At 61.8% G+C, this 55,573-nt stretch carries 58 protein-coding genes, 5 pseudogenes and 1 other annotated feature (2 of these 64 only partly in view); of the genes and pseudogenes, 40 read left to right on the forward strand and 23 right to left on the reverse strand.

The annotated features are described in order from the left end of the window. The 5 genes from ACSE4D_RS12025 to ACSE4D_RS12045 form a co-directional block, all read left to right on the forward strand. A protein-coding gene (locus ACSE4D_RS12025) for a tyrosine-type recombinase/integrase (protein ID WP_426937136.1) crosses the window boundary here: on the forward strand, positions 1-545 show its end. Its footprint begins 586 nt before the window's first position; only the last 545 of its 1,131 coding nucleotides appear in the window; its start codon lies off the left edge, out of view; the stop codon is at positions 543-545. After that, the gene (locus ACSE4D_RS12030; RefSeq protein WP_101556009.1) at positions 542-892 is read left to right on the forward strand and encodes a helix-turn-helix domain-containing protein; all 351 of its coding nucleotides are present in this window, start codon (positions 542-544) and stop codon (positions 890-892) included. The genes ACSE4D_RS12025 and ACSE4D_RS12030 overlap by 4 nt, the downstream gene beginning before the upstream one ends. 955 nt (positions 893-1,847) lie before the next feature. Continuing rightward, on the forward strand, positions 1,848-3,398 hold the full coding sequence (locus ACSE4D_RS12035) for a hypothetical protein (RefSeq protein ID WP_145998947.1): 1,551 nt from the start codon (positions 1,848-1,850) through the stop codon (positions 3,396-3,398). Positions 3,399-3,495: 97 nt separating this feature from the next. Next, positions 3,496-3,765, forward strand: a complete 270-nt coding sequence (locus tag ACSE4D_RS12040; protein ID WP_226838548.1) for a hypothetical protein — start codon at positions 3,496-3,498, stop codon at positions 3,763-3,765. A gap of 115 nt (positions 3,766-3,880) precedes the next feature. Beyond that, positions 3,881-5,121, forward strand: a protein-coding gene (locus ACSE4D_RS12045; protein ID WP_374701033.1) for an IS3 family transposase whose coding sequence is annotated in 2 segments (ribosomal slippage) — positions 3,881-4,208 and positions 4,208-5,121 — 1,242 coding nt in all. Because the reading frame shifts where the segments join, the coding sequence is not laid out codon by codon here. Positions 5,122-5,380: 259 nt separating this feature from the next. Here the strand turns inward: ACSE4D_RS12045 and ACSE4D_RS12050 are convergent. Then, positions 5,381-6,106 (reverse strand): alpha/beta fold hydrolase, encoded by a 726-nt coding sequence (locus tag ACSE4D_RS12050; RefSeq protein WP_426937137.1) that lies wholly within the window; start codon positions 6,104-6,106, stop codon positions 5,381-5,383. Between the two features lie 252 nt (positions 6,107-6,358). Beyond that, on the reverse strand, positions 6,359-7,276 hold the full coding sequence (locus ACSE4D_RS12055; protein ID WP_426937138.1) for a PHP domain-containing protein: 918 nt from the start codon (positions 7,274-7,276) through the stop codon (positions 6,359-6,361). A gap of 144 nt (positions 7,277-7,420) precedes the next feature. On the opposite strand from ACSE4D_RS12055, the gene ACSE4D_RS12060 reads away from it, so the two are divergent. The 4 genes from ACSE4D_RS12060 to ACSE4D_RS12075 all read left to right on the forward strand — a co-directional run bounded on the left by ACSE4D_RS12060 (position 7,421) and on the right by ACSE4D_RS12075 (position 11,515). Beyond that, on the forward strand, positions 7,421-8,035 hold the full coding sequence (locus tag ACSE4D_RS12060; protein WP_426937139.1) for a recombinase family protein: 615 nt from the start codon (positions 7,421-7,423) through the stop codon (positions 8,033-8,035). A 277-nt stretch (positions 8,036-8,312) separates the two neighbouring features. Then, the gene (locus tag ACSE4D_RS12065) at positions 8,313-9,167 is read left to right on the forward strand and encodes a hypothetical protein (RefSeq protein WP_145997453.1); all 855 of its coding nucleotides are present in this window, start codon (positions 8,313-8,315) and stop codon (positions 9,165-9,167) included. A 287-nt stretch (positions 9,168-9,454) separates the two neighbouring features. After that, on the forward strand, positions 9,455-10,438 hold the full coding sequence (locus ACSE4D_RS12070) for a zinc-dependent alcohol dehydrogenase family protein (protein WP_101573653.1): 984 nt from the start codon (positions 9,455-9,457) through the stop codon (positions 10,436-10,438). A gap of 222 nt (positions 10,439-10,660) precedes the next feature. Then, positions 10,661-11,515, forward strand: coding sequence for an alpha/beta hydrolase family protein (locus ACSE4D_RS12075; RefSeq protein ID WP_101573655.1), 855 nt, complete (start codon positions 10,661-10,663; stop codon positions 11,513-11,515). A gap of 7 nt (positions 11,516-11,522) precedes the next feature. Here the strand turns inward: ACSE4D_RS12075 and ACSE4D_RS12080 are convergent. Together ACSE4D_RS12080 and ACSE4D_RS12085 are read right to left on the reverse strand one after the other, a co-directional pair. Continuing rightward, positions 11,523-11,879, reverse strand: a pseudogene (locus ACSE4D_RS12080) (transposase); the annotation flags it as partial. Between the two features lie 43 nt (positions 11,880-11,922). Beyond that, complete coding sequence (locus tag ACSE4D_RS12085) at positions 11,923-12,222, reverse strand: integrase core domain-containing protein (RefSeq protein ID WP_426937140.1); 300 nt, start codon at positions 12,220-12,222, stop codon at positions 11,923-11,925. Positions 12,223-12,406: 184 nt separating this feature from the next. On the opposite strand from ACSE4D_RS12085, the gene ACSE4D_RS12090 reads away from it, so the two are divergent. The 3 genes from ACSE4D_RS12090 to ACSE4D_RS12100 are packed head-to-tail and all read left to right on the forward strand — an operon-like array spanning position 12,407 to position 15,581. Then, positions 12,407-13,612, forward strand: coding sequence for a tyrosine-type recombinase/integrase (locus ACSE4D_RS12090; RefSeq protein ID WP_135448629.1), 1,206 nt, complete (start codon positions 12,407-12,409; stop codon positions 13,610-13,612). Further along, the gene (locus ACSE4D_RS12095) at positions 13,609-14,559 is read left to right on the forward strand and encodes a tyrosine-type recombinase/integrase (RefSeq protein WP_135448631.1); all 951 of its coding nucleotides are present in this window, start codon (positions 13,609-13,611) and stop codon (positions 14,557-14,559) included. Before ACSE4D_RS12090 ends, ACSE4D_RS12095 begins: the two co-directional genes overlap by 4 nt. After that, on the forward strand, positions 14,556-15,581 hold the full coding sequence (locus tag ACSE4D_RS12100) for a tyrosine-type recombinase/integrase (protein ID WP_135448633.1): 1,026 nt from the start codon (positions 14,556-14,558) through the stop codon (positions 15,579-15,581). The genes ACSE4D_RS12095 and ACSE4D_RS12100 overlap by 4 nt, the downstream gene beginning before the upstream one ends. Here ACSE4D_RS12100 and ACSE4D_RS12105 read toward each other — a convergent pair. From ACSE4D_RS12105 to ACSE4D_RS12125, 5 genes and pseudogenes are all read right to left on the reverse strand, one after another. After that, positions 15,497-16,291 (reverse strand): IS3 family transposase, encoded by a 795-nt coding sequence (locus ACSE4D_RS12105; protein ID WP_426937141.1) that lies wholly within the window; start codon positions 16,289-16,291, stop codon positions 15,497-15,499. The two genes, ACSE4D_RS12100 and ACSE4D_RS12105, sit on opposite strands and share 85 nt — an antisense overlap. Continuing rightward, positions 16,199-16,327 (reverse strand) — a sequence feature (AL1L pseudoknot). It overlaps the preceding gene by 93 nt. Beyond that, on the reverse strand, positions 16,288-16,593 hold the full coding sequence (locus ACSE4D_RS12110; RefSeq protein WP_164742795.1) for a transposase: 306 nt from the start codon (positions 16,591-16,593) through the stop codon (positions 16,288-16,290). It overlaps the preceding feature by 40 nt. The genes ACSE4D_RS12105 and ACSE4D_RS12110 overlap by 4 nt, the downstream gene beginning before the upstream one ends. A gap of 47 nt (positions 16,594-16,640) precedes the next feature. After that, positions 16,641-17,031 (reverse strand): annotated as a pseudogene (locus tag ACSE4D_RS12115) (transposase); the annotation flags it as partial. Between the two features lie 5 nt (positions 17,032-17,036). Then, positions 17,037-18,347, reverse strand: a complete 1,311-nt coding sequence (locus tag ACSE4D_RS12120; protein ID WP_101573657.1) for an ISL3 family transposase — start codon at positions 18,345-18,347, stop codon at positions 17,037-17,039. Between the two features lie 121 nt (positions 18,348-18,468). Continuing rightward, positions 18,469-18,654: pseudogene (locus ACSE4D_RS12125) on the reverse strand (transposase); the annotation flags it as partial. Between the two features lie 163 nt (positions 18,655-18,817). On the opposite strand from ACSE4D_RS12125, the gene ACSE4D_RS12130 reads away from it, so the two are divergent. From ACSE4D_RS12130 to ACSE4D_RS12195, 14 genes are all read left to right on the forward strand, one after another. Beyond that, the gene (locus ACSE4D_RS12130) at positions 18,818-19,666 is read left to right on the forward strand and encodes an IS5 family transposase (RefSeq protein ID WP_426937142.1); all 849 of its coding nucleotides are present in this window, start codon (positions 18,818-18,820) and stop codon (positions 19,664-19,666) included. Positions 19,667-19,702: 36 nt separating this feature from the next. Then, a complete protein-coding gene (locus tag ACSE4D_RS12135; protein ID WP_101573661.1) occupies positions 19,703-20,080 on the forward strand; it encodes an ATP-binding cassette domain-containing protein in 378 nt (125 codons plus the stop codon). A gap of 309 nt (positions 20,081-20,389) precedes the next feature. Then, complete coding sequence (locus tag ACSE4D_RS12140; RefSeq protein WP_426937491.1) at positions 20,390-21,148, forward strand: ABC transporter ATP-binding protein; 759 nt, start codon at positions 20,390-20,392, stop codon at positions 21,146-21,148. Further along, on the forward strand, positions 21,145-22,533 hold the full coding sequence (locus ACSE4D_RS12145; RefSeq protein WP_193078509.1) for an FtsX-like permease family protein: 1,389 nt from the start codon (positions 21,145-21,147) through the stop codon (positions 22,531-22,533). Before ACSE4D_RS12140 ends, ACSE4D_RS12145 begins: the two co-directional genes overlap by 4 nt. Before the next feature lie 115 nt (positions 22,534-22,648). Next, entirely contained in the window at positions 22,649-23,551 is a 903-nt protein-coding gene (locus ACSE4D_RS12150; protein ID WP_193078508.1) for an ABC transporter ATP-binding protein, read from the forward strand. Positions 23,552-23,589: 38 nt separating this feature from the next. Next, a complete protein-coding gene (locus ACSE4D_RS12155; protein ID WP_436326015.1) occupies positions 23,590-24,393 on the forward strand; it encodes an ABC transporter permease subunit in 804 nt (267 codons plus the stop codon). A gap of 78 nt (positions 24,394-24,471) precedes the next feature. Continuing rightward, positions 24,472-25,698, forward strand: coding sequence for a sensor histidine kinase (locus tag ACSE4D_RS12160; protein ID WP_426937143.1), 1,227 nt, complete (start codon positions 24,472-24,474; stop codon positions 25,696-25,698). Further along, positions 25,695-26,420, forward strand: coding sequence for a response regulator transcription factor (locus tag ACSE4D_RS12165; protein ID WP_101596873.1), 726 nt, complete (start codon positions 25,695-25,697; stop codon positions 26,418-26,420). The genes ACSE4D_RS12160 and ACSE4D_RS12165 overlap by 4 nt, the downstream gene beginning before the upstream one ends. A gap of 465 nt (positions 26,421-26,885) precedes the next feature. After that, positions 26,886-27,311, forward strand: a complete 426-nt coding sequence (locus tag ACSE4D_RS12170) for a hypothetical protein (RefSeq protein ID WP_205751081.1) — start codon at positions 26,886-26,888, stop codon at positions 27,309-27,311. Continuing rightward, the gene (locus ACSE4D_RS12175) at positions 27,308-27,901 is read left to right on the forward strand and encodes a CypD family RiPP peptide-cysteine decarboxylase (protein WP_101596871.1); all 594 of its coding nucleotides are present in this window, start codon (positions 27,308-27,310) and stop codon (positions 27,899-27,901) included. The genes ACSE4D_RS12170 and ACSE4D_RS12175 overlap by 4 nt, the downstream gene beginning before the upstream one ends. Positions 27,902-28,021: 120 nt before the next feature. Beyond that, positions 28,022-28,651 carry an ABC transporter ATP-binding protein gene (locus ACSE4D_RS12180; RefSeq protein ID WP_101556166.1) on the forward strand — a complete coding sequence of 210 codons (630 nt, stop codon included), beginning with the start codon at positions 28,022-28,024 and terminating at the stop codon, positions 28,649-28,651. Positions 28,652-29,349: 698 nt separating this feature from the next. Further along, on the forward strand, positions 29,350-30,147 hold the full coding sequence (locus tag ACSE4D_RS12185) for a hypothetical protein (RefSeq protein ID WP_426937144.1): 798 nt from the start codon (positions 29,350-29,352) through the stop codon (positions 30,145-30,147). A 20-nt stretch (positions 30,148-30,167) separates the two neighbouring features. After that, a complete protein-coding gene (locus ACSE4D_RS12190; RefSeq protein ID WP_101556170.1) occupies positions 30,168-30,491 on the forward strand; it encodes a glycoside hydrolase domain-containing protein in 324 nt (107 codons plus the stop codon). Between the two features lie 66 nt (positions 30,492-30,557). Continuing rightward, positions 30,558-30,701 (forward strand): hypothetical protein, encoded by a 144-nt coding sequence (locus tag ACSE4D_RS12195; RefSeq protein ID WP_170286978.1) that lies wholly within the window; start codon positions 30,558-30,560, stop codon positions 30,699-30,701. A 4-nt stretch (positions 30,702-30,705) separates the two neighbouring features. Here the strand turns inward: ACSE4D_RS12195 and ACSE4D_RS12200 are convergent, their stop codons facing one another. Together ACSE4D_RS12200 and ACSE4D_RS12205 are read right to left on the reverse strand one after the other, a co-directional pair. Beyond that, on the reverse strand, positions 30,706-31,146 hold the full coding sequence (locus ACSE4D_RS12200) for a hypothetical protein (protein ID WP_145998005.1): 441 nt from the start codon (positions 31,144-31,146) through the stop codon (positions 30,706-30,708). A gap of 536 nt (positions 31,147-31,682) precedes the next feature. Further along, positions 31,683-32,972, reverse strand: coding sequence for an MFS transporter (locus tag ACSE4D_RS12205; RefSeq protein ID WP_426937145.1), 1,290 nt, complete (start codon positions 32,970-32,972; stop codon positions 31,683-31,685). A gap of 150 nt (positions 32,973-33,122) precedes the next feature. Between ACSE4D_RS12205 and ACSE4D_RS12210 the strand changes: the two are divergent. The 4 genes and pseudogenes from ACSE4D_RS12210 to ACSE4D_RS12225 all read left to right on the forward strand — a co-directional run. Next, positions 33,123-33,272 (forward strand): annotated as a pseudogene (locus tag ACSE4D_RS12210) (GmrSD restriction endonuclease domain-containing protein); the annotation flags it as partial. A 183-nt stretch (positions 33,273-33,455) separates the two neighbouring features. After that, positions 33,456-33,563: pseudogene (locus ACSE4D_RS12215) on the forward strand (excalibur calcium-binding domain-containing protein); the annotation flags it as partial. Positions 33,564-33,752: 189 nt separating this feature from the next. Beyond that, positions 33,753-35,354: an AMP-binding protein gene (locus ACSE4D_RS12220; protein WP_426937146.1), complete on the forward strand. Its 1,602-nt coding sequence runs from the start codon at positions 33,753-33,755 to the stop codon at positions 35,352-35,354. 54 nt (positions 35,355-35,408) lie between these two features. Beyond that, positions 35,409-35,564: a hypothetical protein gene (locus tag ACSE4D_RS12225; protein ID WP_426937147.1), complete on the forward strand. Its 156-nt coding sequence runs from the start codon at positions 35,409-35,411 to the stop codon at positions 35,562-35,564. 16 nt (positions 35,565-35,580) lie between these two features. On the opposite strand, the gene ACSE4D_RS12230 is transcribed toward ACSE4D_RS12225, so the two are convergent. From ACSE4D_RS12230 to ACSE4D_RS12240, 3 genes are all read right to left on the reverse strand, one after another. After that, positions 35,581-35,994, reverse strand: coding sequence for a MarR family transcriptional regulator (locus tag ACSE4D_RS12230; RefSeq protein ID WP_426937148.1), 414 nt, complete (start codon positions 35,992-35,994; stop codon positions 35,581-35,583). Between the two features lie 32 nt (positions 35,995-36,026). Beyond that, positions 36,027-36,689: an NAD(P)-dependent oxidoreductase gene (locus ACSE4D_RS12235; protein WP_426937149.1), complete on the reverse strand. Its 663-nt coding sequence runs from the start codon at positions 36,687-36,689 to the stop codon at positions 36,027-36,029. 126 nt (positions 36,690-36,815) lie between these two features. Further along, positions 36,816-37,736: a LysR family transcriptional regulator gene (locus ACSE4D_RS12240; protein ID WP_426937150.1), complete on the reverse strand. Its 921-nt coding sequence runs from the start codon at positions 37,734-37,736 to the stop codon at positions 36,816-36,818. A 104-nt stretch (positions 37,737-37,840) separates the two neighbouring features. Between ACSE4D_RS12240 and ACSE4D_RS12245 the strand changes: the two genes are divergently transcribed. The 5 genes from ACSE4D_RS12245 to ACSE4D_RS12265 are packed head-to-tail and all read left to right on the forward strand — an operon-like array spanning position 37,841 to position 43,993. Continuing rightward, a complete protein-coding gene (locus ACSE4D_RS12245) occupies positions 37,841-39,421 on the forward strand; it encodes an aminotransferase class I/II-fold pyridoxal phosphate-dependent enzyme (protein WP_426937151.1) in 1,581 nt (526 codons plus the stop codon). After that, entirely contained in the window at positions 39,414-41,120 is a 1,707-nt protein-coding gene (locus ACSE4D_RS12250) for an amidohydrolase (RefSeq protein WP_426937152.1), read from the forward strand. Before ACSE4D_RS12245 ends, ACSE4D_RS12250 begins: the two co-directional genes overlap by 8 nt. Positions 41,121-41,159: 39 nt before the next feature. After that, the gene (locus ACSE4D_RS12255; protein ID WP_426937153.1) at positions 41,160-42,299 is read left to right on the forward strand and encodes a M20 family metallopeptidase; all 1,140 of its coding nucleotides are present in this window, start codon (positions 41,160-41,162) and stop codon (positions 42,297-42,299) included. 51 nt (positions 42,300-42,350) lie between these two features. Further along, positions 42,351-42,551, forward strand: coding sequence for a hypothetical protein (locus ACSE4D_RS12260; RefSeq protein ID WP_101572654.1), 201 nt, complete (start codon positions 42,351-42,353; stop codon positions 42,549-42,551). Beyond that, positions 42,548-43,993: a sodium:solute symporter family protein gene (locus ACSE4D_RS12265; protein WP_426937154.1), complete on the forward strand. Its 1,446-nt coding sequence runs from the start codon at positions 42,548-42,550 to the stop codon at positions 43,991-43,993. The genes ACSE4D_RS12260 and ACSE4D_RS12265 overlap by 4 nt, the downstream gene beginning before the upstream one ends. Positions 43,994-44,092: 99 nt before the next feature. Here ACSE4D_RS12265 and ACSE4D_RS12270 read toward each other — a convergent pair whose 3' ends face one another. Next, entirely contained in the window at positions 44,093-45,235 is a 1,143-nt protein-coding gene (locus ACSE4D_RS12270) for a calcium:proton antiporter (RefSeq protein ID WP_426937155.1), read from the reverse strand. Between the two features lie 183 nt (positions 45,236-45,418). On the opposite strand from ACSE4D_RS12270, the gene ACSE4D_RS12275 reads away from it, so the two are divergent. Next, entirely contained in the window at positions 45,419-45,601 is a 183-nt protein-coding gene (locus ACSE4D_RS12275; RefSeq protein WP_426937156.1) for a hypothetical protein, read from the forward strand. A 55-nt stretch (positions 45,602-45,656) separates the two neighbouring features. On the opposite strand, the gene ACSE4D_RS12280 is transcribed toward ACSE4D_RS12275, so the two are convergent. Then, positions 45,657-47,189 (reverse strand): MFS transporter, encoded by a 1,533-nt coding sequence (locus ACSE4D_RS12280; RefSeq protein WP_426937157.1) that lies wholly within the window; start codon positions 47,187-47,189, stop codon positions 45,657-45,659. Between the two features lie 106 nt (positions 47,190-47,295). Between ACSE4D_RS12280 and ACSE4D_RS12285 the strand changes: the two genes are divergently transcribed. Further along, a complete protein-coding gene (locus tag ACSE4D_RS12285; protein WP_167854391.1) occupies positions 47,296-47,886 on the forward strand; it encodes a TetR-like C-terminal domain-containing protein in 591 nt (196 codons plus the stop codon). On the opposite strand, the gene ACSE4D_RS12290 is transcribed toward ACSE4D_RS12285, so the two are convergent. After that, positions 47,883-48,878, reverse strand: coding sequence for a TetR/AcrR family transcriptional regulator C-terminal domain-containing protein (locus tag ACSE4D_RS12290; protein WP_426937158.1), 996 nt, complete (start codon positions 48,876-48,878; stop codon positions 47,883-47,885). The genes ACSE4D_RS12285 and ACSE4D_RS12290 overlap by 4 nt on opposite strands. 131 nt (positions 48,879-49,009) lie before the next feature. On the opposite strand from ACSE4D_RS12290, the gene ACSE4D_RS12295 reads away from it, so the two are divergent. Further along, positions 49,010-50,224, forward strand: a complete 1,215-nt coding sequence (locus tag ACSE4D_RS12295; RefSeq protein ID WP_426937159.1) for an FAD-dependent monooxygenase — start codon at positions 49,010-49,012, stop codon at positions 50,222-50,224. A 36-nt stretch (positions 50,225-50,260) separates the two neighbouring features. Here the strand turns inward: ACSE4D_RS12295 and ACSE4D_RS12300 are convergent, their stop codons facing one another. After that, the gene (locus tag ACSE4D_RS12300; protein ID WP_426937160.1) at positions 50,261-50,815 is read right to left on the reverse strand and encodes a hypothetical protein; all 555 of its coding nucleotides are present in this window, start codon (positions 50,813-50,815) and stop codon (positions 50,261-50,263) included. Between the two features lie 81 nt (positions 50,816-50,896). Here ACSE4D_RS12300 and ACSE4D_RS12305 point away from each other — a divergent pair, with 81 nt between their 5' ends. Next, a complete protein-coding gene (locus ACSE4D_RS12305; protein ID WP_426937161.1) occupies positions 50,897-51,544 on the forward strand; it encodes a TetR/AcrR family transcriptional regulator in 648 nt (215 codons plus the stop codon). A 17-nt stretch (positions 51,545-51,561) separates the two neighbouring features. Here ACSE4D_RS12305 and ACSE4D_RS12310 read toward each other — a convergent pair whose 3' ends face one another. The 4 genes from ACSE4D_RS12310 to ACSE4D_RS12325 form a co-directional block, all read right to left on the reverse strand. Then, on the reverse strand, positions 51,562-52,038 hold the full coding sequence (locus tag ACSE4D_RS12310; protein WP_426937162.1) for a DoxX family protein: 477 nt from the start codon (positions 52,036-52,038) through the stop codon (positions 51,562-51,564). A 110-nt stretch (positions 52,039-52,148) separates the two neighbouring features. Continuing rightward, the gene (locus ACSE4D_RS12315; RefSeq protein ID WP_426937163.1) at positions 52,149-52,715 is read right to left on the reverse strand and encodes an NADPH-dependent FMN reductase; all 567 of its coding nucleotides are present in this window, start codon (positions 52,713-52,715) and stop codon (positions 52,149-52,151) included. Continuing rightward, positions 52,712-53,854, reverse strand: a complete 1,143-nt coding sequence (locus tag ACSE4D_RS12320) for an LLM class flavin-dependent oxidoreductase (protein ID WP_426937164.1) — start codon at positions 53,852-53,854, stop codon at positions 52,712-52,714. Before ACSE4D_RS12320 ends, ACSE4D_RS12315 begins: the two co-directional genes overlap by 4 nt. A 91-nt stretch (positions 53,855-53,945) precedes the next feature. Further along, the gene (locus tag ACSE4D_RS12325; protein WP_135538986.1) at positions 53,946-54,485 is read right to left on the reverse strand and encodes a MarR family winged helix-turn-helix transcriptional regulator; all 540 of its coding nucleotides are present in this window, start codon (positions 54,483-54,485) and stop codon (positions 53,946-53,948) included. Positions 54,486-54,937: 452 nt separating this feature from the next. Here ACSE4D_RS12325 and ACSE4D_RS12330 point away from each other — a divergent pair, with 452 nt between their 5' ends. Next, entirely contained in the window at positions 54,938-55,432 is a 495-nt protein-coding gene (locus tag ACSE4D_RS12330) for a hypothetical protein (protein ID WP_135538984.1), read from the forward strand. A gap of 44 nt (positions 55,433-55,476) precedes the next feature. On the opposite strand, the gene ACSE4D_RS12335 is transcribed toward ACSE4D_RS12330, so the two are convergent. After that, positions 55,477-55,573 carry the end of a hypothetical protein gene (locus tag ACSE4D_RS12335; RefSeq protein ID WP_135538982.1) on the reverse strand. It continues 422 nt past the right edge of the window, so 97 of the gene's 519 nt are visible here — the last part of the coding sequence; its start codon lies off the right edge, out of view; its stop codon occupies positions 55,477-55,479.

The raw sequence follows: 55,573 nt of genomic DNA on the forward strand, positions 1-55,573 counted from the left end.
TCTACGGTTGGGGGCTTCGAGCCGATGAAGTTGCGAACCTGGAAGTCACCGACTTCTACCGCAATCCCCATGCACCGGAATTTGGCGACTACGGGATTTTGCAGGTCCAGTTCGGGAAAGGCTCCCACGGCAGCGGGAAGAAGCGTCGCTCCGTACTGACGCTTCGTGCCGGAGCCGTCGCAGCATTGAAGGCATACGTCGACGAGGTTTGGCCGACCGTTCGAATGTCGGGGTCGAACTTGCTGTGGGTCACCGAACGAGGTAACCGGCTTCAGGCCAAAGAAATCACCGAGCGATTCGCCGTCTACCGTGATGAGATCCGCCTCGACAGTGTGCTCTCACCACATTGTCTACGACACAGCTATGCCACTCACCTCGCCGAAGAAGGATTCGACCCGCGCTTTATTCAGGAGCAGATGGGCCACCAGTGGGGCACGACGACCGGGATTTACACACACGTCACGGGCAACTTCATGAACACAATGATGAGACAAGCCTTGGAGAAGAACCAGCAGGCACGACCGACTAAAGGACCGGGCAAATGAAGATCGTTGGCTACGAGTGGAAACTGCGCGAAGTAATGGCGACCAAGGGGTTGTTCAGTACCACGGACCTTATTCCACTCCTTCAAGAACGAGGCATCAATCTGTCGTCGAGCCAGGTCTATCGGCTCGCAGCAGAGAAGCCGGAACGACTCAATCTCCACGTTCTCGTCGCGTTGCTCGACATTCTCGAGTGCAGCTCGGATGACCTCATTAAGGGTGTGGATCTCGGCAGTGCCGTAGCCGCGACAGGAACGGAAAGCTCGACCGCTCGGGACCGTTCCGCGGCCGTGAAACTCGGTGGACTGCGTCCGGTTCGGATGGAAGTCCCGGGCGCCCCCGATGCGTGAGTCGCAAACAGTCTCATTCTGCACCGGCGAGCTCTCGCACATTATCGGTGAGATGGAGTCGTCCCTGCCCACTGTCCTCATCGCCGAAGTTGTCCGCAGACTGAAGCTGTCTGCTCCTGCGCTGGCGCGATTGCACGCCCATATCATCAGCGATCCGCTGGTTTTGACGCGGGGGCTCGACTCCACACCTGCCACGGTGACGCGACTGATCAGGGACCTGCGCGATTCCGGCGCCAGAGTCGTCCAATTACCGCGGTGCGCCAAATGTGCCGATGTGCGGCCCTTAGTTCGGACTGCCAGTGTGGGCAAAGTCTGTGCTCGCTGTGATTACAGTCTGAGGCGAACCGATGTTGAATGCGGACTCTGCCACAGGATCCGTCAACGCCGGGGTCAAGTCCTCAACACGCAAATCTGTCAGAGCTGTTGGCGCCTCGGCTCGATAACCGGGGCCGAGGACTTCGTCACTGCGGTGTTGTTCAGAACTCGATCAGCGGGCAGCCGTACAGAGTTCGAGGCTCGGCTACGACAGGCAACCAACGGGATGTCGGCCAGCATCTGTTTGCGCACCCGTTTAGAAATCGAGCTATCTTCCCGCGACTTGTTCGCAGACCCTCAGTTTGGGAGCGCGAATTTCGGAACTATGTATGACCTCGTGAGGTCCGTCGGCGCGATCCTCCCAGTTCGAGCATGTGGCCACTGTTCTCGCCAAGTGCCTCTCACCGAGAAGTTGGATGGACTTCGCACCTGCGACAGATGCAGGAGGCGCGCAAACATGGCTCCATGTGATTCGTGTTCGCAACCGTCAATCACATCCCGGATCATGGTCGACGGCACGCGTCTCTGCATCAGCTGTGTGAACCGTCTCCCACAGAACTTCGGCACATGCTCACGATGTGGCCGAACAAAACAAATCGGCTCAGAACGACCTGAGGGACTTCTCTGTCGCACGTGCCGAATGAAGGAACGTAGCGGCACTTGCACCAGTTGCGGCCACGTTCGTCCCTGCCGCTTCGCGGGCACCGCACGAGCCATCTGCGAGAACTGCGCCCTGTCGAAAGAACCCTGCAGCCAGTGCCGGCGTAACAAAGTTCCAGCGAACCGCCTCGCCGATGGTGGTTCGCTGTGTGCGACATGCTCGCCGAAAGTCATCGAAGCCTGCGCCGATTGCGGGAAGGACCGCCAGGTCCGTGCCCGGATCGACGGGGCGCCCTACTGCTGGGAATGCGGTGAACGGAATCCGCTGTTCCACCAGAACTGCCTCCGATGCTGCCGCTTCGAATACCTGTCCCAGCTCGGACTCTGCCCGTTTTGCAAAGCCGCGGACCTCGTCGACTCGCTGTTCGAAGGCGGCCCGTCACCCGTTGCAAACGGGCGAGATTTGCTGCGTGAGGCATTACGTGCGGCCCCGCCACAAGCAGTTTTTACACTATTCCAGCGGCGCAAATCGGTCGCAGTGCTTCGATCGTTGATCGCTCATCCTGGGGGAATTTCCCACGACTCTTTGTCCCAGGTTGCCAGTGGCAGCTCGGAAGTCGTTGTTCGTGCGTTCCTCGTCGAGCACGGTGTGCTGGCCTGGCGGGATGAGAACTTGGCGAGGCTTGAAGCGTGGATTGCTGCCACTGCCGATGAGGTAGCTGATCCATCGGAGCGGCGTGCCTTTCTACAATTTGGCCGGTGGAGACACTTGAGTAGGTTGCGGCGGCAGACGGATCCCGCCGGAGACGGCCAGGTGAGCGGGATCCGCACCGAGCTGGGACACATCATTGAGGTCATTGGCTGGCTACGCTCGCGCGGCAGTTCGATCGAAGGTGTCAATCAATCGTTGGTCGACAACTGGCTCTCCCGTGGGCCGGGAACACGAATACGGGTCAAACACTTTTTGACATGGTGTTATGAGAACAATCTCGCCTCGGCAAAGGTCACCATCCCGGCCGCTCGTGCGACAGCACTCACGGTTGCCGGCATAACCAGCACCGAAGTTTGGACGGTACTCGACCAGTTCCTGGACCCCTCGAAAATGATCAGCGGCCAGACCAGACTCGCGGGGTGCTTGCTATTGATCTACGGCATTCGACTTGGCCGTATCGCCGAGTTGAGGCTTTCCGATCTTCGCGAACACGACGGCAAATACAGCATCCTGATCGGAACGGATCCGCTTGAGCTTCCCTCGTCACTGGACATCGCGGCAATCCACGCTCAACACGATCGATCAGCTCCCCGGCTGATGACACCCGCAACGGACGACGACTGGCTATTCCCAGGAGGCGTCCCCGGACGACACCTCACATCCACGTCATTAGCGGCTCGCCTCCGCAAACTCGGCGTCCACAATCCGACGAAATACAGGAAGGCAGCACTGACGCCTTTGGCTATCTCATTGCCAGCACCGGTTCTCTCACGGCTTCTCGGCCTGAGTATCTCAACGGCAACGACTTGGGCCACCGCTGTTTCGTCCAGCAACGCCTCATACGCCGCTGCACGTCTATCCACGCGACCTGGGTTGTAGTTGCCAGCGCTCAACTGCGGTGCATAACCGCAGTACGCCAAGAAATCTCGTCGGACCCAGTTTGTGAGTGGCAGAGATAGGTGGCAGGGTCCTCGCAGTGCTATCTGGCCTGTTCAACATCTTCGGTCAGGTGGGGCTCCTGATCGGAGCGGCGGCGGGGATGGCCCTGATTGGCCCCCTGCTCCTCGGGGTCGTCCTGGCGGCGATGGGTGTGGTGGTCGTGATCTCTGCTCCCGCTAGCCGGCGGATGGTGCCATTCTGCTTGGCTGCGACGATGCCGGCGTTCGTCCTAACGGATCCGGAAGGCAATAAGTTTTGTCTCATGGCCAAGCGCATCCCGATGGAGCCTGAAGACTTTCACGACTGATGCTGGCTAATCCCGAGGGGTGGGAGGGTCTCGAAACTCAATTATGGGGATGAACCCTGAGTGGTGGACACGCTGAGACTGGCCCATAATGGGCCGGAGAATGCGAGTAGAAACCATGCCGAAGAAGAAGTACTCGGACGAGTTCAAAGCCGACGCCGTCGCGCTCTACGAGACTCATCCCGATATGTCCTATTCCCAAGTCGCGACCGACCTGGGCGTCTCGCGTGGCGCGATCAAGTCCTGGGTGCATCAGGCCCGGAAGGTCGCCGGAACAGTCCCGACAGCCGCGGCAGGCCATCCGGAGTCGGCTGAGGAAGAGCTGGCGCGTCTGCGGGTCGAGAACGCTGATCTGATCGTTCGGGCCAAGCGTCTGCGAGCTGAGAACGACAAGCTCGCCGAGGAGCGAGCGATCCTGCGGAAGGCCACGAAGTATTTCGCGGCCGAGACGACCTGGTGATCCGCTTCCAGTTCGTTGACGACCACCGGAACACCTATGAGGTGAAGCGGATGTGTTCCGTGCTGGGTATCCAGCGTTCGAGCTTTTACAAGTGGTGTGCCTCCCGGACGGCACGGGCGGCCAGGCAGGCTGCTGATGATGCTCTGTGCGAGCGGATTGAGCACCACTTCGAATTCTGGGACCACACGTACGGGTACCGACGGATCACGGCCGAACTCGCCGATGACCCGCACGTGGACGAACCGGTCAACCGTAAGCGGGTTGCCCGCCTGATGCGGAACAACGGCATGGTCGGTATCCACTTGCGTAAGCCGAAGACTACGACGATCTCGGACCCAGGTGCTCAGGTGTTTGCCGACCTGGTGGGCAGGGACTTCTCGGCCGCTGAGTTGGGCACGACCTACGTCGGCGACATCACCTACTTACCCTATGGTGATGAGGGGAAGTTCTTGTATTTGGCCACGGTCATCGACTTGTATTCGCGGCGGATCGTGGGCTGGTCGATCGCCGATCACATGCGGTCCAGTCTCGTCGAGGACGCGTTGCAGAATGTAACAAACAACCGAGAAACACTGAAAGGTACGATTTTTCATAGCGATCATGGACGTCAATATACGTACTCGTCGTTTCAGGCGATGTGTCGTCGGTTCGGGGTGGTCCAGTCGATGGGCAAGATCGGGTCGAGTGCTGATAACGCCTTGGCGGAGTCGGTCAACGCTGCATTGAAGCGGGAGACGCTGCAGGGAGCGAAACGATGGTCTTGTGAATTCCAGTGTCGGCGGGAGGTGTTTCGGTGGTTAGTTCGTTATAACTCGAGGCGTCGGCACTCGGCTTTGGGGTATCGAGCACCGGTTGACTTTGAGGTCGATTATACGTCTATGATGGATGTTGCTGCCTGATAGTACACATTGATGTGTCCACTTCAAGGGGTTCACGCCCTATTGCCGAGCAGTCCGTAGACGAACGCGGAGATCGCCTAAAGATCGTGAACTCAGTACCGCCACGAAAAGTCGAAAGAACACCGCCATTTATCGCTGAAGCTCACATGTGTGGAGATCCGTCCTGCTTTGCACACAACACGCAGGCCAAGTCTGTACGTGCGGCCTTCTCAGTGATGAGCTGTGCAAGGTAGGACTCGTCTCCTTTCGAACCACATCTTCACTCCTTTACCGGCGGAAAAGTTCTTCTGAGGAAGTCGATCACGACAGGCCACACTTCGGAAGGATCACTGATAGGAGCAGCATGCCCCAAGCCTGGTAGTTCAACGTACTCGGACCCTGGAATCGCCAGGGCCACTTCATGCGCCCTGGAAACGAAGGTGTCAGTGTCCCGTTCGAATCCCATAATGAGACTCGGAACACGGATACTCGCCAAAGCAGGCAGACGATCCTGGTACGACGAGATGAACGTCGCGGATCGTCTTCGTACGTCAGGATCAGGCTGCCCAGCCCACTTTGACTGAAGTTCAACCATGCGCTCGACAAACTCATCGTCGGCCAGCCGATCGGGAGGAAACGAAGAGAGGAAACTCAAAGCCAATCGCAATGGGTCGTCGTCCTTATCAGGCAAAGCTGCCCACGCACGCTGCAAGACACGGTCAATAGCGTTCTGACGGCCATAGGTCGCGATCAGTACCGCCGCACGGACCCTGTCTTCCGCGAAGAGAGCAACCTCTTGAGCAATCGCCGCACCTTGCGACCAGCCCACTAACGCAACAGGATCTCGCCTGTGAGCAAGAAATTCCGAGACGCATGCGACCACAGATTCCCAGTCTCCTGATGATCGGTGTTCGAACGTGGTGACACGGTAGCCTCGCATTAGAAGTTCTCCGCGCGCACTTGAAGACCATTGCACCGGATCAGCAAGGGGGTTGCTGAGGAGCACGATCTCAGGTCCAGTACCCCACGTGTGAACAACGCCGAGACCGCTCACTTCACGTGTGGCTTCGTCACCTCTCGCTGCATACGGCATACCCGACACACTATCGCTGAACCTCACAAGGCGTCTCCACATGACTCGCCTGGAGACGCCTCCTATCCAGCACTCGACGATGCACAACAATGGCAACGGTCGGCGGAGCCCAAGTCTCGCGGCGTAACCCGAACCCAATTGGGGCGTACGCTGGTTTGGTTTAGCTCAAGAAACACCACGTGTGTGGGTTCGTGACCAGAAAGCTTCGTGCGAGCGGCCCGGCTTGAATCCAAACCGCTCGACCATGGCTACTGCTTCCGGGAAATGCGAGGCAATTGCCTCAGGTTCGTGAGCATCACTGCCGAAGGTTATAGTTTTTCCACCTTCCTCCGCCCACCATTGGGGTATCCAGGACCAGAGGCGGCGCGTGTTCATCTCCAAAGCTCGTTCACTGACGGCGATGGCCCGCATCGCTTCCCGGAAGCCTTCTTCAAACTGTCGTGGATCAAAGGGGCCGCGATCTGAGACCGGCCACATGCGGATCGGATAGTCGATGTGAGAGAACACCTCGAAAGAGTCGGAGGCGTCGACCATGCGTGGGATTTCTGCGAGGTATTCCCACATGACCATCTCAACAGGGTGCTCTCGGAAAAGTGTGTGCGGCTCTGCCCTGACCGAACCAAATTGCAACGTGTGGAGTGAACCATTGACTCGGTCCACATTGCTTAAATCGATGATCTTCGAAACATCGACGTTATGTAGGTGGGGTTGACCAAATTCCACGCCGGTCAGTATCCGCAGATCAGGGAACTGGTGGCGGCAACGCTCGATTGATTCGAAATAGCCAGCAGCATCGAACTCAGCGAAGTCAACGAGCCCATCATCATTGAGCATGTGCTGCTGATGCGGCATCAGGTCTTGAGGGGCTGTTCTCCACGTGCGGGGTATGTCGAGGTGTTCGGTGAAAATGATAGTAGGGAGACCGATTTTGACTGCGTGAGCGCAGGTAGCTCGCATTCGACCAGCGGCCCCTGACCTCGGGCCGCCGGTGTCCCAGGACCACTCGCTATGAACATGCGAATCTGCAGGCAACATCATGACCCCGATCCTACCTACCCGATGACTCACGGCGATTGGAATCATCTGTCAAGTGAGCCGCGCATCGTGTGCGTAACCAATGTACGTGGAGATCTGTACAAAGTAGAAGGCATCTCCACAACATGTGATGAGCGGTGAAAGGTCCGCTGGACTGTCACACAAACGATCGAATAAGTGATGGAGGTAGCGGTGGCACTGATCGGATATGTCAGAGTGTCGAAAGCCGACGGGTCACAGACCACCGACCTGCAACGCGATGCGCTCATCGCCGCCGGAGTCGATCCTGAACAGTTCTATGAAGACAAAGCCTCCGGCAAGAAAGACGACCGTCCCGAGTTGACCAACTGCCTCAAAGCACTCCGGGACGGTGACACGTTGATCGTCTGGAAGCTCGACCGTCTCGGCCGCGATCTTCGGCATCTGGTCAACATCGTCCACGACCTCACCGAGCGGGGTGTGGGACTCAAGGTGCTCACCGGTCAGGGCGCTGCCATTGACACAACCACCGCGTCGGGCAAGCTGGTGTTCGGGATCTTCGCCGCCCTGGCTGAGTTTGAACGAGAGCTGATTTCCGAGCGCACCAAAGCCGGCCTGGCTTCGGCCCGGGCTCGGGGGCGTAAGGGTGGTAGGCCGTTCAAAATGACGCCGGCTAAAGTTCGATTGGCCATGGCATCGATGGGGCAACCCGGCACCAACGTCGGTCACCTGTGCGAAGAAATTGGGGTGACTCGCCAGACGTTATACCGCCATGTCTCTCCAACTGGTGAGCTGCGGCCCGATGGGGCCAAGGTCCTGGCGCGGTAGAACGCGGCTGTGGACGTAAGCTTGGTGGCGTTGATCTGTGATTGATATTTGGCGCGCCGAGCGCGGTGACGCCACCTGCGATCGACCTTTAGGAACGCAGGGCCCAGAAGCAACACCACAGATATCCCGAACCGTTACCTACCGCAAAGCCGACCATCATCACTCCAACTTAACGGCACTAGGCTTAGGAGCTATCCTCTTCATGTGACGCCCTGGAGTTGAAAGTTGCAGGCCCATTCCACCGCGTCTAAGCGATACGTTAGAGGTGTTCGTTCACGTGAAGCTCCCGAGCTTTCAGCCGCGGTCTAGCGGCTGCCGCTGTCATGCCCCGGTCCGGACGACGGTATTGGCGTGCATTGTTGCGCTGGCCGCGGGACTGTCGGGCTGTTCCTCTGGCGACGATGACGTTGGCGGGGATAGCGATAAGAGTGATCATGCTAGCGGTGATCAGGAAGCCAATGACGGCAGCCCGTCGCCGTCGCGGACGAGTCGTGAAGAGTATCAGCGGCTTGCTTACGAGGAGGACCCGGACAAATTCTGTTCTCCCGATGACCTCGATGGGTCTGCCCGGGCCGGTACGTTAGAAGGTACTGTGTCGTTCGCGTATCTGCCGGTGTTCGTTGGTTCGAAGAGCGATATCAGTTCTGAGCTCGACAACGAGCACTCGAGCGAGACGTACGTGCCGTACTCCACCAGTAAGGTTCTCTTGGCCGCTGTTTCGCAGGATTCGGAGAGTGTCCCCAAGTCGGCGATGACTGGTGTCAAGGTGTCGCAGGTCGTCGAGGCAATTAAGGACGGGCAGCTGGTGAGCAAGTGCGGGCCTGAGTCGAATCTGGAAGTTGAACCGGTCGGACAGACGGAGGTCAAGTACCTCCATGATGGCGTCTGGTACACGAAGGAGTGGACTCTTTGGGAGCTGTCTGGCGACGACTTTAATCCACTTCCCAAGGATCGAAACACCACTGGGTTCACCGCGAACATCACAATGGGCGAGGAAGACGTTCATGCGGTGCTTTCGAACAATCGGGCTAGGCTCCCCAGCTCCATCGCCCAGGAGGGTGCAGCGACACGGACTCCTGATCCGGGTATGTCCCTGATTCGCTTCTACTTCCAGCACCACGTGTGGGAGTAAGTTCGTAGAGCAGTGGCGGCCATGGGAAACGACGGAACCGTCTCTGCAGTCTTTCACTGCGCTTCCTCGTCGGATCTGGATCGGCCACACTGGGGCCACAGCTATCAACATCGGCTACCGTTTTCACTGACGCGGTGCGACCGGTGATAGTCATTCAGCCAGCGAGTGTGCAACTGACTTCTGGCATCAGTACATTCGATTCCTGAAACTGACACAGGGCAACCACAGTCGGTTAGTTCACGCGTCCCCGTGCACGTCCTTAGTCTGCGTCGAAAGGTCACCTACATATGCAGCACTCCAACCAAGGCGTCATCGCCCACCGTTTCGGCCCTCCGCCAGAAGTTCTCCAGGTAGAGTCCCTTGCCCCTGCAGAACTGGAACGAGGTGCCGCGGCCGTGCGGATGATTGCCTCCCCCATCAACCCCTCAGACCTCATACCGGTCTCGGGGGCCTACCCGTCCCGGACGACACTTCCCTTCATCCCCGGCTTTGAGGGAGTCGGGACCGTCGAGACCGTCCACTCCGACAACGATCCGGCGCTCCTCGGTCAAAGGGTGTTGCCGATCGGAGCAGCTGGCGGTTGGCAGAGCGTGAAGCCTTGCTCCCTGGTCTGGTGCATCCCGGTCCCCGACGACATCAGTGATACGGATGCGGCCACCGCCTACATTAATCCACTGACAGCCATCAGGATGATCGACCTCCACGCCAGCTCGCCCGGAATACATACCGCAGTCGTTAACGCCGCCGGTTCCGCCATCGCCCGCACCCTCGGGCATCTGCTCACTCAGCGGGGTACCCGTACCATCGGGCTCATGCGCCACCCGAGGAAAGAAGAGGCCAGCAGCTGCTGGGCTCACGTGATTGACACTTCCACTGACAGTTGGCGCGAAGAGCTCCATGCTTTTACAGGGACAGGAAGCCTCGACCTCGCGTTCGACTGCGTGGGCGGCGGTGAAGGCATCGACCTGGCACAGTCCTTGAGACGCGGGGGAACATTTGTGCACTACGGCTTGCTGTCCGGCCAACCACTGTCGCCCAAACTGCGGCAGGACCGGCCCGACCTCAATATTCACTACTTCCGATTGCGCGAATGGGTCCACAGCGCCAAACGGGCACAGTTGGTCTCCGCCTTCACCCAGGTCTTCAATCTCGTGCGGGAAGGGGTCATCCGAACACGGATACAGGAGGAGCTGCCGTTGGGCGACATAGCCGAAGGGCTAGCCCTGTCGTTGAGCCAGGGATCCCAGGGTAAGGTGCTTCTGCGCCCCTGACCGATTCCTAGGTGGGGCCTTTTCGTCTCGCGGGCTTGTGTACAGGCCACTTCTGAGTTGAAGTTCATCCAGTGAAGGCGGCTTCTGAAATCTGTGCAAACGACTTCTGAAACTGACAGCAGCTACAGCCACCTCGGCGTAGTTGAGAGAATTTTCCATGATGAGTCGATTGAGTACGTTTATCAACTGAATGCCAGCAGACTTGAGGTATAGATTGAGGTCATGCTTACTGAAACTGTGACGTTGTCCGACGAGACTCGCCAGCATTGGTCCGATAATAGCCGTGCGAGACCTCTTTCTGTGAGCGTGTGGAGGCCAGCTTGCTCCGACAGGCCCCTCCCAGTAGTTCTCCTGTCCCACGGGACCGGCGGCGCAGTTGAAGATCTTTCCTGGCTGGCCGAGCCCCTGGCTGACGCTGGCATTCTAGTCGCCGGCGTTGATCATCACGGCAATAGTTATAAGGACGTATATCTGCCTGAAGGTTTCTCATTCACTTGGGAACGGGCTCGAGATGTCTCGCTCCTTCTCGACTACCTTGTTTCCAGGCATGACATCGACGAGCAGAAGATTGGTGCCGCGGGCTTCTCTATCGGAGGCTACACGGTCGCTGCGCTTCTCGGGGCAAGAACGAATCCAGAGGCGCTCAACGCAGTGCTAAGCGGCTTGGTCCCAGCGCCGCAGTTGCCTGAGTATCCAAACGTGGTCGAGCAGCTTCACTCTCGCTATACAGAGGATCAAATTAGTGCGAGGATCTCGGACGGCGGTAAGTCGGTCGCCGATGAGAGAATTCGTGCGGGTTTTGTGATCGCGCCCGCGATCGGTCGCTTGCTTGACCCGAGGAGTCTTAGAGCAATCTCCGCTCCGTTCGAGATCCGCTGGGGCGGAGCCGACGACATTACTCCGGCAGAGGACAACGCACTTGTCTATCTCGACTCTGTCCCAAAGGCTAGCGGTCGGAACGTAGGGGCGCAGGTAGGCCATTATGACTTCTTGGGTGACCGTGATGATCCGTATTGTGCGCGTGACGTGGTAAGTGCTGATGCCGTCGAGTACTTCACCACAGTATTTATGGAATGACCCATTCCTATATGCGCAACCAGGTTAAGATTGCGCTGAGAACGACGGCAGCCCGGTAGGTGATCGCGAGCTTGTCGTACCGAGTCGCTAATCCTCTCCACTGTTTGACGTAGGCGAAGGATCGCTCGACGACGTTACGGTTTTTATACGCAACGGCGTCGAACGCTGGTGGGCGTCCTCCCCTGTTTCCACGTTTCTTCCGAGCAGCGATCTGGTCCTTCTTTTCAGGGATCGCTGCCGTGATTCCACGAGATCGTAGGTGCTCGCGATTGGCTCTGGACCCATAGGCTCGGTCGCCCAAAACCGAGTTCGGACGTGTGCGTGCACGACCGGTACTGTTGCGCGGAACCCGAATATCAGCCAGCTGTCAAGCCCCGGGTTTCGTAGAGGCTCCTTTTCTTGGTTTCCTAAGCAGCCGCGGACTCCACCCCGGGCTGGTTGATCCATTCGGAACGGACCTCGAACGGTGGTCGGTACCCGATCGCTGAATGCAGCCGTTCCTGGTTGTACCAAGCCACCCACTTCGACGTCTCCGCCATCACCTCAATCAACCCCGACCACACTTTCCGGTCGATAAGCTCGGCCTTGTATACCGAGTTCAGCGCCTCCGCCATCGCGTTGTCATACGAGTCCCCACGCGACCCCACAGATGCCACAATTTCGGACTCCGCCAGGGTCTCGCCATAGCGAATCGACCGGAATTGCACCCCGCGATCCGAATTAACCCGAATTCGGGTTAACTCAGATTATGCCGAGGTTTTCGTTAACCCGAGGAATCCGCGCTTGGCCTGGTCAGAGTACTTGTGGTTCCACTTTCCTCGGGTTAATCTCGACATCGAACTCTAGGCTCTACCGTATCCATCGACCTCAACGACGAGGAAGGACACGGTCATGGAACACACAGTCACCGAGCTCGGAAACATCGTCATTACCGCTCTGCGCGAAGCCGACTACCAAGAATCGACCATCGGCAACTACCTAAAAACAATCAGACGACTCAATCAATACGCCAGCGACAAAAACAACAACTTCTACACCCCGGAACTGGGAGCAAAGTTCGCAGCGCTGACGACCAGCCCCCGGACAGGAAAATTCAGCGTTCAACGACGCTTCGACTTCTCCAGACTCACCCACCTCTTCGATACCTACCTCGACACCGGAACCATCCAACTCTCCCGCCGAACCCTGGGCGGGGGCGGCCGCTACCCGACCAGTGCCGAACTTTCCGACCTTTACACCATCTACGAGACCCACATGCGTGCGCGTGGACTGGCCGACGCCACTATTGAAGACTACGGCCGTGCGACTCGCAGCTATCTCGCCTTCCTCGAAGACCACCGCATCACTGGCCTCGACGCGGCGACAGGGAACACCGTCACCGGATACTTCGAATCCCTCCTCGACCGTTGGAAGGCAACATCTTTCCCCTGGGTTGCCTCGAACCTGCGTCCCTTCTTCAAATACTGTCACCGCCTCGACCTCATCGACGCACTGACCCTGATCAACGTCGCCCGCAAGCACGCCGTGATCCCTGCATTGACTGACGAACAGTGTGCTCAGATCATCACCGGATGCCAACAATCATCGACACCATCCAGGAACGCCGCGATCACTTTGCTGGCGCTGACGACCGGGCTGCGCTCGATCGATATCATCCACATGACGCTGGCTGACATCGATTGGCACCATCACACCCTTGCAATCAGCCAACACAAAACCGGGAACCCCCTCACAGTGCCGTTGTCTGGACTGCTCTGCCAGCGACTGGCTGACTATGTTCTACACCAACGGCCGCCAAGCGACAGCCCGGAAGTGTTCCTGCGAACGAAAGCTCCACACACCAGGCTCACTGACCATGCTGCGATCCATGTGATCATCACGAAAACCCTGACCACGGCGGGGGTACCGATATCGGCCGGATCACAATTCCTTCGCCACACCGCTGCCACCCGGCTCCTGCGATCCGGTACTGCCTTGCCCACGATCTCCGCAGTCCTCGGACACGCCGACCCAACCTCGACGACCGTGTACTACACAGTAGATACTCAACGGCTCCGCGACTGTGTTCTCCCAACTCCCAAAGGAGCCCAGCCATGAGCACCCTGACCAGCATCTTCGGCGAAGATCTTCGCGCCTACATCGATTTCAAAGCCCGAACCGGCAAGACCGGGCGCTCACGAATCCACTACCTGCGTCACTTCGATGCCTGGGCAACAGCCCACTCGGTCACCCGACTGGATCGGGCCGCTGTCGAAGGATGGGTCCTCGACGAACTCACCCGCTGCTCGACGCACCGGTCGTGGATGTCCTACATCCGCGACTTCGGACGGTGGATGCGCGTCCACCGCGACCCGAATGCTCATGTCCTCACCGATGAGTGGAAAGCCGGGATCGTTCACTCCACCCCGTATCTACTGAGCCAATACGATATCGATGCCTTCTTCACCGCGGCACCAACTGTTCCCGCTGCCTCCCCTTGGTCATGGCAGGCCACTGCATTCTTCCTCCTCATGCACTCTGCGGGCCTACGGACCCGTGAAGTGAAAAAGCTGACACCAGCTGACATCGATTTCACCAACGGCTCCATCACAATCACAGGATCGAAGACCGGGCGCGACCGGTTACTCCCACTCACCACCGAAGTCATGAGCATCCTCACCGACTGCCACCATCAGACCAGACACCAGTTTCCCGAGCGAAGCACCTTCTTCGTCTCCGCTACCGGTACCGCAGTGAATCCCTCGTCGATCGGCATCATATTCAACCGCATCTGGGACCATGCGGGACTAGCCCGCCCAGCAACCGGACCCAGACCACGACCATACGATTTCCGACATCACTTCGCCTACGCCAACATCGAACGCTGGATGAGAAATGGCACCGATGTCAACACCATGTTGCCCTACCTCAGCACCTACATGGGACACTCCGGAATCGACTCGACTCTCTACTACGTGCACACATCCCCAGATTTCATGAGCGTCTACTCCGACCTCGTGAGGACCTCAGCGAACAGGGTCATCCCGGAAAACAGTGCCGAATGAAACACAACCCCGACACTGGTGCACCTGACTTCTTCGTCTTCGCCCGCAACTTCCTCCACTCCTACCTTCCCAAAGTGCGTAAGTCGTCGCCGGCAACGATCACGGCCTACCGGCTCAGTCTCGAATGCTTTCTGGCTTTCGTCACCAACCACAATCAGAAGAACCGCGGGCAGATCACGTTCGATGACTGCAACCGCGACACGGTGAAGGCCTGGCTGGAATGGATGAACACCGAAAAATCATATGCCCCCACAACGGTGACTCTGCGACTGACTGCAATGCGTACCTTCCTGAACTTCGCCGCCAACGAAGACCTCACCCTCGTAGCCGTTGCCCAGGCAGCAGCAGGAGTGAAACCGCCTCGCACCCCTCACCGCCCCATCGAATATCTCGACACCACCCAAACACGGGCTCTGCTGGGTGCCTTCGACATGAGAACAACGAAGTCGCGTCGCAACCACATGATGCTCATCTTGCTCTATGACACCGCGCTGCGAGTCAGCGAACTCACGGGACTCACCTGCGCTGATGTTCAACTAACCTCACCAGCCCAAGTCCGGGTCCACGGGAAGGGCAACACAATTCGGATCGTGCCGATCACAACCCGAACCGTTGAGCATCTGACTTCGTATCTCGCCGAATTCCACCCCGGACAGATCAGCACCGATCGTCCTTTGTTCTACACTCACCATCAAGGTCAAGTCTCGGGAATGTCCACGGATTCCGTGTCACTGATCGTCCACCAGGCGGCAGCAAAAGCCAGAACAGAATGCCACTCGATACCGCTTCGTGTGCACCCACACATGTTGCGGAAGACGAAAGCGATGGACCTCTACCAAGACGGAATTCCGCTGCCGATCATTATGCGACTCCTCGGGCACACGAATGCCTCGACGACAGAAACGTTCTACGCGTTCGCGACGCTCGACATGATGCGTCAGGCAATCAATGCCGCTACACCGACCCCAGGTGTGCCCGATCTGACCAACACACAACTCGACAGCTTGTACAGTCTGCGATAAGTCGGCACAACATTAACCCGAGGAAAGTGGAACCACAAGTACTCTGACCAGGCCAAGCGCGGATTCCTCGGGTTAACGAAAACCTCGGCATAATCCGAGTGATGCACCAGCCCGGAGACGTCTTCGCCGGCCCGATACTTCGCAGCGAGAGCCATCGTGAGTGCGTCCCTGGCCAGCGACTCCCGCATATGGTTCGTCACCTGCCAGCCGACGATCTCCCGGTGGAAGACATCAAGGATGAACGTCGTGTACACCCACCCAGCAGACGTCGGAACATACGTGATGTCCGCAACCCACAAACAGTTGGGTGCCGGTGCTGCGAACTCACGTTCGACGAGATCATCCGGACACTCCTCAGCACGTGCTGAGGCCGTCTTCGGCCGCTTCCGCTTCCGCCGGATCCCGTCAATGCCCAACTGGCGCATCAACCGCTCCACTGTGCAGCGGGCCACCGGACCGAACTGGTCGGCGTAGTCGCGGTTGATCGCCTTCCACATCTTCCGCACTCCATAGCAGGAATAGTTCGCCTCATAGACATCCTGGATGACCACCATCAGTGCTTGGTCCCGACGGGCCCTGGCTGATGGTTGACGCTTCTTGTAGGCGTAATACGAGCTCACAGCAATCCGTGCAGCAGTCCCGGACAGGGCGCGCACGATTGGCTCGACTCCGAACTCGTGACGATGATCGTCGATGAAAGCGACGATCACTTCGATGGGCGGTCGAGCTCCGCCGCGAAGAAAGCCGACGCTCTCTTCAAAATCTCGTTGGCCCGCTTCGCTTCGGCCAGCTCAGCCCGTAGCCGACGGTTCTCCGCTTCCAGGTCGACCGACTCGGCCGGTGTGGCTTTGCCGGAGTCCTTGTGCTTTCGCACCCAGACTCGCAGGGTTTCTTTACTCAGACCGAGTTCGTTCGCAACACGGGTGATCGCTCCGTTCGCGGTGTCGGGGTCGGCCTGGGCATGGATGACGAGCTCGACGGCACGAGCCTTGAGTTCGTCGGTGTATTTCACTGGCAAGAGAGAATCTCCTTCTTCCAATCTCCCTGCCTCTATTATCCCCGGGGCGATTCAAGCACTTGGGGAAGAATCACTCCGTCGTGGCGTTGGCCGCCAGTGACTACGATGGCCAATGGTCGGCCGTGTCCGTCGACAGCGTGGTGGATCTTCGTTGTCAGTCCACCACGTGAGCGTCCAATCCCGTGACCAGCTGGTTCGCAGGTATCATCGTTCAGATTCTTGTAATTCGATGTAGCCCCCTGTGTCCTGCGCAGGACGACGGGTATTCGTCGCGTGCTGGTGGGCACGATTATTCGTGCCATCAACAGAGATATTCCAATCGATATTCCCAGCAGCGTCGGCGTCGGCCAGGATTTGGGCCTGTACTCGATCCCATGTGCCATCCGCGGCGTAGCGGCGGTGGCGTTTCCATACTGTCTGCCAGGGACCAAAGTGGCTCATCGTAAATAAGAGTGTAGAAGCGGCCTGAAGCCACCGGATTCGAGTAAGCACCTGGCGATGTAATGAGTGAGATTCCGGAAACCGAGTGCCGATCCCCGCAGATGCTCGAGCCTTCCGTTGATGGCCTCGGTGGGCCCGTTCGACGTTCCGGGCCTGGTGAAGAACGCCAACACGTCGGCTGCTCGTCTTTTCAACGTTCGTCCTAACCGCTTCAGCTCGAGCAATCCTGGTGGCAGACCCGACGCCAGGGTATCGATGACTTCCTGAAGAAGCCTTTTACCCTCGTTGCGGTCCTCGGCTCTGCATGCAGCCACGATGTCCTGGTAGACGCTCCAGGTGACTTCGACTTCAGTGAGATTGTCGTCAGCGAAAAGCCGCACGATCCTGGCTTGCTGCTTGGTCGTGAGCAGACTGGTGCCCGTATGCAGCGTCCTGCGCGCCCGATATAACGGATCCTTCGCCCGTCCCCGATGCCCAGTTGTTTCTTGCTGGATGCGGCGTCGGGCCTCGTCGAGGGCGTCACCGGCGAGCTTGACGACGTGGAAGGGGTCCGTGACTTCGACAACATCGGGAAGTTCCTCCGCGGCTGCGGTCTTGAACCCGGAGAATCCGTCCATCGCCACGACTTCGATGCCTTCACGCCAGCCCTTGGGTCGGACGGCCAGCCATTGCTTGAAGACTTGTTTCGACCGTCCGGGCACCATATCGAGTAGGCGTGCTGGGCCTGTTCCCTGGCTGATCGGGGTGAGGTCGATGATGACAGTGACGTATTTGTCACCACGTCGTGTATGGCGCCATACGTGTTCGTCGACACCAATGACAGACACACCGTCGAAGCGAGTCGGATCGCTGATCAGCAACCGGTGTCCTTCGGCCAGGACCCCTGAGTTCGCGGTATGCCAGGACACAGCGAGTTTCGCAGCGATGACTGAGACGGTGTCGTGATCGATGACGAGGGCGCGCAATGCCCAGTCGAGTCCGGCACGGGAGATCTTGGCACGTGCTGGTGCTGCGGCTGTGGTGTCCTGGCGCCAGACGTGTCCGCACTCGCAGCATTTGTAACGGCGTAGGCGGATGTGGAGTGTCGTGGGGCGGTGTCCGAGGGGTTCGTGAGCCAGCCGGCGTAGAACAGTGTCCCTGGCTTCACCATGGCCGCCACACCGCCGGCACCAGTCATCGGCTGTGGTGGGTCGGCACTTCAAGACGGCTTTGTGTGCGGTGATGTGTTGGCCGATGCATGTCAGGTCGAGGGTGTCGAGGCGGGCGAATGTGGTGAGGTCAGGGGTCGAGAATATAGGCTTGTCCACGTCGAGGTCTTTCGGATGGCGAGTGTGAGAACTTCCATCATCGGAAGACCTCGACGTCTATCCGGGCAGCGACTCGCCCTATTTCAAATTCACTGACCTACACTCTCGTTTGCGAAGAGCCACCAAAGTGCTCCCGAGGCAGATCGCGCCAGGCGATACCTGTTCGGTATCGGTAGACGATGCCCTCGACGATACGGCGATTGTTCTCGAATGGGCGGGCTCTCTTGCCTGTGTTGGACGGCAGTAGAGATTCGACCCGTGCCCGCTGTTTGTCGCTGAATACTCGATGTCGCCGTTGCGTAATCACCCATTCAGGCTCTCAGCAGTGAAATCCTCAATAAGCGATTGCGCGGATAGGCGGGAAGTGTACGTATCCTGCACCCGGCGTGTCGTAACAGACTGACACGGGGAAACGTCAGCTTCGATGGAAGTGCAAACATCACAATCGAAGACATAAGGACAGCTTCCCCGTGCCAGCACTTCCATCTTCAGTCATCGACCCTCTCTGGAGCCAATTCGAAACGCTCCTACCAACCATCGGCGATGATCACCCACTCGGATGTCACCGACCTCGAGTGCCCGACCGAGTGGTCTTCGACAAGCTCATCACCCGTCTCGTTCTCGGCGGTGCTTACACCAAACACGCCGATGATCGGGTCTCGGCCACAACGCTGCGAGCCCGTCGTGACGAATGGATCACCGCCGGAGTCTTCTCCCGCCTCGAGCACATCGTCCTTGAGTCCTTTGACCATGCCATCGGTCTCGACCTCACCCACCTCAGCGTTGACGGGTGCTGTGTCAAAGCACCTAGTGGTGGCGACAACACCGGACCTAACCCCACAGACCGCGCCAAATCAGGGCAGAAGCGTTCCGTGCTCACCGAGGGCCACGGTCTGCCGATCGGAGTGGTACTGGCGGGAGCGAACCGGCATGACTCTCCTCTTCTGCGTCCGACTCTGGAGTGTTTGTCCCGGTTCGGATTCTTCCTACCCGAGTCCATTCGGGTTGATCTCGATTCCGGCTACGACTCTCAGGTCACTCGTGAGTTGCTCGACGAGTTCGGGTGCCAGGCGAAGATCTCGCCAAAGGGCACCTACATCGAGATCAACCACACCCGTCGTTGGAAGGTCGAGCGCGTCAATTCCTGGCATACTCGGGGCTTCGGGCTCCTGCAGGTCGTCCTCGATCGAGTCGATCGGGTCCAGCAGGCATGGGTGTGTTTGGCCAACGCGATCATCGTCTTACGCAGGCTACTCAAGGAGTCGTGGGTGGCGTTGCGATGGGCTACCAGGCCCGTCAAGGGTTATGACTGGCGATAACCGCCTACCCGCGCAATCTCTAAAGGAGACACGCCCATGTTGCTTTGCTTCTACGACCCGTGCTCCGGGGAGATCACCGTGGGAGGTCGACTGGTTGAGGAACTGAGCCGGCAGGATGTGAGAGCCCACATCAGCTATCTCCCCCAGAACGGAGGGATCATCGACGGGACTTTCCGAGAGAACGTGGAGATCGGGAATCCCGGGTTGGACGAGAAGGCCGCTCCGGCACTGCTGACGGGTCTCGGTCTCGATGCCCTGAATGGATTCGCGGACAAGGGAATGGCTCTCGATGTCAGCGAACAGGGAGCGCACCTCTCTGGCGGCGAACGCCAGCGCCTTGCACTGGTGCGAGCTTTGCTTCGACAGACCCCGATCATCCTCCTCGATGAGCCGACCTCGAGCCTGGACGGGTAGAACGAACTGAAGTTCTCGCAGCTCCTCGTCCAGCTGTCAGGTGCTCGCACGATCGTGGTCATCGCGCATCGACTCCAAACGATTCAGAGCGCAGATCGGATCTACGTCCTGGACCACGGACGGATCGAGGCCGCAGGCCGGCACGAGCAGCTTATGTCGGAGTCGTCGCTGTATCCGCGCCTAAGAGCACCAGTGACAGGTATCTCCCGTGACAGCACACACAGATATGACCTGCCAGGATCAACCCGTGGTTGGTATCAGACGGTTGCGAACGATCCGTAGCGTCGAATCATGAGCTACGAGCGAACTATGCGATATGACCAGCACCCCGTCGCACCTTCTCAGCAAAACCACGTGCCCCGCCTGTCGGCGGCCGGCCTGCAGGTGCGATACGGCGACGCTGTCGCCCTGAACGGGGTGTCTTTCTCTGTCCACGACGGGGAATCAGTCGCCATCATGGGGCCATCGGGGTCCGGCAAGACCACGTTGCTGCACGCTCTTGCGGGCATCATCAGGCCCGACGACGGCACCGTCGCATTGCGCACGTTGGACGGGCAGGGCCGATCGCAGATCGTTCGGGTCGACGAGCTCTCCGACCCAGCTCGTTCAGAACTCCGGCTACAGGAGTTCGGGTTCGTTTTCCAGCAGGGCATGCTCATTCCCGAGCTGACCGCGATGGAGAACGTGATGATGCCCCTTCTGCTTACAGGCGTGACGAAGAGCGAAGCGAACTCCAGAGCCGGCCAACTGCTCCAGGAGCTGGGAATGACCGGGCTCGAACAACGCCGCATCGGACAGTTGTCAGGCGGCCAGGCACAGAGGGTCGCCATCGCCCGGGCGCGAGCCACGCAGGCCCAGGTCGTATTCGCCGACGAGCCCACGGGCGCTCTCGACTCCCGAACCGCGGCCGATGTCCTGGCCCTCCTACTGCGCTCGACCTCCGAGCAGGGCCGCGCGCTGGTCCTGGTCACCCACGACAAGGATGTCGCTGCGGCGTGCTCGCGTGTGGTGCGGCTGCGCGACGGGCAGATCGTCGAGCAGCTCTCGGACAGGCAGGCCGACGGATGAGCACCCATGAGGCACCGACCGGGGTCTCGGCACGTAGGGCCGGGCAACGCACGGCACTGTGGCTGTTGATTCGTCCCTCTTGTACGGATGCCTCCGAAATCATTCTGCCCGTCATCGCCATTGCAGTGATCACTGCAATGTCAATTGCGGTGTCGACTCTTGCCAACGCGTTCTGGTTCGCACCCGATCCCAGCGGATTCGGTCAGTACCGGATCCTGGCGGTGGCGATGCTTGCAGTCATGGTCGTCCCGGTCAGTACCCTCGGCGGCTCGGCCGCGAGACTGTCAGCTCGCCGGCGCGAAGATCGATTGGCGACGCTCCGACTGCTGGGCGCGACCCCCAGCTGGGTCCGAAAAGTAGCTCTCGTCGAAGCCGGAATGCTCGCATTGCTGGGAGCGCTCCTCGGGGCCGCCCTCGCCCTTCCCATTACCCCGGCGCTGGCCTTGGTACCGGTCGCCGGCAACACGCTCGGCATAGATCGTGCCATCCTGCCACCAGCGCTCGTCGTCGTGCTTGCGAGCTGCGTCGTGCTGGTCGCGCTCATCAGCGCGGTCGCGAGCCTCAAGCAGGTGATGATCTCGCCGCTCGGCGTGCGCATGCGCCAGAGCGCCCCGCGGATGCACTGGCTCCGGCTGGTGATCGCCGCGCTCGTCGTAGCGGGGGCCGTCCTGGTCCTGCAGCTGACATCAGCCAGCTGGGGCACAGTGGGCATCACCCTCGCGCTGGTACTCGTCATCGTCTCGGTGATGGCTGTGCTGAACATCCTCGGCCCCTTCTTGGTCGGTCGGTCCGCTCAGCGTCGGCTCCGGCGATCCGACAATGGTGCATCGCTGATTGCGGCGCGGACGGTGCTCGAGTCGCCCCAGGCGGCGTGGAGGCAGGTCTCCGGGGTCGCGCTTGCCAGCTTTATCGCGGTCCCGGCAGGCTCAGTGCTTGGCTTCCTCGACATGGTCCAGAACGTCTCCGATGCCGTCACCCCGGAGCAGATCCAGTTCTTCGGCGACATCCGCACCGTCGTGGTCGCTGCCCTGGCGGTGTCCTACCTGTTGGTGTCCTGTTCGGTGGGGGTGACCCAAGCTGCCGCTGTGATGGAGCGCAGAGCGCTCTACGTCAGCCTCGATCGACTCGGTATGTCCCAGCCTGTGATGCATCGGTCTCGTCGGATGGCGATCCGTATTCCCCTGCTCGTGGCAGCAGTGGTTCCAGCTGTCATCGCAGCCGTCTTGGTGATCCCGGTCGTCGGCGTCTCGGCGGTGACAGCGCCGCTGTTCCTCCTCACCGTTATCGGATGCATTGTCCTGGGGATGTTGCTAGTCCAGTTGGGGGTGATCGCCACCTTCCCAGTTTTGCGCCGGGTGCTGGCAGCGCCAGAGCGTGCCCTGTGAGACATCTCGAACCTCAACCCGTGGTTGGCATCGTCGGTGCCGTGACGATCCGTAGCGTTGAGAACACGACGCAGCGCACAGCTGGTGCCCCTAGCGAGAGAACAGGAGAACTGAGATGACGATCGAAGTCGAAGCACTCACGAAGCGATACCGCGAAAAGTTCGCGGTGAAGAACGTCTCCTTCACCGTGGAGTCGGGCAAGGTCACAGGTTTCCTCGGGCCGAACGGTGCTGGAAAATCCACCACGATGCGGTCGATCGTCGGACTTGACCGCCCCACCTCCGGACGAGCTCGGATCGATGGCATGACGTACTCGGATTTCCCTGCACCGCTGGGATCGGTGGGGGTGCTGCTCGATGCACGAGCAGCACATCGATCCCGCACCGCCCTCAACTACCTCCGATCCATCGCTGCGACCCATAGGATTCCCAGGTCGCGGGTCGACGAAGTTCTCGAGGCGACGGGATTGGCCTCAGTGGCAGGCAAGAAGGTCGGCGGGTTCTCCCTGGGCATGGGCCAGCGCCTCGGCATCGCCGCGGCGCTCCTCGGTGACCCGGCCACGCTCATCCTCGACGAGCCGGTCAACGGCCTCGATCCCGAAGGCGTGACCTGGGTGCGCGAACTGCTGGGCTCCCTCGCCGCCGAGGGACGCACCGTGTTCCTCTCCTCGCACCTGCTCAGCGAGCTGTCCCTGATCGCCGACCACGTCGTGATCATCGGCCGCGGGGAGATCATCGCCGACTCCCCCATCAGCGCGCTCACCGGCCCCGACGACGACCGCGTGCGGGTGCGCACGAAGGATGTCCGCAAGCTCAACACCCGCCTCGCGGCTCCGGACGTCACGATCACCTCGTGCGAACAGGACGTGATCGAGGTCGAGGGGCTGAGCACCGAGCAGATCGCCCGTGCCGGCCAGGAGGTCGGAGCGCTGGTCACCGAGCTAACCCCGCAGCGCCAGACCCTCGAAGAGGCCTACAACCAGCTCACTCGCGACGCCGTCGAGTTCGCCTCGGCCTGACCGTCCCGGGCCTGCCCATCACGAAAGGATTCCCTGCGATGACCACCACGGCATCTGTACGACGTGACGCGCCGAGCCCGGTCGGGCTCGGCGGAGCGATCGCCTCCGAATGGATCAAGTTCCGCGGCCTCACGTCCAACCACGTCCTGACCGCCTTCACCCTCCTGTTGCTCATCGCCAACGGCCTGGCGATGCCCTGGGCATACGTCTACCGCGACCGCAGCTCCCCCAAAGCCGACTACGACGCCTACCCCGAGATGATCGTCGACAAGACCGGCTACGTGGGCATCATCCTCGCCGTGCTCGCCGTGCTGATGATCACGAACGAGTACCGCTCCGGCCAGATCGGCACGACGCTGCTCTCGGCGCCACAGCGCACGCCCGTGTTGGTGGCCAAGTCCGCCATCATCGCCGGGATCTCTTTCACGATCGGCATCGTCAGCTCGGCCATCGGCTTCGCACTGGCCCCCGCGATCCTCGGTGTCGGCGGGTACAGCTACGACCTGAGCCCAGCAGACGCCTTGCGCCTGATCCTCGGATCCGGGCTGTACCTGGCGACGCTGAGCATCATCGGCATCGCTGTCGGTGCGCTCATCCGCAACGTGGTCGCCGGCGTCCTGGGCGTCATCGTCCTCCTGCTCATCGTGCCCGTGATCCCGCAGATGTTCACCGAGCACGGTGTCGAGATCACCGGCTTCTTCCCCATTCAGGCAGGATCGCAACTGTTCGCCCAGCCGGGGTCCGGCGGACTGGGGCCTTGGACGGGATACCTGGTGCTGCTCGCGTGGTCGGTCGCCCTCTTCGCGATCGCAGCGATCACCTTCAAGCGGCGCGACGCCTGACCTCGTCGGTGGTGTCATGGCACGATCAGGCGCACGGAGGACAATGGAAGGAAGGACTATGACAGCCCGAGGAGGACGATGAGCACGCGCACCGAGCAGCTGGCGATGGACGCCGCCGACGTCGACCGTGCCCTCGGCGGCAGACTGCTCGGCCTCGCCCAGCGCCAGCCAGGTGCGATCGACCTGCTCGTCGCGGCTGCCTGCCTCGCCGTGCAGATCCTCGTGCTCGTCATCGCTCCGCAGCGGCCTCAGTGGCCGTTGCTGGCGTGCACCGGCGTCTCGAGCGCGCTGCTGCTGTGGAGACGCAGGTTCCCGGTAGGGGTCCTCGTCATCATCGCGGTGATCAGCACGGTCGACGCGATGCTGCCTGTGTCCTCCCCCACGGTGGTGACGATTCCGGCCGCGGTCATGGTCTACACCGTGGCCGCCTCACGCACTATCGGGTGGGCTCTGACCGGCTATGCCGTCGCCGTCATCCTCCCCACCCTAGGAACATTCGTCGCCGCTCTGGTACGGGACGGCCCCGCGCACTCGGCGACGCTGCTCGAACCGCTCGCACTCGTCGCGCTGGCTCTGGGCATCGCCGTGCGCAGTGCGGCGCAGCGAAGGGAAGCGCTGGCAGAACTGATGAACGAGCGCCTCGCGACCGCGCGGGTCGTCGAACGGCAACGCATCACCGCGGAGATGCACGATGTGGTCGCCCACTCGCTCTCGACCATGGTGGCGCTGGCAGACGGAGCCAGCAGCGGCTGGGAGAAACATCCTGAGCGTTCGACTCAGGCACTGGTCAAGCTCGGAGACGTCGGAAGGACCGCACTGACGGAGATGCAGCGCATCCTCCAGGTCCTACGCGAAGACGATCCGGTGCTTGACGACGAACTGCATCGATCGGGCCACAACGTCCCCGACCTTGAGGAACTCGTTGATGTCTACCGCATCGCAGGTCTACCGGTACGCCTGTCCCGGAAAGGACAGAGCGTCTCCGACGACCCAATCCTGGCCACCACGGTCTACCGGATAGTGACTGAAGCGTTGACCAATGCACTGCGTTACGCCAAGGGAGCCACACAAGTCGATGTGGACTTCGAAGTTGCCGGGGACGAGCTGACGATCCGCGTCAACGATAACGGCCGCGCGGCCCCTGATGTTCCGAGCCAGGGAGCCCACCGCGGCCTCGTCGGTATCACCGAACGGGCCGCGGCGCACGGGGGCACCAGCACGGCTGGTCCTCGTCCCGAAGGCGGTTGGGCTACCACAGCAACACTGAAGATCGGCGACATTACCGAGGAGAACAGCAGACGATGAGCGCTCCACAACCATATAGCTCGGCATCCTCGGATTCAGCCACCGCGATCTCGATTCTCGTCGTCGACGACCAGGAGCTCACGCGGATGGGAAACGCACTTATGCTGGAAGCGGACGACGACCTGAAGGTCGTCGGTGAGGCTGCTTCGGGAGAGGAAGCTGTGCGACGAGTCCGGGAGCTTCGACCTCACGTGGTCCTCATGGACGTGAGGATGCCTGGCATCGGCGGGATTGAAGCAACCCGGATCATTACCGCCGCTCATCCGAACACGAAGATCATCGTCTTCACCACATTCGATGTCGACGAGTACGCCTTCGACGGCCTCCAGGCCGGAGCCAGCGCCTTCCTACTCAAGAGCAGCGCTCCCGAACAGGTCAGAGCAGCGGTGCGGACGGCCAACGCGGGCGAGGCGGTGGTCGAGCCACGGATTACCAAGTACCTCGTCGATCACTTCACTTCGCGCACCCCGGCCCCTCCACGTGCTCGGGCCGCTAATGACCAGCCCAGCTCATCCAATCCGTTGGACCAGCTCAGCCCGCGCGAACGGGAAGTGTTCCACTCGATGGCAGCCGGCCTGTCGAACTCGGAGATCTGTGAGGCGTTCCACCTCTCGCCGGCTACGGTCAAAACGCATGTGAACCGGGTCTTCGCCAAGTTGCACCTGCGCGACCGTGTTCACGCAGTGATCCTCGCTTACCGGCTCAGAACACCCCGGAGTTAAAGGGCCATGACGCGCTGCAGGAATTGCACAACTCCCAACTGCTGATGCTTGCGAGGTGACGCCGCTCACAGAAAGGTCAGAACGTCCTTCCCCACGGCAACCCTGGCAGAAGGCGGTCGGCCGCCTGCTGGAAGCACGAGACATCGACAGTGGAGTCGTGTGAGTGGGCCACCGCGTGTTGTCGTTGTCTCGGCTGAAAACGCCGACCAGCAGCGAGGTCTTGCGGATAAACTCTCTGCACCTTATGAACTCGTCGAAGAGTCGTCTCATCGGTCGATCATCGGCTATCAGTCTCATTCGAAGATTGTCGCGACTATCGTGAGGGAAGTCGTCAGTGGAATCTAACATTGTCAGCACTGCCCTTGGCATCGCTGCGATTGGGGCCATTGGGGCCCATGTCGCAGCTACAACACTGCAAAATACACCAGATTCTTACAACCTGGATATGCGTCCATACGTGGGAGGATGGACGGTGCCGGGCTGGAGGTTTTTCGCACCCAACCCGGCAACCAGAACGTACACGTTTTAGTGCGTACTCGCGACACTGAAGGAACACTGGTCAGCAATTGGAAAGATGTCACCCCACCCGTCCATCACAGTACTTTTAATGTCCTCATCAATCCACGAAGTCGCGGCCCGAAAGCGCTCTTCGATGCGATGCAACAGTTGACCGTGATGCGCGATAATTACGCGGGACTCGACTGGATCTTCAAAAGTCTCCCCTATGAACTGGTCGCAGATACCTGCCGGGGCCTATTACAGGACGCTGTTGGACCACGATTTCAATATCTACTGATGAATTATGTCCCATCGGCGCCCGAAAGCGAACGTATGCAGCCGATCCTCGTCTCGCAGTGGCTGGCCGTCAATGCTGAGGGGGTGACAGGATGACCACCGATGTCGGAGAATATGGCGTCTACGACGGTTCTGAGGTGCATCTGCACATCACAGGATCGATCGGAGCCGCGCTCGTTCCTTGGTGGATTCACTGGTTCAGGCATATCAATAAGGACGTCGTGGTGAACGCTTCTATCTCTCGAAGTGCCTCGCGTTTCGTGACGAAAGACGCGATCGTAGGTCTGTGCAACGGACAGGTATGGGAAGACGAGTGGGACGATGCTAAGAGTGAAGACTGGAGGGAAGGACGCACTGGAGACTCGGATTGCATTATTGTCTTCCCCGCCAGCTTAGACACTGTAATGCGACTGGCACAGGGACGCAGCGACTCGCCAGCTTTGACGATGATGCAGGTCACCCATCTGCCGATCATCCTGTGCGAAGCTTTACCCGGGATCAACTCTGTCATCGAGCATTGGCGAAATATTCTACTTGAACGGCCAAACGTGACTACCGCTCCGCCCGTCGTCGGGATCAAGGCCACGGACCGGGACTCTCAAGAGACTGGATTCAACCTCCCGGGTGCCATCGCCATGGCAAACGAGCTCATTGATGGAACACGTGAAGGTGACTGCGTTGATTGAAGCCCACGTCCGGCAACTCGCACCTCTTCATAGTCACGGTTTGCTTCAGGACGTTGGTTAGCAACCCAGAGGACATATTTTGTTACAACGAAACATTCAGGATGGTGGAACAGTCGCTTTATGATCGAACTCAATAACGTCAGTGTGTTTGCGGGCGAGGTACCTCTGTTGAGACCCACCACAGTCTCATTATCACAGGCAGAAGCTCTGGCGATCCGTGGTCACAACGGTTCTGGGAAGTCAACGTTGCTTCGTTTACTCGCAGGAGCCCTGCCTCCTACAGATGGTGAGGTTTTGATCAACGGAAGCGTGCCGGATACGAGAAGTCGAACTTTTCGCCGCACAGTCGCTGCCATGATCGGCCTTCCGCCGATGTCCTCGGACCTCACTGTCCGCGACCATGTCGCACTTGTGTCAACCACGTGGTTCCCGCGGTCTGCAGATGCTGACGATGTCACATCCAGCGTCCTCGACAAGCTCGGGCTATCACAACTATCCTTGCGCTTTCCTCATGAACTTTCGTCCGGACAACTCCAATTGTTCGGATTGAGTCTTGTGCTTGCGCGACCGTTCGACGTTCTGATCGTCGATGAACCCGAGCAACGACTTGATGATGAGCGCTTGGGTATTGTGTCTCATGTTCTTCAGGCACTGAGAAACGATGGCGTCACCGTTGTGGTGGCCACGCACAGCTCTCGTCTGGCTGATGACCTGGGAGACCGTGTCCTCAGTCTGGATGTAACGACGTGAGGTCGCAGTACTCCGCGGCGATGTCGATCTGGAGAAACAGGACGGTTGACAGCGACCACCCCGAACCTCGGCGCGACGTGGGGTTCATTATCTACGCTGTGATTCTACTGTCTGTTATTTGTCTAGTACCCATAATTCGTCTTCTATTCCTATCCCTGGTTTCATCGACTGCCAGTGCAGTTCTCGCTTCACCAGTGGCAGAGCGAACGGCGTTCGCAGTCGCCGTGATTGTTTGCGTGGCCGCCCTTTGGGGTGGCCGGTTTCAGGGCCCCGCGACCCTGCCCCCATTTCTCACATATGCGCTTGCCGGTAGTGAGATTCCTCGACTCACAACGTATCGGCGCCCGCTATCAATCGCGGCGTTGTGCGTGTTGGGGATGTTGATAGCGGCCTCCATTTTGGTCGCAACCAGTATGTGGACGACTGGCATCATCTCTGCCCTGGACGCGGCACTGGTCGTGGTGTCTTGGCTCTGCACTGCCATCGTCGTCTTTTGTCTTTGGGTCACGAGCCAAACTTTTCCGCGAGCTTCCGCTGTGGCCGCCTCTGTATTGCTGGCTGTGGGCGGTTGTGTTCTGTTCGTCCCTGGCGCGTGGCAAGCATGGCCGGCAGAGATCTTGTCCAGTGGCCCAGGGGCGGCCATCGCGTTGATAGCTTGGGCAGCGTTTGTTGTGGTCGGAGTATGTTGCATACCTCGCATGCTGGAAACTCAGCAATTTGACGATCTGCTCAAACGCTCTATTCGCTTGGCGCAAGCACAAGCGCAGGTGTTCATCATGGAGTTTGGCCAAGCTTCCTCAATCTATCGAGAACCTCCACGGCTGCTACGAACGATGAAAGCGGTGCGGCCGTCGCGACATGTCTGGATCACCATCGCCAGAAGTGATTTGTACGCGTCATTGAGAAGTCCAATCCGACTATTGACCAGCCTCGTTTGCGTCTTTGGTACCGGTTTGCTTGTGGGGTTCGGATCGTCCCTGGGGCCCTTGGCAGCGCCTCTCGGGCTAGGCGCCGGTGCGTTGAGCTATATGGGCGTAGGCCCTCTTGCCGATGGTCTTCGACACGGTGCCGCACAAGTCTCAGATCTGCCTCTGTACGGTATCAGTGATCGGTTTCTCATTAGTGTTCATGTGATCTTTCCGATCTTCGTCAGTGCTGTCGTCGCCACGATCGGTGGTTTGATCGGTGTGCAGCTGACTAGCGGATCGATTCTTCAGGTATTGGTGTCCACGGTCAGTTTGTCAGTCCTGACAGTTGCCTCCATTCTCATGAGCGCATTGAAAGGTCCGATGCCGGTCCAATTCCTCGCATCGGTTCCTTCGCCAATGGGGGATCCGATGGTGCTGACGAGAGCCATGTGGGCCCTCGACGGTTTGCTTACAGCTATAGCGGCAGGGGTTGCCGTATCAGCGCTCTCGACTGCCCCTGTCTTGATGATTGTTGTCGCAGTCATCCCCTTGGTCCTTATTGCTCGCCGATGGCGCTATCGCGGCTAAAGCCCCGCATCCAACGTCGCATGAAAGGTTGCCGGCTTCTTGAAAGCGGCGAGGTCGGCTTCGGAATCGCGCCGATCTGGCAGACGTCTGCGAACGATGCCGCGTACTTCATTTCAGGCCGCGGAACAACCGACGCGCAGGCTGCCCACACGCGGGCAGAGGCTCTCGGCATCCCGGGCAACGTCAACATCTATTTCGCTGTCGACTTCGGCGCTTTCGGTGACACGATCGACGATCTGATCGTGCCCTACTTCCAGGAGCTCGATGCCGAGACCACAGCGCTTGGCGGGAACCCGATCGGCGTCTATGGGCCGCGGGCAGTCTGCAATCGGATGGAACAGTAGGGCCTGGGGTCTGCGAGTTACGTCGGCAACTTGTCGTACGGGTGGACGGGGAACCTCGGACAGCCGATGCCGGATAACTGGGCGATCGATCAGTTCTTCGAGTTCGAGCCCACGTTCCACGACGACGGCAACTCGGCCGGGACGAAGGGTGTCGACCAGCTCATTCACAACCCCTACAACGGACAGCTGTGGTACCCGGAGGCCAGTTGAACACTCAGCGGTTCTTGAAATAGAACTGCAGATCGTCGAAAGCGGGAGCCCGCCTTGGTGCTGTGGCTCTCTCGCTCTCGACGCGTTCGGGACGCTTCACGTAGCGGTCCGCCATCCCTTCGATATGCGCCTGGCGAATGTCTAGAAGGGCGCGGCCGAAGCCGTCGCTGTCGAAGAAATCATCATCGGACTTGACCTCCCAAATTGATGCAGACAATCCGTCGCCTGCATCGCGAGCACCGATGAAACGTACGTCGGTGTCAAGAGGGGACTCGCAAGTGGTGAATCCGTTCTTGCGTTCTGTTCGTTGGAACGTGAAGCTGGTTAAGTCATCTCCTTTTAGCGGCAAATTCGAGCTCTTCAGCGCGACGATGATGAGGCGTTTCGGATCGAAGTCGTGTGAGTAGTTCTCCCAACCGTCGCCTTTGCTGTCGTCATAGCTCACGTCATCCATGTCTGGGTCGCCTGCGAACACACGCGAAATGTTGACGTTGACGCTGCCGCTGTCTGTCCACACTGGCTGTCGTAAGCCGTCACCGGAGTTCGCACAAGCGTTCGCAGGCGTGCTTGAAGCTGGTTGTTCCGGAATGGGTTTGGCGTACGTCCGCTCCTCTGTCGACTCCGGTCCTTCGATGGGCGGGCCATTTGTCTGCGGAGTGCATCCTGCGAGTAGCGCAGTCGCACATGCCAGTGCCGCGAATCCAAGACTTGTTGTTCTTCGTTTCCGCATATCTTTCTATTCTGTTGGGCAACCGGGACCGAGGAGAGTCGTCAGATTTTGCACATCCAGACGATGAGCATCTTGAGTCCAAACCGCAGTTCGTCGCCGAACGGATTTACCAGGAGCACTTCGATTCGAAGTGAGCCGAAAGCCGGCCGAGCGCGATCAGTCAGCTTCCGATATCTAAGTCTTAGCCAGTTTAGCCCTCGGCATGGGTGATCAGCCGAGGGTTGACCAAAAAGCGTACTGGGATCTCCTGATCAAAGTACCTCCCACTCGGACGGCAAGGTTCGTTGAGAACGCAACGGTGATAGGAACAAGGACACGACGCCGAGAAAGATGCACGCCACGGCGAAGAACAGCGCATTTCCGTTACCGATCCACGTGGCGAGAGCTCCCCCAGCCAACGCGCCCAGCGGTACTGAACCGTATATGACGAAGCGTTGGGCACTGGTCACGCGGCCGAGCATGGAATTCGGGGTCACGCGCGCGACGATACCGCTGGTGCTGATGCCGTACGTGACGATGATGAAGCCAATCAAGAACTCCACGATGCAAACCAGTGCGAACGCTGGCAGTGGGATGATCGGGGTTAGCGGTGCAAGCACGAAAGCGATTGCGAGGCAGCAGACCGCAACTACGATCGTGCGGATCTCTCCCCACAGATTCATGAGTCTCAGCCCGATTAGTGACCCCGCAATGCCGCCGACTGCCCCGATCGACACTGCCAACCCCATCTGGCTGGCGGTGAGGCCAAGATCGCGCAGAATGAAGACCGGATAAATTGCGTTGATCAATCCAGCACCGAGATTGACTGTTCCCGCGGTGATGATGAAAGTACGCAACACAACGTTCGTTCCCACGTAACGAAGCCCAGCAGTCATGGAAGACCAGAACCTCTCCCGCTTCTGTGAGGTTGCCGGTGGATCGGTGGCTTTGATCGTGGACACGAGGCAGGCTGTGATCAGACTCGCCACAGTAGAGACCACATACAGCAACGGTGCTGAGATGATCTTAAGTAGTGCGCCAGCGGCACCGGGAGCGATAATTCCTGCCGTGTTGTCAGAAATACTTAGGCGCGCGTTTGCCTCCGAGACGCGGTCGCGGCCGACTAACGTCGGCAACACTGCGGTGTGGGCAACATCGAAGAAGAGCGAAGAAATACTGAGTAGTGGGGCCATGATGATCAGTTGAATGACTGTCAGATTATGGAATGCGAATGCCACGGGCACGGAGGCAACAACGATGGTCTGCAGTGAGGCAAAGCCGACTAGCACCCATTTGCGCGACCATTGATCAATCCACACACCGGCGGGAATGCCGAAGAAGAGATATGCACTGCGAGACAACGCGGCGATGAGTCCAACTTCAAACGCCGAAGCGTTGAGGAACACGACGGCGGTGATGCTTAACGCGAAGGTGGTGACCTGGTTGCCCATGTCGCCGGCAAAATTGGCCAGCCACAATCGTCGAAAAATGGGATTCTTCAAAACAGGAGGTGACGCTCGGCCATGTTCATCTGGTTCGCTGGCGGCGTCGACAGGAGTCATATGCCCCTTATACCGCGAACCCCACGCCCTGCCCAGGATTCCGCGAGATCAACCGGTTATGCAATCTATTCATGCATTCTCGATGTAAGCCATCAGAGATCTCTACAGGTGAGGAACTCCGAGCCATCTGATATCGGAGCTTCCCGATAGAAGGGCGACGGCGACGCCGCAACCTGGCTGCCGCCGAACAAGAGCTACCGCTGCGAATACGTCGCCCGACAGATCGCCGTCAAACACAAATACGGGCTGTGGGTGGTCAAAGCGGAGAAGGACGCCATGCAGCGTGTGCTGAGCAGATGCGACGACCAGCCCGCCTTCACCGAGGATGTCGACTGGCCCGGTCCCGGTGACGGTGACAATGTCACCACGAAGGAAGAGACCCGCCCGGCGAAGCAGAAGTCCTCGAGTTCGGGGTCATCGGGCACAGGGGCGTCCGGTTCGGGGCCGTCGTCGAGCGGTTCGTCGAACTCGTCGACCCACTTCGAGAACTGCACGGCCGCGCGCGAAGCCGGTGCCGCACCTGTCCACCGCGGGGAACCCGGATACGGCTCGCACCTCGACCGGGACGGTGACGGAGTCGGCTGCGAATAGCCGAGACATCGCAGTCACCGGACGGAGCACGCACGGACAACGTCCACGCTGTCGATCGGCCTGTCGATCGGCCGCCTCGGCGAGGGTGGTGTGCACGCGATCACAGTCGCTCGGTAGTCTGAGGTCGAACACCGTCGCAGCTGCTCATGTCGACGGCCGCCACGATCACCGACGATGAGGAGACCGACCATGTCCGGACTGGATACCGCCCTGACTCCGCTGCGCTTCCTCGAGCGCTCCCTGGAAGCCCACCCCGACCGGGAGGCGATCGTCGACGGGCCCCGCCGCTTCACCTATCGCCAGATGGCTGAGACCGTGCAGAACCTCGCCGAGGGTCTCCGACGTCGCGGTCTCAGCGACGGTGACACCGTGGCCGTGCTCGCTCCCAACAGTGCTGAGGCGCTCATCGCCCACTACGCGGTTCCGCTGGCCGGTGGTGTACTCGTCATGCTCAACACGCGCCTGGCCCCGCCCGAGGTCGAGTACATCCTCGGCCACAGCGAGGTGAAGTTCCTCTTCGGCGATGCCGGACTCCTCCGACCGGTCATCGACGCCGGCGCGGCAGACTCGGTCGAAGCCATCGTCGTCCACCCGAACGAGGACGGAACCCCTGGCGAAGTGAGCGCCGCGGGTCTCAGCGTGGAGGCGTATTCCGAGTGGACCGCCTCGGCGCCGGAATCACCGCGGTCCTATGAAGTCGCGGACGAGACCACGACGATCACCGTCAACTACACCTCGGGCACAACGGGCAGGCCGAAGGGCGTGATGTATTCGCACCGCGGGGCGTATCTGAACTCGCTCGGAGAGGTCATCACGCAGGACTTCGCCCCGCTCACCCGATACCTGTGGACGCTGCCGATGTTCCACTGCAACGGCTGGTGCACGACCTGGGCACTGACCGCGGTATCGGGCACACACGTGTGCATCCGGGCCGTGCGCGGACCGGAGGCGTGGCGGCTCATCGACGAGGAGAACGTCACCCGCATGGCCGGCGCCCCAGTCGTGCTCAACACGATCGCCGGAGCCGGTGAAGCCCACGACCTCGGCGGCGCCCTGTCGATCACCACGGCCGGTGCACCGCCGTCGCCGACGACGATCGCGCTGCTCGAAGAGCTCGGCATCGAGGTCATCCACGTCTACGGACTCACCGAATCCTACGGCCCGTACTCCTCGTGCGAACCTCAGCCCGAATGGACCGGCCTGCCCGTCCAGGAGCGTGCAGCTCTGAAATCACGCCAGGGAATCGGCATGATCAGCGCCGACCGTATGCGCGTGGTCGAGCTGCGCGACGATGATGTGCTCACCGATGTGCCCCGCGACGGGACGACGATGGGTGAGATCATCATGCGCGGAAACAATGTCATGAAGGGCTACCTCAACGCCCCTGAAGCCACCGCCGAGGCGTTCCGCGGCGGCTGGTTCCACACCGGCGACCTCGCCGTCATGCACGAAGACGGCTACGTCCAGATCCTCGACCGTGCGAAGGACATCGTGATCTCCGGCGGTGAGAACATCTCCACGATCGAGGTCGAGCAGGCCATCGTCGCCCACGAATCCGTCGCCGAGGCGGCCGTCGTCGGCATGCCCGATGACAAGTGGGGGCAGCGCCCGCTCGCCTACGTCGTGCTCAAAGACGACGCCGACGTGGCCGAAGACGACCTCATCGCCTTCGTCAAGACCCGGATCGCCTCCTATAAGGCACCGGCCGGCATCGAACTCGTCGCTGAGCTGCCGACGACCTCGACCGGCAAGATCCGCAAGAACGCCCTGCGGGAGCGGGCGCAGGGATAGGTCCGGCCCGCCCGTGCTGGGGCGGAGGAAGTCGGTGGTGTTGTGGACGCCGCCGTGGACGACGCCCCATGGGGGGTGGTCCTCACCGAGGTGGCTGTGACCTCGGCGACGGTGAGTCCGATGGCGGCGACGAACCGACTCGACCCCTCCAAAGAGACTCCGGCCAGTGATGTGTCCTGTGTGCTCATGGTGCGCATTCGTCCTGGCTGAATATTCTTCAGTCAGCCTACAGAAGCGGCGGCGTGATGTCGGACGAAGCCTGTCGCGTGACGGCGGCGACCTCGTGGAGCACCTCGGCAAGTCTCTTTCGGTCGTGGGAAGAGAGCCTCTTCATCAGGTCGGTCGACGCTTCGTCGACGGGGGCATAGAGTTCGCGCAGCTCAGCGAAGCGGGTCGAGGGAGTAAGCCGAGCCGAGCGCCCGTCTTCGGGGTGGCTGTCGCGAATGAGCCATCCGTCTTTGACCAGCCGCGACAGGATCCCTGTCAGGGTGGCGCGGTGATAGCCGGTCCGGTCGGACAGGTACGAGGGCGTGCACGGACCATCCCGGTCGATAATGTCGAGAATATCGAGGTCGCGGGGGTTGAGTCCGGCGGCCATCGCCACTCTGTCGTTGACGATGCGCAGCTCGATGCGCAGCATTCGAACGGCTTCTCGGAGACTGTCCGCGTCGCTCAACGCTTCCGCCTTCTGACGTCGGTTGTCGGAGCAACGACCGAACGCGAATATTCATTGCCGGGCAGCAGACTGACCATGGCGGCGGCCAGATCGGGTCGAGAGGTGAATCCGCGTGTGGGGTTGCCGGGCTCGAGACGAAAGTCGGAGACGGCATCATCGTTGATCAGTCTTCCGGGTCGGACCACGGTCCAATCGATGTCGCGGACCGTCTGGAGATACTCCTCCATCGCCCGCATGTCGGCGTAGAGAGTTCTCCCGATGACTCCGCGTAGAAGAGGGAAGACCAGATGATCTGCGAACCAGTTCATGGGCGGAGGCGGATACGTCAGTCCGGCACTGACAACGATGAGCCGGCTGCTGCGCCCGCTGCTCCGCATGGCGTCGACGATGTGTCGGGTTCCTTCGGAATAGACGCTGATCGGTCGGCGGCTGTAGGCAGACCCGAGTGAGGAGATGACGGCGTCAGAGCCCGCGACCGCTTCAGCCACACCTGTGCCGGTGACGGCATCGGCGCAAACGGTATTCAGGCTGGGGTCGTCAGGCAGCGGGAGCGGGTCGGTGCGCCGGCTGACGGCGGTGACTGTGTGGCCGGCTTTCCTGGCTTCTCTGCATACCCAGAGGCCTGTTGGGCCGGCTGCGCCGAATACGCTGATGTGCATCTGAACCTCCTGGCAGCTCAGCTGGCGAACTATATAGTACGGAAAACATACTATATTTAGTATGAAAAACATAGTACTCTGCTGCGGTGGATACTGTGGCAGGATCGCCGAACGCGCCCCGGCTCCCTAGCTGAGCAGGCTCAGGCACTCGGTGATGATGCTCGAGAGCCGGCGGGTGTTCGCCGCGAGCTCGGAGCCGGCCGGACTCTGCGGAGTGGCCAGCAGGAGCGAGCGGGAGAAAGCAGGGTCTTCGATCGGCAGCAGGGCCACTCCCGGATGGGGGCCCATCGAGGCGAGCAGTGGGACGAGGCCGACGACCATCTCTGCGGCGATCATGCCGAGCATCACCGAGTAGTCGTCGGTGCGGAACTCGACCTCCAGCTGATGGCCGGCGGCCTTGAAAGCGTCGACGACGACGGTGTCGATCGGATCGTCCCGGGTCGCGCCGAGCAGCCAGTTCTCATCCTGCAGTCCGACCAGGGTCTCTACGTCGATCGATTCCCGACCCGCCAGAGGATGCGAGACCGGCAGCGCCAGCCGCATCGGCTCGCGGAACACCTCGGTCGTCCTCACCGTCTCGGTGAAGGGCAGATCATAGCCGGGTACCGAATAGAGCAGCACAGCATCGTACTCGTGCTGATTGACATGGGCGACGAGCTGGTAGATCTCCTCGAGTGTGCTGTCGATGTGCAGACCGGCGAGCTTCGACTTCTTGGCGATCGAGGGCAGCAGAGCCGAGGCGGCCGTGGGGAAGGTGCCGAACTTCACCCGCGTCAGACCGCTCTGCGCATGTGCGCGGACATCGTGCAGGGCCCGTTGCGACAGGGTGAGGATCCGCTGTGCCCTGTCGAGCATGATCTCCCCGGCCGTCGTCAGCGTCGATCCCTGCGTCGAGCGCTCGACCAAAGGGGTGCCGCAGAGTCGGTCGAGGTTGCGCAGATGGTAGTCGACCGAAGGCTGACTCCAGCCCAGCTGCTTGGCCGCGCGGGCGACCGAGCCCTTCTGAGCCACCGCGGTCAGGGCCTTCATCTGACGAAGATCGAGCATGCCCCGATACTACGCGGTTCGAGCTCTTGGCTCCATACGGTATATGGAGCGAGCCAGAGATCTGGGGGATTCCTCCCACGGATCTGATGCGTGACGATAGCCCTATGTTGGAATCGCTCACGGATACCTCACGCCCGCAGCACCGCCTCGGGGATCACCGCTACCGTCTCGACCAGGATCAGGCTCCGTACTCGGATGCCCTGAGAGCGCTGGCCTCACGCGATTCGATCAAACTCATGGTGCCCGGTCACGGCGGCACCGACGCCGGCACCAGCGACCTGCTGACCGACTTCATCGGCGAGAAGGCCGTGAGCCTCGACGTGCCCATGCTGCTCGAGGGCATCGACCTCGAGGACGACTCTCCCTTTGCCGACTCGCTGGCACTGGCCGCCGATGCCTGGGGAGCCCGCCGCACCTGGTTCCTCACCAACGGCGCCTCCCAGGCCAACCGCACCGTCGCGCTCGCCATCGCCGGCCTCGGCGAGAACGTCATCGCCCAGCGCAGTGCGCATTCGAGTTTCAGCGACGGCGTCGTGCTCGCCGGCCTCCACTCCAGCTATGTCCTGCCCTCCGTCGACTCCTCCAATGGGATCGCCCACGGTGTCTCTGCTGCCTCCCTTGACGCTGCCATGAGTCTGGCCGAGTGTGAAGGCCGTCCCGCCTCGGCGGCCTACATCGTCTCCCCGAGCTACTTCGGCTCTGTCGCCGATGTCCACGGTTTGTCCGAGGTCGCCCACGCTCACGGGGCGCCGCTCATCGTCGACGGCGCCTGGGGCCCGCACTTCGGATTCCACCCGAGCCTGCCCGAATCCCCGGCCCGCCTCGGCGCCGACCTCGTCGTCTCAAGCACCCACAAGCTCGCCGGGTCGCTCACTCAATCGGCGATGCTCCACCTCGGCGAAGGACCCTTCGCCGAGGTGCTCGAACCTCTCATCGCCCGCGCGCTGACGATGACGGCCTCGACCTCCTCCTCGGCGCTGCTCATGGGCTCGCTCGACGTCGCTCGGCGCGCCCTGGCCACGGGTGAAGACAGGATCGGCCGGTCGATCGACACGGCGATCCGCTTCCGCGAGCTGATCGAGACCGATGAGCGCCTCGCCGACGTCGGCGAGGGCTTCGGCGACTTCCCCGACATCGCCGAGACCGATCTCCTCCGTGTACCCATCGACCTCTCCGGCACCGGCATCAGCGCCCATTGGGTCCGCAACAGGCTGATGACCGAGCACGATATGTACTTCGAGATGTCGACCGACACCACGCTCGTCGCCGTCATCGGCGCCGGCAAGACGCCCGACGTCGACGCCGTCTTCGCCACCCTTGTCCAAGTCATTGCATCGCCTGAGGGTCGGGCCGAAGCCGCGAAAGGAAACGCGCAGATGGACTTCCCGGAGCTGCCCGCTCCTGGACGGATGCGCGTGCGCCCGCGGGAGGGGTACTTCGCCGCCACTGAGCTCGTGCCCGCAGCCGAGGCCGTGGGCCGGATCTCCGCGGACTCGCTGGCCGCCTATCCGCCAGGGGTACCCAACGTCATGCCCGGCGAGGAGATCACCACCGAGGTGGTCGACTTCCTCAAAGCCGTCGCCGCCTCCCCGGCCGGCTTCGTCCGCGGAGCCGTGGACTCGGGCGTCGACAGCTTCCGGGTCCTCAGGAACTCGGCCGGTCAGGAGGACGACCCCCATGCTTGATCTGCTGCTCACCGATGCCCGAGTGCGCACCTTCGATCCGAACCGTCCCTGGGCCGAAGCAGTCGGTATCGCCGGCGGACGCATCGCCTACGTCGGCGATGCCGCGGACGCTCCCAACGCCCGTGAGACCCGCCGCCTCGGCGGCAATCTCCTCACCCCGGGCATCATCGACAGCCACAATCACCTGCTGCTCGGCTTCGACCCAGACGCAGTCAGCCTCGAGGGCGCGGAGACGCTTTCTGAGGTGCGTTCGCGCATCAGCCGCCTCGCTGCCGAACGCCCCGACCTCGACTGGGTCTGCGCGGAGAACGCCGTCTACTCGATCGTCGACGACCGCCGCCCCAATGCCGATGATCTCGCCGGGCTGACCGACCGGCCCATCTTCGTCACCACCTACGACCAGCACTCCGTGTGGCTCAACGACGCCGCCCTGACCCTCCTGGGCATCCACGACGGTGCGGGCATCGCCTGGGGACGGGCCGAACGGGATTCCTCGGGGCGTGCCACCGGCTGGGTCACTGACTTCTACACCTCGGCGATGACGAGCGCGGGCCTGGCCGCACTCCAACGCGACATCCCCATGTACTCGCCCGGGCGCCGATACAAGAAGATCCTCGGCAGCCTCGACATGGCCACCCGCTCGGGCATCACCACGGTCATCGAGCCGCAGGTTCCCGTGGCCGAGATCGGCCTGTTCGAACGCGCACTGAACGAAGGCCGGCTCTCCTCCCGCGTCGTCGCCGCCCTCTTCCACCCCGTCGACTCCGCCCCCGAATTCCGGAAGGAGCTGCGCACCGCTGTCGACGAGGCTCCGCGCAGTGACCGCCTGCGCTTCGGGCCGATCAAGCTCTACGCCGACGACGTCATCGAACCGCACACGGCCTGGATGCTCGAAGACTATGCCAACCGGCCCGGACTGCGCGGGCACCCCTCGGCCCCGATCGGCGAACTCAGCCGCATCGTCACCGAACTCGACCGCCTCGGCTTCCAGACCCACACCCATGCGACCGGCGACGGGGGAGTCCGGCTCGCCTTGGACGCCATCGCTGCGGCACAGGCGACCAACGGCTCCCGCGACCGGCGCCACGGGATCGTCCACGTCGAATGCCTCGACCCGGCTGATCTGCCGCGGTTCGCCGATCTCGGCATCACGGCCGCGATGCAGCCTCGTCATGCCTCTCCGGACCTCATCGAAGGCACCTGGATGGACAATGTCGGCGAGCAGCGCTGGGACCGCGCGTGGCGCGTGAAATCGCTCATGGACAGCGGAGCGCATGTGGCGCTGTCGAGCGACTGGCAGGTCGGGGAGATGGATCCGCTCGTCGGCATCTACTCGGCGCTGACCCGGGCGGGACTCGATGGGACCCGTTCGAGGACGCCCGATGAGATCATCACTCTCGACCAGGCTCTGTTCGGCTACACGCGCGAGGGGTCCTGGGCCTGGCATGCCGAGGATCGCCTCGGCGTCGTCCGCCCCGGCGCTGATGCCGACCTCGTCGCCTGGTCGGCCGATCTCTACGGGCTCGAACCCTCTGCTCTGCTCGAGCAGAGGGCTGACCTCACGATCGTCGGCGGACAGATCGTGCATGACACGGGGGCCACCGGCGGTGATCAGGCCGGGCCGGGGCTCAACCGCATCGACATCGCGGCCAAGACCCTCAACCCCGACCGCGGCTGTTCGGGACACGGGCGCCGATGATGGTAGTTTTTGCTGAATCGCTATTCAGTTAGGAGATCGATGTCGATCAAGGAGATGTGTCAGTGCAACGTCGAGGCCTCTGAAGAGGTCCTCCTCGGGATCAGCCACCGTATTCATGCCGACCCCGAGCTTGGATTCGAGGAAGTCAGGGCAGCCCAGCTGCTGAGCACCGCGCTCGAAGAACGGGGGTTCGTCCTCGAACGCGGACTCGCCGAGATGCCCACTGCATTCAAAGCTGCCCTCGGTGACGGGCCGCTCACCGTCGGCATCTGCGTCGAGTACGACGCCTTGCCGGGGATCGGTCACGCCTGCGGGCACAATGTCATCGCCGCGGCTGGGATGACTGCAGCCTTCGGGCTGGCGCCTCTGGTCGATGAACTGGGTATCACTCTCGTCGTTTTCGGCACCCCGGCCGAGGAGAACGGCGGAGGCAAGGTCCTCCTCCTCGAGGCCGGGGCCTTCGACGGCGTGGATCTGGCTATGATGGTCCACCCTTCGAACAAAGAACAGTCACGCACCCACTGCCTGGCGATCGGCGAGCTGCGGGTTCGCTTCATCGGCAAGAACGCTCATGCCTCTGCGGCCCCTTATGAAGGAATCAACGCCGCCGATGCTGCGACTCTGACTCAGGTGGCCGTTGGGCTGCTGCGGCAGCAGCTTCATCCCGGTGATCAGATTCATGGTTTCATCTCCCACGGGGGCGAAGCCGCCAACGTCATCCCCGCCGAGACCGAACTCGTCTTCAACTTCCGGTCCCCGAAGCTCGAGACTCTCAACCGCCTCGAGCAGCGCATCCGCGCCTGCGTCGAGGGTGCGGCGACGGCGACCGGCTGCCGGTTCGAGGCCGACAGCGATGCTCCGGCGTACTCGGAGTTCAACAACAACAATGTCCTCGCCGATCTCTACAAGGCCAACGCCGAGGCGCTGGGCCGGACCTTCGACCACGAGGACGACGCGTCACCGGTGGGGTCGACGGATATGGCCAACGTCTCGCGCATCGTCCCCGCCATCCATCCGATGCTCGACATCGACTGCGGATCGGCGGTCAACCACCAACCCGAGTTCGCCGCGCATTGCGTCAGCGCGCCCGCCGACCGCGCGGCGATCGAAGGCGGACTGTCCATGGCGTGGACGGTCATCGACGTCGCCACCGATGAGGAGGCTCGGCACAGCTTCTAGGCCGACCGTCAGCATTCGCTGGCGGACTGTATCGAACAAAGGAGTTCATCCGTGAAATATTGGCTCATCGGTTCGATCCCGTTCATCGGGGTCTTCCTCCTCACCTGGCTGCCGGCCATCAACGGCCCGCACGTGTGGTTCGGCATGCCGGCGATCTTCGTCTGGCTGACATTCTTCAGCACGATTCCGGTCACGGCGGTCCTCATCTACTTCGAGAAGACCCGCCGCGACCTCGGGGGTGACGACGAATGAGCACAACAGTCGTCGTCGGTCTCCTCGGCATGATCATCATCGCGGCCTTCGGTTTCATCGGGCGGCGCCGTCCGGTGAAGAACATCGAGGAATGGACCGTCGGCGGACGTAACTACGGCGTCCTCACCGCCTGGGTGCTCCAAGCGGGCGAAACATTCACCACCTTCACCTTCCTCGGCACCGTCGGTCTCGTCGTCTCCATCGGTGCTTCGGCGTTCTACTCGATCCCCTATGTCCCCTTGGCCTATATCGCGATGTACTGGGTCGGTCCGAAGATCTGGCGCAAAGCGAAGGAGCTGGGCTACCTGACGCAGGCGGACTTCCTGCGCGGCAGCTACAACAGCCCTACCCTCGGCTGGCTGGCCGCCTTCTTCGGCATCCTCTTCCTCCTGCCCTATCTGCAGCTGCAGATCACCGGGCTGGGCATCGTCATCTCGGTGGCCACGGGCGGGGAGATCAACGAGAACTACGCGATCGTGATGGCCTTCGTCCTCGTCATCGGCTTCGTTCTGTGGTCGGGCATCCGCGGAGTCGCGCTCACGTCCTACCTCAAAGACCTGCTGATGGTCGTCGTCGTCCTCGGCCTGACCTTCGTCGTGCCCTTCCACTTCCGCGGCGGCCTCGATTTTGGTGTGGAGGAGATCCTGGACTCCATGCCCGATCTGCTCTACGTCCAGCACGGAGAGACCGGCGTGGCCTGGGTCATCTCGAGCATGGCCATCAGCATCATCGGCGTGATGTTCTACGCCCTGCCCCACACCTGGCCGGCTCTGATGTCCGGACGCAGTGAGAAGGTCGTGCGGCAGAACCTCATTTACCTGCCCATCTACAACATGCTCGCCTGCATCCCGATGCTGCTCGGCTACACCGCGATCCTCGCGTTCGGGCTCAGTCAGGACGGGGATCTGGCCATGCTGAAGATGGCAGCGGCCTCACTGCCCGACTGGCTCACCGGCATCGTCCTCGTCGCCGCGGCGTCCACCGCCATGGTGCCCGGAGCTGCGCTGCTCAACGCCATCGCTCCCTTGGCCGTGCAGAACGTGTTCATGATCAAGGGCGAGAAGAACAAGATCGCCTACAACCGGATCTTCGTCGTCGTCTTCGGCCTCGGCGCCCTCATCTTCGCACTGGCGATGCCGAGCCTGCTGGGCATGATGCTCCTGCTGACCTACAGCGGTTCGACCCAGGTCGTTCCCGGCATCCTCGGGGCGGTGATTCCTCGGATCAAGCTCCACAAGGCTTCGGTCATCAGCGGACTGTGTTCGGGGCTGTTCATCGTCCTGCTGTTCACCTTCTCACCGATCCACGGTCCGAACATCAACGAGGGAATCAGCGGCCTGGTCGTCAACATTTTCGTCTTGGCCATCGTCGAGGTCGCGATCCGGGTTGCTCGTCCGCAGGTCCCGGTGGCCGTGCCTGAGAAGACCGAAGAGGTTGTCTGACCGACTGCTGCCGCTGCACCGCACCATGAACACGCTCATGGTGCGGTGCAGCGGACTGTCTCCAGTGCTGCGCTCAGCAGGCGGTAAAGCAGCGAAGGCTCACGCGAAGATCGCGAGACCGAAGACCGTGAAGACGACGAGCAGGGCGACTCCGTGGATGGCCGTCACCCGTCTGCCCGCGAACGCAATGGTCGAGACCAGAAGGGTGATCGCGAGCAGGGCCAGGTTGATCGGCGATTCGGCGAGCACGATCTGCTGATCGGTGAGCATGCCGATGACGAGCACCGTCGGAATCGTCAGCCCCACCGTCGAGACCTGCGCCCCATGGCAGAGGTTGCTCACGCGCTGGATTTCGCCGTTCCATGCCGCGCGCAGCGACGTCAGCGTCTCGGGCAGGAACACGATCATCGCGATGATCACCCCGGACAGGGCGACCGGAGCGCCGAGGCGGCCCAGCCCGTCGTCGAGGAGCGTGGCCATATCGTGGGACAGCAGCACGATCGGCAGAACAGTGGCCACAAGCAGGATCAGGCGGACGATGATCTCCACTCGATGGGTTGAGAGGATCTCGGCGATTGGCTGCGGTTCGTCGCCGGAGTTCTGCCGTTCGGGTTCGGCTCGGTTGGCCACCTCGGTGAATTCGTGGGACTGCGGACCCATCTGCCGGTAGAGGAAGAAGGCGTAGGCGGCGACGGTGATGACGATGATCGGAATCTCCTGCCACGTCTCGTAGCTGCCGTTCGAACCGATGAGGCCGGGCACGGCGAAGGCGAGGGCGGCGAAGACGACGATCATCACGAGGTAGGACGAGACACCCGTGCGGTTGTGCTCCATGGCTCCGTGGCGCAGCCCACCGATGAGCAGGCACAGGCCGACCACGGCTGCGAGGATGATCATTGACACCGCCATCACCGAATCGCGAGCGATCGTGGCGTGATCGCCGGGGCCGAGCAGGACAGCGGCGATGAGGATGACCTCGATGAGGCAGATCGAAATCGTCAGCACGAGCGAGCCATAGGGATCGCCGAGGCGGGTCGCGAGATGCTCGGCCTCGGTGACGACACCGAAGGCACAGATGAGGATGACCGCGATGATGACGATGAGCGCGGTGACGAGCACCGGCATGGGCACCGGGGGAGTGAGCAGGGAACCGAGCAGCTGCAGGGCGAGGAATGCGCCCCAGCCGAGGACGAGCCGAACGATCGCGGTCGGCGTGATGATGGTGCGGAGGGCGGCGGACATAAGAGAATCTCCCTGTCTCTGAGGCCGTCCTCATCGTGACTATCCAGCGACCGGGTCGTCCCGGTCGGTTCCTTCCAGTTTCAGGATATCCAAGCTGGTCAGTGCCCTCAAATCGGAGGTGTCCTCGGGTGCTCCGGCCGCACGCCCAAGCCGATGAGGCTCAGCGTTTGGAAAACGTGCGTGATGCGCGTCAGCAGGGACCGGCGGCAGCTGCATCGCGGCGCCGCAGCGACCATCGCTGGAGTCTTCGTCACCCGCTATGTCTATCGAATCGAGCCCATTGTCAGCATGAGCCGCCAGGAGATCGTCTACTTCGTCGCACCTGCGCTGCACGCGAGTCTCACCAAGAGACGCCTCGTCGATTGATCCGATCACTGGGGCCGGACCGCGTCGGAAAGAGTCTTGGCACACCGGAGGCCTGTCAGCGTGAGTCTGCGCGGGAGGGCAACGCAAGTCGAGTGATCGCCGCCCCTGCCAAGGCGATGCACGCCCCGAGCAGAGCGCACACGTGGAGGCCCGAGACGAATGCGGCATCCGAGGCGGCGATGATCGTCGCCGGGTCGGAGACGCTGGAACCTACCGTGCTGAGAGCGGCCTGAGTCGCTTGGATCGACGACGCCGCAGTCTCGCGCAGCTGTGCAGGCAGGTCGCCGAGGTGGCCCGTGACCTGCGAGCGGTAGACACTCGTGAGGATCGCCCCGAGCACAGCCGTGCCCAGAGCGCCGCCGATCTGCCGGAAGGTGTTGCTGGTTGCCGAAGCCGATCCCGCTCGCTGCCGGGGCACGGAGGCCATGATCGCCGATGAGGCCGAGGGCATGATGAAGGCGATCCCCACGCCGATGAGGAACAGGGCGGTCCCGACCTTCCAGAGCGAGCTGTCGACATCGAGGCTTGAGAAGAGTAGCAGTGCCGATGCCAGGGCGAGCATGCCGAATGCGCTGGTGGAACGCGGACCGTACTTCTGGGCGAGCCTCGGCGTCTGGGAGGAGAAGGCGAGCTGAGCGGCGGCGAGGGGAAGCATGAGCAGACCGGTGGCGATCACACTGAGGTGTCGGAGACTGAGGAGGTAGAACGCGATGACGAAGGTGGTTCCGAGCATCGAGAAGAACGCCAGGGTCATGACTGCGATCGATCCGGAGAACGCCCTCATACGGAACCAGCCGACTTCGATCAGGGGCGACGGGGCGCGACGCTCCCACATGATGAACGTGGCGAGAGCGATGCCGCCGCCGAGGGCAGGCAGCCAGACCCGGCTGCTTGCCCACTCGCCCGTATCTCCGCCGCGGATGATTCCGGCGACGAGCAGACCCATCCCCGCCATGGACAGAAGGATCCCGGGGACATCCACTCTGCCCGGTCGCGGATTGCGCGACTCGGGCACGAGCGCGGCCATAGCGATCACGGCGATGGCCACCAGGGGCACATTGATCAGGAAGATCGATCCCCACCGCAGATGGTCGAGAAGCAGGCCGCCGACGATCGGGCCCAATGCCACCGCAATCCCGACTCCACCCGACCAGATGCCGATGGCCTTCGGGCGCTCCTCGGAGCTGAAGGTGTGGGAGATGACCGCCAGTGTCGTCGGCGTGATGAGCGCGGCGGCCAAACCGAGCACCGTGCGGCCGCCGATGAGCATCGGGCCGTTCACTGAAAATGCGCACCACAACGAAGCCATGCCGAAGAGCGCCGTCCCGGCGAGCAGCACTCGTCGACGTCCGAGCCGGTCGGCGAGCATGCCTGCCGTGAGCATCATTCCGGCCATCACCAGCGTGTAGGCGTTGATCGACCACAGCAGCTCTCCCTGGCTCAACCCCAATCCGGCTGGTGCCGGCTGGGACAGGCGCTGCACGGCCACTCCCAGGATCGTGGTATCCATCTGGACGACTACGAGGCCGAGGATCAGCACTCCCAGGATCCACCACCGCCTCGGTGTCGGGGCATCGGTGTTCATCATTCGCACTCCAAAAGTCTAATGCAACATGTGTCGTGTTAATCATAGAGACCGGCATTCTCTAATGCAACACTCGTCGTGTTAGCCTGAAAAGATGCAGGCAGATTCAGTGACAGAGAGAACGGGCGGCCGCAGTGCGCGGGTGCGCGCCGCGGCGCTGCGAGCGGTCGCCGAGCTCCTCGACGAGCAATCGGCCGAAGAGATCACCACCGCCGAGGTCGCCCGTCGTTCAGGGGTGAATCGTTCGACCCTGCACCGACGGTGGGGCGGGGTCTCCGGGCTGCTCGCCGATCTCGCGTTCGAGCAGCTCGAGGAATCGAGTCCACTTCCCCCGGTGTCGGGAGACCTCCGGCAGGCGCTCCTCGAATGGGCCCGCAGGGTCATTGAGGCGCTCGAGTCCTATCCGCCCGGACACTCGCCCTTCATTGCAGGTCTCATGCGAGCGGCCCAGAGGGGCGGCGTCATCCCGGCCGAGGTCGTCAGGCCCCGCCTCGACTCGCTCGCCGATCTGCTCACCCAGGCGGCTGGTCGCGGCTGGCAGATGCGGTTGTCCGAGCGTGACCTCGTCGAGATCGTGCTGCTTCCGATCTACGCGGCGAAGCTTCTGAGCTCCGAGCCGTTGACCGACGACCTGGCGGTGCGTCTCGTCGATCGTTTCCTGCTGCTCAACGGCAGCGGCGAGACTTCCGCCGACTCCTAGCGCCGCCCTTCGCGGGGTGGCTGTTTCTGCGCTGCGAGTCCGACTTCTTTGCCGGGGCTCGGACCGATGCGGTCTGCGAGTCCCGCGATGAGCAGAGACAGGCTCCGTTCGAAGAGGAGATCCACATCGAGCTCGTAGCCTGAGTCGGCCAGAGCGGAGAGAGCTGGGTGTCGGCCGTCGGAGATGTGAGCGACGAGGTCGTTCCTGCGGGCATCGATCCAGGCGTCCGCGTCGATCCCTGTCTCTGACTCGGCGTCGATCTCGGGTTCGAGCAGGATCGCAATGCCGCGTGTCTGGGTGAACAGGACGATGTGAGCCTCGAACGCTTCTTCGGGGGCCATCCCCGCCTGTCTGAGGGTCTCGAGCGCCCATTCGGCGAAGCTCAGCGCGGCGGGAACCAGCTGGGGGCGGGTCACGGAGACGACCTGCGCCAGCCAGGGATGCGCCCGGAAGATCCGCCAGAGTTCACGGTGGCCGGCCGTGAGCCGCTCTCGCCATGACGGACTCCATCGGCCCGGATGCCACCCTCCCAGCGCGGAATCGATCATGCGCCGCTCGAACTCCTGACGATCCGACACGTGTCGGTACAGGGACTTCGGCACCGTCTGCAGAGCATGCGCCACACGGCGGATGGTCACAGCGTCCAAACCTTCGGCGTCGGCGACTGCGATGCCTGCTGCGACGATCCGATTCACGGCGATTGTCTTGGCGCGGGTGATCTCGGGAGGCGAATGTCGACCGTGTGCTCCGGCCGTCTGCTGCGTTGATCTTCCACCGATCGGGAGGCCGCTGGTGACGATGGTCCCGACTCCGGGCTCCGAGTGGGCGAGTCCCTCTGCGCGGAGCAGTGCGTGGGCTCTGCTGGCTGTGGCGATTGCGACATTCCAGGTGCGCGTGATTTCGCGCGCCGAAGGAAGCCGATCGCCAGCGGTCAGATCCCCGCTGAGGATCGACTCCCGCAGTTCGGCTGCGATATCGGCCGCGGACACCATGTCGATCGTCCTTCCGTACTAGAACACCACCGATCGTGCGGCGGTCGGAGGCCTGCTGCGAGCCGACGTGAGCGTCAGTGCACTAGTACATTATTGCCCTCGCTGCCGCCCTGTTCCTAGGGTCATCGACCATGAAGAGCAGACACATCCTCATCTCCGGGTGCAGCATCGCAGGCCTGACATGCGCGTACTGGCTGCGCAGATATGGTTTCACGGTGACGATCGTCGAGATCGCCGAGGCGCCGCGCAGCGGTGGTCAGGCGGTCGACCTGCGCGGGGCGGGCCGAACCGTGATCGAACGAATGGGACTGCTCGACGAGGCGCGCATGCGCAGCCTCGATCAGGAGGGCATTGCCTGGGTCGACGAGCACGGCAGGATCAGGGCCTCCATGGCGGCCGATGCCTTCGGGGGCGAGGGCTTCGTCTCTGAGATCGAGATCCTCCGCGGCGACCTCGTCGAGCTGCTTCAGGCGAGCGTGGATGGAGTCGACTGCCTTTTCGACGACTCGATCGTCGAACTGTCCCAGGACGCCGAAGGCGTCGACGTGGTCTTCCTCTCTGGGCGGCGTCAGCGCTTCGACTATGTCATCGGCGCCGACGGATTGCATTCGACTGTCCGCTCGCTTGCCTTCGCCGAGGAGGCTGATGTGGTCGAGCCGCTCGGGCTGTGCATCGCCTGGTTCACCGCTCCCGCGTTTGCCGACTGTCAGGGCTGGTATCACAATTACAATCGCCGGGGCGGACTTGCCGCTTCCATTCGCCCGGGCCGTCGGCCCGGAGAGTCGAAGGCGGCGCTGAGTTTCCGTGTTCGCTCGGGGGAGGGGGCCGGCATTGACCGGCACGATCGCCAGGGGCAGCTCGCACTGCTCAGAGAGCGGTTCGACGGGGCCGGATGGCACACCGGAGACCTTCTCACTGCAGCATCGAATGCTGAGGATTTCGCTTTCGATGAGCTCGGCCAGGTGAGAATGGATCGATGGTGGCAGGACAGATGTGCACTCATCGGTGACGCGGCGGCGGCTCCGAGCCCGCTGAGTGGATTGGGGACGAGCGTGGCGCTGGTCGGCGCCTATGTCCTGGCTGGACAGCTCGCGCGATGCCATGACCCTCGGCTCGCGGGTCGCATCTATGATCGCCTGGTTCGCCCGTACGCAGTCGAGTCCCAGGAGCTGCCAGGCGGAGGTGCGGGGTTCGCGCCCAGAAGCGATCTCGGCATCTGGCTGATGCGTACATCGATGCGGCTGGCCGGTCGGTGGCCGCTGCGCGACTTGCTGGCGAGGCAGTTCGCGAAATCCGCCGACATCGTCCTGCCCGACTATTCCGACTGCCGCGTTGTCGATGGGTGAGGTGGTCGCGGTCGCCCTGGCATCGTCGCGGTGGTCTCAGCGTCGACGTTCGCGGTCGAGCAGCTGAGACAGCTGCGAACTCAAGTCGTCGACCCGGCTCTGCGAGTTCTTCTGGCCTCCCGAGGGGCGCTGGCTGAAGGGAATGCCCGAGCGCAGACCACGCCACCCGCAGGTGATCGCCTCGCCCAGCAGGCTCAGGCCGATGCTCAGGGTCATCGGACGAACCGCCTCCTCGGCGCCGATGGCATGGGCGCCGAAGTGCAGGCCCAGGCCCGCCGCGAGGCTGAGAGCCCACACGATCAGGGTCTTCGCTGTGTACTTCTGATGCAGCGTCCCATCCCTGGCGAACAGGGTGGTCGAGGCGCCGCGGAGCATGCCGAAACCGATGCCGACGACGATCGAGGCGGCGAGAAAGATGATGTTCGCCGACGTCCAATGCGTGAAGCCCCACAGCTCCTTGGCCGAGAGTGCCAGCAGGATGACTGGAGGCACTGCGAGGTCCCTCGCGTCGACGGGCTCACCGCGGAACCGTCGGACGATGACGACGATGATGATGACGATGACGGCAATGGCGATCAGTGCTGCACGCATGGCAGGTCTGCCTTTCCTTGATATAGCAGAAGCGTGCTAAAAAGATACCACGATGTAGCAGGAGTGTGCTATAAAAGATCTATGCCGAAGTTCGTCGATCCCGCCCACCGCCGCGAAGTCATCGCCGATGCCGTCTTCGACATCGTTCTCAGCCACGGATTCTCGAAGGTGTCTCTGCGGGCGATCGCCGAGGAGACCGGACTGGCGATCGGATCGATCCGCCATTACTTCACAACCGCCGAAGGTATCGTCCGATTCGCCCTCGAGACGCTGGTCGAACGGGTGAGCTCACGGCTGGAAGAGCGGCTGGAGGCTCTGCTGCCCGCGCTCGAGTCCGGGACGCTCAGCAGCGATGAGGCGAAGGCCAGGACAACCGACTTCCTCGCCGAACTGCTCCCGCTCGATAGCGTGCGTCGTCGGGAGTCGGTGGTGTGGCTCGCCTTCGAGGAGGAGGCGCGCACGCAGCCGGATCTCGCCGACGTCTTCGAGACCTCGGTACGTGGGACCCGCGCACTCATGGCTCGCACCCTGGAGAATATGGGCCGGCGCGGCGTCCTGCGTGCCGATCTCGACCTCGAACTCGAAGCCGATTCGCTCGCCGCGCTCATCGATGGGTTGACGCTGCGCTCGACCCTGCACCCGGACGTGCTTACGCCCGACCGTGCCAAGGTCGTGCTCTCTGCGCATCTTGAAGGGCTGAGGGGCGAAGTCTCAGTCGCCCGTCGATAGTGCGCGGCGACGCGACCTCAAGCTTCGGCCGTCGAGTTTGCGGCGACGGACCGACTTGGGCGCTGTCCCTTCTTTCCGCGGAACAGCGCATTGTCCACGCTCCAGCGTCCGGGGCCGGCTGCAGCGAGCAGAAGGGCACCTGCGGCCAGTGCCGCCACGAGTTCCCAGCCGCCCTGATCGACGAACGGCGTCGGCACCGCATGCACGATGACCAGTGCGCCGATGAGATCAGCGGCAAGCAGGACGCCGACAAGCGGTGTCAGTGCACCGAGGATGAGCAGGGCGCCGCCGATGAGCTCGACGAAGGTGGCGAACGGCGCGGCGATCTCTGGGAAGGGCACGCCCATCTGTGAGAACGATTCGGTGGTTCCGGCGACGGTCCATTCGTCGAACTTCTGCCACCCGTGAGCGAAGAAGATGACGCCGAGGCCGATGCGAGCGATGAGGGTGACGATGTCGCGGATGAGTGGCGGGAATCCAGCTGCTGCGTACACGGAGACCTCCGGTGTTGGTTGAAATGACAACTACACGTTATTGGCCGAATATGGACAGAGCCTGGCAACAGGATCGTCTGTCACCCGACGCGATCGGGATCGAGCCGGGCTCAGAACCCGTAGGCGGCCTCCCTGTCCTCCCGGATGCGGGAGAAGGTGGTTGTCAGCACGATGGAGTCCTCGACCAAACGATCGAGCCGCTGGATGACATCCTCGTTGACGATCTGGCCCCGGTGCAGGTCCTTCTCCTCGACGAACACATACGGGCTGACGACCTGGGCCTTCATATAGGTGAGGATGGGCAGCAGCTGCTGCTGGAGGATGAGGTAGTGCTTGGCGGATCCGGCGGTGGCGACCATGGCCACAACCTTGTCGCGAAGGGCGTCGACCGGCAGCAGATCGAACACGTTCTTCAACGCCGCCGGAATCGAGGCCTGGAAGATCGGAGTGCCGATGATGACCGCGTCGGCGTCCATGACCTCCTGTGCCACCCGTGCGGTGTCGCCGGTGTACTCGGTGAAATTCCGGCCGTCGGCGAAGACCATGTCGAGCTCGGCGAGGTCGATCAGCGTCACCTCGATGGTCGGATCCTGAGTCATCACGGTCTGGGTGACATGCTCCATGACGGTCCGAGTCTTCGTGCCGACGTTCGAACCGGACAGGGCGACGAGCTTCATTCTGCGTTCTCCTCGATGGGGGCGTTCTCCTCGGTGGTGGTGCCCTCGGGCTTCGCGGTGTACTTCTTCACGGCGGGGATGATCTCCGTTCCGAGTGTCTCGATCTGAGCCATCACCCGGTCATAGGGCATGCCGCCGAAGTCGATCTGTCCCAGGTAGCGCTGATGGCCGAAGACCTCGTGCTGGTGGAGGATCTTCTCGATGACCTGCTGGGCACTGCCGATGTTGACGATGCTGGCCGGGTCGACGCTCTGGGCGAAGAGCTGTTTGGGCATGCCCTGCCCGTTGGTGCGCTTCATTCCCTCGTTGATGTGCGGGTAGAACTCGCGCAGGGCTTCCTGCGAGGTCTCTGCCGTGTAGAGGAAGCCGGCGGTGGCCACCGGCAGTGTGGCAGGGTCGAAGCCCGAATGCCGGGCCGCTTCTCGGTAGGCGTCGATCGTGGGTTTGAACGACGAGGTGGTCCCGCCCAGATGGGCCATGACCATGGGCACACCGGCCAGACCGGCCTTGATCGCGCTCGCGGGCGCGCCGCCGACAGCGCGCCAGATCGGAAGGCTGCCATGGGCCGGGCGGGGGAGGACCTCGGCGTCGTCGAGGGGCGCGCGGAACTGTCCCGACCAGGTGACGCGCTCCTCGGTGTTGATTCTGCGCAGGAGGTCGAACTTCTCCTCGTGCAGTTCCTCGTAATCGCGCAGATCGTAGCCGAGAAGGCGGAACAGGCCGACGCGGGAGGCACGTCCGGCGACGAGCTCGGCGCGCCCGTCGGAGAGGTGGTCGATGGTGGCGAAGTTCTCGAACACCCGCACCGGGTCCGAGGTGCTCACGATCGTCGAGGTGCTGCCGATGCGGATCGTGTTCGTCGCCTGTGCGATGGCGCCGAGGATGACGGCGTGGGCCTGGGAAGCGAAGAACTCCTGGTGGCTCTCCCCAACGCTGAAGAAGTCGAACCCGGCCTGCTCGGCCGCCAGGGCGTAGCCGACGAATTCGCGGATGCGCTCGCCGGCGCTGACACGTGTGCCATCGGCGGGATTCGGCAGGTGATCGCCGAGGCTGTACATCCCGAACTGCAGACCCTGGCCGGGGTCGATGCCGACCTGGTCCATCACCGGTGTGGTCTGCTGTGGTGCGTTTGTGCTCATCGTCTCTCTTCTGTGGCAGGGTGGCCGACCGGAACGGGCGACCTCAGAATGTCATTTGCCATGTCAACTGATGATTGCGACGAATTATTCCTCAGCGCGGGTCGGTCTCTTCCGAGGGACTGGTCTCATCCGAGGGGTCGGTCTCCGGAGCCTGCTCGGTCTCCGGAGCCTGCTCGGGCGCGGGGTGCTGGTCAGCATCTGAGCGACGATCGACGCTGTGCTCGTAGAGCTTCTTCATCAGCGCGTGCAGCGTCGTCTTCTCCTCCTCGTCGAGGACCTCGTCGAAGAGCGACGCCTGCTGTTCGAGCTGCGAGGGGTAGGCCCGAGCAAGAACCTCGGCGCCCCTGTCGGTGAGCGTGATGTGTTTGGTCTTCCAGTCCTGCTGCCGGCAGATGAGGCCCTCGCGCTCGAGGCGAGCGAGCATCCGGGAGATGCCGCCTCCGCTGACCGTCAGTCCGCGGGCCAGGTCGGTCTGAGTGATCGGCTGGAAGTTGCGGATATGGGCCAGGGCTTCGAATTGGGCGACGGAGAGTCCGAACCGACGCAGGTGCTCATTGGACAGCTGATTGCTGTTCTGGACGAAGCGGGCCATCCGCAGCCAGATGAGCGTGCTCAGTGACAGCTCCTCCACTGTGCCTCCTCTGCCGACGTCTCACTCGCTGCGATTCGTCCTCACAATACCTGGACTGAAGTGGGGGTAAGGCATGGGCGCGGAAACAGGTGCAGGATCCGCTGCGGGAGCGGCTGGAGGATCCGCTGCAGACTCATAGCGCGGGCCTGCGGCTCAAGCGGTGGTCACGATCGGATACTTTTCGGCGCACGAAGCATCCGATGGCGACCACTGTTTTGCCGAGGCGGGGAGTCCGTCGAGTTCCCTGCCGCCCTTCGCAGCGTGCACAGCGTTCTCCATGAGTGGGTGAAATTGCAATCACACGATGGTGGTCGATGATGACGCGACACTGAATGCGGTGGCACGGTAGGGGCGACCGGACTTCCCCGGATCGACATGGGGAGCTCGCGGGCATCGTTATGAGGCGTGTGAAGCCCTCGACCCCGGCATTGCCTGCAGCCACACTGTCAGACATGTCCGAACACGAACAATCATCGCCTGATCCGCACTCCGCGCGGACTTCTGCATCCTCACAGCGGCAGGACACGCGTCTGGAGTCGAGTTCGAAGAGCAAGAGGATCCTCGCCTGGAGCGGCGCGGTTGTCATCTTCCTGCTGCTCATTCTTCCGACGCTCGGCAGTCATGGAGCTAACCAGCGGTTCTATGAGGGAGATCATTTCATCTGCTTCCCTGCCCTCGGTCCGACGACGACCTACCCCGTGAGCATGTTCGAAGAGACCGAGTTCGCGATGGACACTGCCGCCGACATCGGCGTCGCCGCCACGGCGAGAGCCAAGGTGAACAGGCTCGAGACCGAAAAGACGTTCAGAGTGGCCCTCTGCGGGGAACAGCGCTCCCGCAGAGTCGCCTGGGCCCTTGTCCTCACGGTTCCGACCCTGATGATCGGCTTCTCGGCGAAGAGCGATCTCATCCGTTCGCAACGGGACGGATCCCCACAGGGCCCGTGAGTCGGGCCGACCATGGGCATTCGAAGACATTCGCGGCCTGTCTCTCAAGCGCTTTTCGCATGCGCCGATCCCGATGGTCTGCCTCGGCGGCGCCTTTCGCCGAGGTCGAGGATGATCAGGGTCAGTCCGTGGCCGAGGAGC

The organism is Brevibacterium sp. FAM 27836 (genome assembly GCF_051351055.1).
Classification (GTDB): Bacteria; Actinomycetota; Actinomycetes; order Actinomycetales; family Brevibacteriaceae; genus Brevibacterium.

Bases quoted from the DNA above. Each gene is read 5' to 3' on its own strand.
- ACSE4D_RS12300 (WP_426937160.1), bottom strand. From the start codon at position 50,815: ATGCGTGCAGCACTGATCGCCATTGCCGTCATCGTCATCATCATCGTC.
- ACSE4D_RS12315 (WP_426937163.1), bottom strand. From the start codon at position 52,715: ATGAAGCTCGTCGCCCTGTCCGGTTCGAACGTCGGCACGAAGACTCGG.
- ACSE4D_RS12075 (WP_101573655.1), top strand. From the start codon at position 10,661: ATGCTTACTGAAACTGTGACGTTGTCCGACGAGACTCGCCAGCATTGG.
- ACSE4D_RS12090 (WP_135448629.1), top strand. From the start codon at position 12,407: ATGGAACACACAGTCACCGAGCTCGGAAACATCGTCATTACCGCTCTG.
- ACSE4D_RS12320 (WP_426937164.1), bottom strand. From the start codon at position 53,854: ATGAGCACAAACGCACCACAGCAGACCACACCGGTGATGGACCAGGTC.
- ACSE4D_RS12145 (WP_193078509.1), top strand. From the start codon at position 21,145: ATGAGCACCCATGAGGCACCGACCGGGGTCTCGGCACGTAGGGCCGGG.
- ACSE4D_RS12175 (WP_101596871.1), top strand. From the start codon at position 27,308: ATGACCACCGATGTCGGAGAATATGGCGTCTACGACGGTTCTGAGGTG.
- ACSE4D_RS12030 (WP_101556009.1), top strand. From the start codon at position 542: ATGAAGATCGTTGGCTACGAGTGGAAACTGCGCGAAGTAATGGCGACC.
- ACSE4D_RS12140 (WP_426937491.1), top strand. From the start codon at position 20,390: ATGCGATATGACCAGCACCCCGTCGCACCTTCTCAGCAAAACCACGTG.
- ACSE4D_RS12205 (WP_426937145.1), bottom strand. From the start codon at position 32,972: ATGACTCCTGTCGACGCCGCCAGCGAACCAGATGAACATGGCCGAGCG.
- ACSE4D_RS12250 (WP_426937152.1), top strand. From the start codon at position 39,414: ATGCTTGATCTGCTGCTCACCGATGCCCGAGTGCGCACCTTCGATCCG.
- ACSE4D_RS12275 (WP_426937156.1), top strand. From the start codon at position 45,419: ATGCGCGTCAGCAGGGACCGGCGGCAGCTGCATCGCGGCGCCGCAGCG.
- ACSE4D_RS12290 (WP_426937158.1), bottom strand. From the start codon at position 48,878: ATGGTGTCCGCGGCCGATATCGCAGCCGAACTGCGGGAGTCGATCCTC.
- ACSE4D_RS12100 (WP_135448633.1), top strand. From the start codon at position 14,556: ATGAAACACAACCCCGACACTGGTGCACCTGACTTCTTCGTCTTCGCC.
- ACSE4D_RS12280 (WP_426937157.1), bottom strand. From the start codon at position 47,189: ATGATGAACACCGATGCCCCGACACCGAGGCGGTGGTGGATCCTGGGA.
- ACSE4D_RS12180 (WP_101556166.1), top strand. From the start codon at position 28,022: ATGATCGAACTCAATAACGTCAGTGTGTTTGCGGGCGAGGTACCTCTG.
- ACSE4D_RS12185 (WP_426937144.1), top strand. From the start codon at position 29,350: ATGCTGGAAACTCAGCAATTTGACGATCTGCTCAAACGCTCTATTCGC.
- ACSE4D_RS12235 (WP_426937149.1), bottom strand. From the start codon at position 36,689: ATGCACATCAGCGTATTCGGCGCAGCCGGCCCAACAGGCCTCTGGGTA.
- ACSE4D_RS12155 (WP_436326015.1), top strand. From the start codon at position 23,590: ATGACCACCACGGCATCTGTACGACGTGACGCGCCGAGCCCGGTCGGG.
- ACSE4D_RS12255 (WP_426937153.1), top strand. From the start codon at position 41,160: ATGTCGATCAAGGAGATGTGTCAGTGCAACGTCGAGGCCTCTGAAGAG.
- ACSE4D_RS12135 (WP_101573661.1), top strand. From the start codon at position 19,703: ATGTTGCTTTGCTTCTACGACCCGTGCTCCGGGGAGATCACCGTGGGA.
- ACSE4D_RS12190 (WP_101556170.1), top strand. From the start codon at position 30,168: ATGAAAGGTTGCCGGCTTCTTGAAAGCGGCGAGGTCGGCTTCGGAATC.
- ACSE4D_RS12305 (WP_426937161.1), top strand. From the start codon at position 50,897: ATGCCGAAGTTCGTCGATCCCGCCCACCGCCGCGAAGTCATCGCCGAT.
- ACSE4D_RS12240 (WP_426937150.1), bottom strand. From the start codon at position 37,736: ATGCTCGATCTTCGTCAGATGAAGGCCCTGACCGCGGTGGCTCAGAAG.
- ACSE4D_RS12070 (WP_101573653.1), top strand. From the start codon at position 9,455: ATGCAGCACTCCAACCAAGGCGTCATCGCCCACCGTTTCGGCCCTCCG.
- ACSE4D_RS12165 (WP_101596873.1), top strand. From the start codon at position 25,695: ATGAGCGCTCCACAACCATATAGCTCGGCATCCTCGGATTCAGCCACC.
- ACSE4D_RS12220 (WP_426937146.1), top strand. From the start codon at position 33,753: ATGTCCGGACTGGATACCGCCCTGACTCCGCTGCGCTTCCTCGAGCGC.
- ACSE4D_RS12150 (WP_193078508.1), top strand. From the start codon at position 22,649: ATGACGATCGAAGTCGAAGCACTCACGAAGCGATACCGCGAAAAGTTC.
- ACSE4D_RS12270 (WP_426937155.1), bottom strand. From the start codon at position 45,235: ATGTCCGCCGCCCTCCGCACCATCATCACGCCGACCGCGATCGTTCGG.
- ACSE4D_RS12330 (WP_135538984.1), top strand. From the start codon at position 54,938: ATGTCCGAACACGAACAATCATCGCCTGATCCGCACTCCGCGCGGACT.
- ACSE4D_RS12295 (WP_426937159.1), top strand. From the start codon at position 49,010: ATGAAGAGCAGACACATCCTCATCTCCGGGTGCAGCATCGCAGGCCTG.
- ACSE4D_RS12035 (WP_145998947.1), top strand. From the start codon at position 1,848: ATGAAGGAACGTAGCGGCACTTGCACCAGTTGCGGCCACGTTCGTCCC.
- ACSE4D_RS12265 (WP_426937154.1), top strand. From the start codon at position 42,548: ATGAGCACAACAGTCGTCGTCGGTCTCCTCGGCATGATCATCATCGCG.
- ACSE4D_RS12095 (WP_135448631.1), top strand. From the start codon at position 13,609: ATGAGCACCCTGACCAGCATCTTCGGCGAAGATCTTCGCGCCTACATC.
- ACSE4D_RS12245 (WP_426937151.1), top strand. From the start codon at position 37,841: ATGTTGGAATCGCTCACGGATACCTCACGCCCGCAGCACCGCCTCGGG.
- ACSE4D_RS12055 (WP_426937138.1), bottom strand. From the start codon at position 7,276: ATGATTCCAATCGCCGTGAGTCATCGGGTAGGTAGGATCGGGGTCATG.
- ACSE4D_RS12170 (WP_205751081.1), top strand. From the start codon at position 26,886: ATGGACGGTGCCGGGCTGGAGGTTTTTCGCACCCAACCCGGCAACCAG.
- ACSE4D_RS12195 (WP_170286978.1), top strand. From the start codon at position 30,558: ATGCCGGATAACTGGGCGATCGATCAGTTCTTCGAGTTCGAGCCCACG.
- ACSE4D_RS12230 (WP_426937148.1), bottom strand. From the start codon at position 35,994: ATGCTGCGCATCGAGCTGCGCATCGTCAACGACAGAGTGGCGATGGCC.
- ACSE4D_RS12160 (WP_426937143.1), top strand. From the start codon at position 24,472: ATGAGCACGCGCACCGAGCAGCTGGCGATGGACGCCGCCGACGTCGAC.